The 56,144-nt window shown below is 72.3% G+C and carries 56 protein-coding genes and 2 pseudogenes (1 of these 58 running past the window's edge); 24 read left to right on the forward strand and 34 right to left on the reverse strand.

Annotated features, from left to right (window positions below):
- Positions 1-215: 215 nt before the first annotated feature.
- Both ABH931_RS35295 and ABH931_RS35300 read left to right on the forward strand, forming a co-directional pair.
- The gene (locus tag ABH931_RS35295; protein WP_370122904.1) at positions 216-338 is read left to right on the forward strand and encodes a hypothetical protein; all 123 of its coding nucleotides are present in this window, start codon (positions 216-218) and stop codon (positions 336-338) included.
- Positions 339-384: 46 nt separating this feature from the next.
- Positions 385-588, forward strand: a pseudogene (locus tag ABH931_RS35300) (IS630 family transposase); the annotation flags it as partial.
- Positions 589-680: 92 nt separating this feature from the next.
- On the opposite strand, the gene ABH931_RS35305 reads toward ABH931_RS35300, so the two are convergent.
- Positions 681-1,280, reverse strand: a complete 600-nt coding sequence (locus ABH931_RS35305) for a GNAT family N-acetyltransferase (protein ID WP_370122906.1) — start codon at positions 1,278-1,280, stop codon at positions 681-683.
- A gap of 107 nt (positions 1,281-1,387) precedes the next feature.
- Here ABH931_RS35305 and ABH931_RS35310 point away from each other — a divergent pair, with 107 nt between their 5' ends.
- A complete protein-coding gene (locus tag ABH931_RS35310) occupies positions 1,388-3,388 on the forward strand; it encodes a M3 family metallopeptidase (protein WP_370122909.1) in 2,001 nt (666 codons plus the stop codon).
- A gap of 243 nt (positions 3,389-3,631) precedes the next feature.
- On the opposite strand, the gene ABH931_RS35315 is transcribed toward ABH931_RS35310, so the two are convergent.
- Positions 3,632-4,075 (reverse strand): VOC family protein, encoded by a 444-nt coding sequence (locus ABH931_RS35315; protein WP_370122911.1) that lies wholly within the window; start codon positions 4,073-4,075, stop codon positions 3,632-3,634.
- A gap of 142 nt (positions 4,076-4,217) precedes the next feature.
- Between ABH931_RS35315 and ABH931_RS35320 the strand changes: the two genes are divergently transcribed.
- The gene (locus ABH931_RS35320; protein WP_370122913.1) at positions 4,218-4,802 is read left to right on the forward strand and encodes a dihydrofolate reductase family protein; all 585 of its coding nucleotides are present in this window, start codon (positions 4,218-4,220) and stop codon (positions 4,800-4,802) included.
- An 11-nt stretch (positions 4,803-4,813) separates the two neighbouring features.
- Here ABH931_RS35320 and ABH931_RS35325 read toward each other — a convergent pair whose 3' ends face one another.
- Together ABH931_RS35325 and ABH931_RS35330 are read right to left on the reverse strand one after the other, a co-directional pair.
- Positions 4,814-5,272, reverse strand: a complete 459-nt coding sequence (locus ABH931_RS35325; RefSeq protein WP_370122915.1) for a hypothetical protein — start codon at positions 5,270-5,272, stop codon at positions 4,814-4,816.
- Between the two features lie 93 nt (positions 5,273-5,365).
- Positions 5,366-6,028 carry a 2OG-Fe(II) oxygenase gene (locus tag ABH931_RS35330; protein ID WP_370123049.1) on the reverse strand — a complete coding sequence of 221 codons (663 nt, stop codon included), beginning with the start codon at positions 6,026-6,028 and terminating at the stop codon, positions 5,366-5,368.
- 437 nt (positions 6,029-6,465) lie between these two features.
- Between ABH931_RS35330 and ABH931_RS35335 the strand changes: the two genes are divergently transcribed.
- Positions 6,466-8,073: an MDR family MFS transporter gene (locus ABH931_RS35335; protein ID WP_370122918.1), complete on the forward strand. Its 1,608-nt coding sequence runs from the start codon at positions 6,466-6,468 to the stop codon at positions 8,071-8,073.
- Positions 8,074-8,176: 103 nt separating this feature from the next.
- Here the strand turns inward: ABH931_RS35335 and ABH931_RS35340 are convergent, their stop codons facing one another.
- From ABH931_RS35340 to lysA, 3 genes are all read right to left on the reverse strand, one after another.
- Complete coding sequence (locus tag ABH931_RS35340) at positions 8,177-8,701, reverse strand: recombinase family protein (RefSeq protein ID WP_370122920.1); 525 nt, start codon at positions 8,699-8,701, stop codon at positions 8,177-8,179.
- A 208-nt stretch (positions 8,702-8,909) separates the two neighbouring features.
- Complete coding sequence (locus ABH931_RS35345; protein WP_370122922.1) at positions 8,910-11,081, reverse strand: SpoIIE family protein phosphatase; 2,172 nt, start codon at positions 11,079-11,081, stop codon at positions 8,910-8,912.
- A 131-nt stretch (positions 11,082-11,212) separates the two neighbouring features.
- Positions 11,213-12,508 (reverse strand): diaminopimelate decarboxylase, encoded by a 1,296-nt coding sequence (gene lysA, locus ABH931_RS35350; protein WP_370122925.1) that lies wholly within the window; start codon positions 12,506-12,508, stop codon positions 11,213-11,215.
- A 137-nt stretch (positions 12,509-12,645) separates the two neighbouring features.
- On the opposite strand from lysA, the gene ABH931_RS35355 reads away from it, so the two are divergent.
- On the forward strand, positions 12,646-14,250 hold the full coding sequence (locus ABH931_RS35355; RefSeq protein ID WP_370122928.1) for a helix-turn-helix domain-containing protein: 1,605 nt from the start codon (positions 12,646-12,648) through the stop codon (positions 14,248-14,250).
- 10 nt (positions 14,251-14,260) lie between these two features.
- Here the strand turns inward: ABH931_RS35355 and ABH931_RS35360 are convergent, their stop codons facing one another.
- Both ABH931_RS35360 and ABH931_RS35365 read right to left on the reverse strand, forming a co-directional pair.
- Entirely contained in the window at positions 14,261-15,871 is a 1,611-nt protein-coding gene (locus ABH931_RS35360) for a serine hydrolase domain-containing protein (protein WP_370122931.1), read from the reverse strand.
- Entirely contained in the window at positions 15,871-17,364 is a 1,494-nt protein-coding gene (locus ABH931_RS35365) for an APC family permease (protein ID WP_370122933.1), read from the reverse strand. The genes ABH931_RS35360 and ABH931_RS35365 overlap by 1 nt, the downstream gene beginning before the upstream one ends.
- A 156-nt stretch (positions 17,365-17,520) precedes the next feature.
- Here ABH931_RS35365 and ABH931_RS35370 point away from each other — a divergent pair, with 156 nt between their 5' ends.
- Positions 17,521-18,372, forward strand: a complete 852-nt coding sequence (locus ABH931_RS35370) for a LysR family transcriptional regulator (RefSeq protein ID WP_370122936.1) — start codon at positions 17,521-17,523, stop codon at positions 18,370-18,372.
- 52 nt (positions 18,373-18,424) lie between these two features.
- Here ABH931_RS35370 and ABH931_RS35375 read toward each other — a convergent pair whose 3' ends face one another.
- Both ABH931_RS35375 and ABH931_RS35380 read right to left on the reverse strand, forming a co-directional pair.
- Positions 18,425-19,264, reverse strand: coding sequence for an MBL fold metallo-hydrolase (locus tag ABH931_RS35375; RefSeq protein ID WP_370122937.1), 840 nt, complete (start codon positions 19,262-19,264; stop codon positions 18,425-18,427).
- Positions 19,265-19,350: 86 nt separating this feature from the next.
- Positions 19,351-19,815 carry a peroxiredoxin gene (locus ABH931_RS35380; protein WP_370122939.1) on the reverse strand — a complete coding sequence of 155 codons (465 nt, stop codon included), beginning with the start codon at positions 19,813-19,815 and terminating at the stop codon, positions 19,351-19,353.
- Between the two features lie 191 nt (positions 19,816-20,006).
- On the opposite strand from ABH931_RS35380, the gene ABH931_RS35385 reads away from it, so the two are divergent.
- Positions 20,007-21,665, forward strand: a complete 1,659-nt coding sequence (locus tag ABH931_RS35385; protein ID WP_370122941.1) for an NAD-dependent malic enzyme — start codon at positions 20,007-20,009, stop codon at positions 21,663-21,665.
- Between the two features lie 108 nt (positions 21,666-21,773).
- Here ABH931_RS35385 and ABH931_RS35390 read toward each other — a convergent pair whose 3' ends face one another.
- Entirely contained in the window at positions 21,774-22,025 is a 252-nt protein-coding gene (locus ABH931_RS35390) for a hypothetical protein (RefSeq protein WP_370122944.1), read from the reverse strand.
- A gap of 164 nt (positions 22,026-22,189) precedes the next feature.
- On the opposite strand from ABH931_RS35390, the gene ABH931_RS35395 reads away from it, so the two are divergent.
- From ABH931_RS35395 to ABH931_RS35405, 3 genes are all read left to right on the forward strand, one after another.
- Complete coding sequence (locus ABH931_RS35395; protein WP_370122946.1) at positions 22,190-24,034, forward strand: glycoside hydrolase family 15 protein; 1,845 nt, start codon at positions 22,190-22,192, stop codon at positions 24,032-24,034.
- Positions 24,035-24,110: 76 nt separating this feature from the next.
- Positions 24,111-24,824 (forward strand): nitroreductase, encoded by a 714-nt coding sequence (locus tag ABH931_RS35400; RefSeq protein WP_370122949.1) that lies wholly within the window; start codon positions 24,111-24,113, stop codon positions 24,822-24,824.
- Positions 24,825-25,157: 333 nt separating this feature from the next.
- A complete protein-coding gene (locus ABH931_RS35405) occupies positions 25,158-26,033 on the forward strand; it encodes a polysaccharide deacetylase family protein (protein ID WP_370122951.1) in 876 nt (291 codons plus the stop codon).
- Between the two features lie 30 nt (positions 26,034-26,063).
- Here ABH931_RS35405 and ABH931_RS35410 read toward each other — a convergent pair whose 3' ends face one another.
- The 3 genes from ABH931_RS35410 to ABH931_RS35420 all read right to left on the reverse strand — a co-directional run bounded on the left by ABH931_RS35410 (position 26,064) and on the right by ABH931_RS35420 (position 28,096).
- Positions 26,064-26,588, reverse strand: a complete 525-nt coding sequence (locus ABH931_RS35410) for a pyridoxamine 5'-phosphate oxidase family protein (RefSeq protein WP_370122954.1) — start codon at positions 26,586-26,588, stop codon at positions 26,064-26,066.
- A gap of 82 nt (positions 26,589-26,670) precedes the next feature.
- Positions 26,671-26,928: a hypothetical protein gene (locus ABH931_RS35415; RefSeq protein ID WP_370122957.1), complete on the reverse strand. Its 258-nt coding sequence runs from the start codon at positions 26,926-26,928 to the stop codon at positions 26,671-26,673.
- A gap of 136 nt (positions 26,929-27,064) precedes the next feature.
- Positions 27,065-28,096 (reverse strand): medium chain dehydrogenase/reductase family protein, encoded by a 1,032-nt coding sequence (locus ABH931_RS35420; protein WP_370122960.1) that lies wholly within the window; start codon positions 28,094-28,096, stop codon positions 27,065-27,067.
- A 110-nt stretch (positions 28,097-28,206) separates the two neighbouring features.
- On the opposite strand from ABH931_RS35420, the gene ABH931_RS35425 reads away from it, so the two are divergent.
- Positions 28,207-28,881, forward strand: coding sequence for a TetR/AcrR family transcriptional regulator (locus tag ABH931_RS35425; protein ID WP_370122962.1), 675 nt, complete (start codon positions 28,207-28,209; stop codon positions 28,879-28,881).
- A gap of 49 nt (positions 28,882-28,930) precedes the next feature.
- On the opposite strand, the gene ABH931_RS35430 is transcribed toward ABH931_RS35425, so the two are convergent.
- The 3 genes from ABH931_RS35430 to ABH931_RS35440 all read right to left on the reverse strand — a co-directional run bounded on the left by ABH931_RS35430 (position 28,931) and on the right by ABH931_RS35440 (position 31,957).
- Positions 28,931-29,599, reverse strand: a complete 669-nt coding sequence (locus ABH931_RS35430; RefSeq protein ID WP_370122964.1) for a class I SAM-dependent methyltransferase — start codon at positions 29,597-29,599, stop codon at positions 28,931-28,933.
- A gap of 105 nt (positions 29,600-29,704) precedes the next feature.
- Positions 29,705-31,279: an HD domain-containing phosphohydrolase gene (locus tag ABH931_RS35435; RefSeq protein WP_370122966.1), complete on the reverse strand. Its 1,575-nt coding sequence runs from the start codon at positions 31,277-31,279 to the stop codon at positions 29,705-29,707.
- A gap of 267 nt (positions 31,280-31,546) precedes the next feature.
- On the reverse strand, positions 31,547-31,957 hold the full coding sequence (locus ABH931_RS35440; RefSeq protein ID WP_370122969.1) for a hypothetical protein: 411 nt from the start codon (positions 31,955-31,957) through the stop codon (positions 31,547-31,549).
- Between the two features lie 169 nt (positions 31,958-32,126).
- On the opposite strand from ABH931_RS35440, the gene ABH931_RS35445 reads away from it, so the two are divergent.
- Entirely contained in the window at positions 32,127-32,408 is a 282-nt protein-coding gene (locus ABH931_RS35445; protein ID WP_370122971.1) for a hypothetical protein, read from the forward strand.
- Here the strand turns inward: ABH931_RS35445 and ABH931_RS35450 are convergent.
- From ABH931_RS35450 to ABH931_RS35500, 11 genes are all read right to left on the reverse strand, one after another.
- Positions 32,401-33,216, reverse strand: coding sequence for an ABC transporter ATP-binding protein (locus ABH931_RS35450; RefSeq protein ID WP_370122974.1), 816 nt, complete (start codon positions 33,214-33,216; stop codon positions 32,401-32,403). The genes ABH931_RS35445 and ABH931_RS35450 overlap by 8 nt on opposite strands.
- Positions 33,217-33,353: 137 nt before the next feature.
- Positions 33,354-33,605 carry a hypothetical protein gene (locus ABH931_RS35455; protein WP_370122975.1) on the reverse strand — a complete coding sequence of 84 codons (252 nt, stop codon included), beginning with the start codon at positions 33,603-33,605 and terminating at the stop codon, positions 33,354-33,356.
- 106 nt (positions 33,606-33,711) lie between these two features.
- A complete protein-coding gene (locus ABH931_RS35460) occupies positions 33,712-35,064 on the reverse strand; it encodes an ammonium transporter (protein ID WP_370122977.1) in 1,353 nt (450 codons plus the stop codon).
- On the reverse strand, positions 35,064-36,452 hold the full coding sequence (locus ABH931_RS35465; RefSeq protein ID WP_370122979.1) for an ammonium transporter: 1,389 nt from the start codon (positions 36,450-36,452) through the stop codon (positions 35,064-35,066). The genes ABH931_RS35460 and ABH931_RS35465 overlap by 1 nt, the downstream gene beginning before the upstream one ends.
- Positions 36,453-36,475: 23 nt before the next feature.
- On the reverse strand, positions 36,476-37,459 hold the full coding sequence (locus ABH931_RS35470; protein ID WP_370122982.1) for an urease accessory protein UreD: 984 nt from the start codon (positions 37,457-37,459) through the stop codon (positions 36,476-36,478).
- The gene (gene ureG / locus ABH931_RS35475) at positions 37,456-38,076 is read right to left on the reverse strand and encodes an urease accessory protein UreG (protein WP_370122983.1); all 621 of its coding nucleotides are present in this window, start codon (positions 38,074-38,076) and stop codon (positions 37,456-37,458) included. The genes ABH931_RS35470 and ureG overlap by 4 nt, the downstream gene beginning before the upstream one ends.
- A gap of 40 nt (positions 38,077-38,116) precedes the next feature.
- On the reverse strand, positions 38,117-38,821 hold the full coding sequence (locus ABH931_RS35480) for an urease accessory protein UreF (RefSeq protein WP_370122984.1): 705 nt from the start codon (positions 38,819-38,821) through the stop codon (positions 38,117-38,119).
- The gene (ureC, locus tag ABH931_RS35485) at positions 38,818-40,542 is read right to left on the reverse strand and encodes an urease subunit alpha (RefSeq protein ID WP_370122986.1); all 1,725 of its coding nucleotides are present in this window, start codon (positions 40,540-40,542) and stop codon (positions 38,818-38,820) included. Before ureC ends, ABH931_RS35480 begins: the two co-directional genes overlap by 4 nt.
- Positions 40,542-40,892 (reverse strand): urease subunit beta, encoded by a 351-nt coding sequence (ureB, locus tag ABH931_RS35490; protein WP_370122987.1) that lies wholly within the window; start codon positions 40,890-40,892, stop codon positions 40,542-40,544. The genes ureC and ureB overlap by 1 nt, the downstream gene beginning before the upstream one ends.
- Positions 40,889-41,830 (reverse strand): cobalamin biosynthesis protein CbiX, encoded by a 942-nt coding sequence (locus tag ABH931_RS35495; protein ID WP_370122988.1) that lies wholly within the window; start codon positions 41,828-41,830, stop codon positions 40,889-40,891. The genes ureB and ABH931_RS35495 overlap by 4 nt, the downstream gene beginning before the upstream one ends.
- A gap of 38 nt (positions 41,831-41,868) precedes the next feature.
- Positions 41,869-42,174: an urease subunit gamma gene (locus ABH931_RS35500; protein WP_370122990.1), complete on the reverse strand. Its 306-nt coding sequence runs from the start codon at positions 42,172-42,174 to the stop codon at positions 41,869-41,871.
- 212 nt (positions 42,175-42,386) lie between these two features.
- Here ABH931_RS35500 and ABH931_RS35505 point away from each other — a divergent pair, with 212 nt between their 5' ends.
- Positions 42,387-44,465, forward strand: a complete 2,079-nt coding sequence (locus tag ABH931_RS35505; RefSeq protein ID WP_370122993.1) for a SpoIIE family protein phosphatase — start codon at positions 42,387-42,389, stop codon at positions 44,463-44,465.
- Between the two features lie 55 nt (positions 44,466-44,520).
- Here the strand turns inward: ABH931_RS35505 and ABH931_RS35510 are convergent, their stop codons facing one another.
- Positions 44,521-45,162, reverse strand: coding sequence for an L-threonylcarbamoyladenylate synthase (locus ABH931_RS35510; RefSeq protein WP_370122995.1), 642 nt, complete (start codon positions 45,160-45,162; stop codon positions 44,521-44,523).
- Between the two features lie 114 nt (positions 45,163-45,276).
- Between ABH931_RS35510 and ABH931_RS35515 the strand changes: the two genes are divergently transcribed.
- The 7 genes from ABH931_RS35515 to ABH931_RS35545 all read left to right on the forward strand — a co-directional run bounded on the left by ABH931_RS35515 (position 45,277) and on the right by ABH931_RS35545 (position 51,507).
- Positions 45,277-45,711 (forward strand): SRPBCC family protein, encoded by a 435-nt coding sequence (locus ABH931_RS35515; RefSeq protein ID WP_370122998.1) that lies wholly within the window; start codon positions 45,277-45,279, stop codon positions 45,709-45,711.
- 49 nt (positions 45,712-45,760) lie between these two features.
- Positions 45,761-46,531: a polysaccharide deacetylase family protein gene (locus ABH931_RS35520; RefSeq protein WP_370123001.1), complete on the forward strand. Its 771-nt coding sequence runs from the start codon at positions 45,761-45,763 to the stop codon at positions 46,529-46,531.
- A gap of 83 nt (positions 46,532-46,614) precedes the next feature.
- Positions 46,615-47,565: an ABC transporter ATP-binding protein gene (locus tag ABH931_RS35525; RefSeq protein WP_370123003.1), complete on the forward strand. Its 951-nt coding sequence runs from the start codon at positions 46,615-46,617 to the stop codon at positions 47,563-47,565.
- A gap of 59 nt (positions 47,566-47,624) precedes the next feature.
- On the forward strand, positions 47,625-48,434 hold the full coding sequence (locus tag ABH931_RS35530; protein ID WP_370123006.1) for an ABC transporter permease: 810 nt from the start codon (positions 47,625-47,627) through the stop codon (positions 48,432-48,434).
- Between the two features lie 49 nt (positions 48,435-48,483).
- A complete protein-coding gene (locus tag ABH931_RS35535; protein WP_370123008.1) occupies positions 48,484-49,299 on the forward strand; it encodes an ABC transporter permease in 816 nt (271 codons plus the stop codon).
- Positions 49,300-49,353: 54 nt separating this feature from the next.
- Positions 49,354-49,890: a hypothetical protein gene (locus tag ABH931_RS35540; RefSeq protein ID WP_370123011.1), complete on the forward strand. Its 537-nt coding sequence runs from the start codon at positions 49,354-49,356 to the stop codon at positions 49,888-49,890.
- A 96-nt stretch (positions 49,891-49,986) separates the two neighbouring features.
- Positions 49,987-51,507, forward strand: coding sequence for a DUF6777 domain-containing protein (locus ABH931_RS35545; protein ID WP_370123014.1), 1,521 nt, complete (start codon positions 49,987-49,989; stop codon positions 51,505-51,507).
- A 208-nt stretch (positions 51,508-51,715) separates the two neighbouring features.
- On the opposite strand, the pseudogene ABH931_RS35550 reads toward ABH931_RS35545, so the two are convergent.
- Positions 51,716-52,309 (reverse strand): annotated as a pseudogene (locus tag ABH931_RS35550) (flotillin family protein); the annotation flags it as partial.
- Positions 52,310-52,525: 216 nt separating this feature from the next.
- Between ABH931_RS35550 and ABH931_RS35555 the strand changes: the two are divergent.
- A complete protein-coding gene (locus ABH931_RS35555; protein WP_370123017.1) occupies positions 52,526-52,714 on the forward strand; it encodes a hypothetical protein in 189 nt (62 codons plus the stop codon).
- A 491-nt stretch (positions 52,715-53,205) separates the two neighbouring features.
- A complete protein-coding gene (locus ABH931_RS35560) occupies positions 53,206-53,394 on the forward strand; it encodes a hypothetical protein (RefSeq protein WP_370123020.1) in 189 nt (62 codons plus the stop codon).
- A 38-nt stretch (positions 53,395-53,432) separates the two neighbouring features.
- Here ABH931_RS35560 and ABH931_RS35565 read toward each other — a convergent pair whose 3' ends face one another.
- From ABH931_RS35565 to ABH931_RS35575, 3 genes are all read right to left on the reverse strand, one after another.
- Positions 53,433-53,861, reverse strand: a complete 429-nt coding sequence (locus ABH931_RS35565) for a CBS domain-containing protein (protein ID WP_370123023.1) — start codon at positions 53,859-53,861, stop codon at positions 53,433-53,435.
- Between the two features lie 254 nt (positions 53,862-54,115).
- Entirely contained in the window at positions 54,116-55,324 is a 1,209-nt protein-coding gene (locus tag ABH931_RS35570) for a DEAD/DEAH box helicase (protein WP_370123025.1), read from the reverse strand.
- A gap of 263 nt (positions 55,325-55,587) precedes the next feature.
- Positions 55,588-55,791: a cold-shock protein gene (locus ABH931_RS35575; protein ID WP_370123028.1), complete on the reverse strand. Its 204-nt coding sequence runs from the start codon at positions 55,789-55,791 to the stop codon at positions 55,588-55,590.
- A gap of 248 nt (positions 55,792-56,039) precedes the next feature.
- Between ABH931_RS35575 and ABH931_RS35580 the strand changes: the two genes are divergently transcribed.
- Positions 56,040-56,144, forward strand: the 5' portion of a protein-coding gene (locus ABH931_RS35580; protein ID WP_370123031.1) for a hypothetical protein. The gene runs 270 nt beyond the window's last position; only the first 105 of its 375 coding nucleotides appear in the window; it begins with the start codon at positions 56,040-56,042; its stop codon lies off the right edge, out of view.

A 56,144-nucleotide genomic window follows, 5' to 3' on the forward strand; every position in this document is an offset into this window, starting at 1 on the left:
ACGCGGACGACCAGCGCATCCAAAACCGTTCGGAATGCGCCAGTGAACCAGGATCGGGCCCAAAGCTCACTCCTGCACACTGAATAGGAACGGTTGACCCGCTGTCCACCGCGGGCAGTTGCTACCTCCAGGTCCGGGACGCGGACGCGCTGCATCAGGCCTGGGCCCGGACCGGCGTCCCCACCGAGCCGGCCACCGGCAGCCGACTGATGCCGGTGGCCGACACGGCCTACCGCATGCGGGAGTTCGCCCTGGTCGACCGCAGCGGCAACCTGCTGCGGATCGGCAGCCCCCACCCTTCCTCGTGCTCCGACCGGGAAGGTTCGCCGGGTTGGTGATTCCAGCGGTTGGATGTCCGGTGACGTCCGTTCGTCCGATCGTTGGGGAGGCCGTCCCCGCCTTCTCAGTCCTGACGACGAGGAGTTCGTCGTTACGGCGGCCACCACCCGCCCGGCCAAGCTCGGCCAGCCCCTCACCCGCTGGTCCATCCGCAAACTCGCCGCCTACCTGCGCAAAGTGCACGGCCGCGTGATCCGGATCGGCCGCAAGGCGTTACGGTCCCTGCTCGCCCGCCGCGGCATCACCTTCCACGCGTCCTGGGCCGACCCGATCGAGGCCCACTTCGGGCCGCTGGGGCGGGAGGCCGGCGAGAGTCGCGTGACCAGTCTGGAGTCTGGTCCCTACCCTCTCGCCAAGCGGTCGGTCAGGTTGACCTTCGCCGCTGTCCACTCGTCTCGGAGCATGACGTAGACGAGAAGATCACGGTGGGTTCCGTCCGGCTTGAGCAGGGCCCCCACCGTGCGCTCTTGCAGCCGGGCCCCGATCCGCGTGATGGCTTCCTGTGAGCGGATGTTGTCCACATCGACGCGCCAGACGACGCGTTCGAAACCGAGGGCCTCGAACGCGTAGGTCATCGTCAGAAGCTTGGTCTCCGAGTTCGCTGCCGTGCGCCACCAACTCCTGCCGAACCAGGTTCCTCCGATCTCCACGTGACCGTCCCGCTGGTGCCAGCTGTGCAGATTCGTCGTGCCGATGGCCGTGCCCTGGACTCGACCAACCACCGCAAACGCGACGCGCTTCCCAGCGTCGACCTCCTCGAGACGCTTGGAGACGATCCCCCGCAGTTCCTCTTCGCTGGCAGGGGTCGGCGCACTCAACCAGCGCCAGACAGCCTCGTCACGGCCGCCGACCTGGAACAGGTCGGGAACGTGCCGCAGAGCCAGCGGTTCCAGCCGCACATGGCGGCCTTCAAGAACGGTCGGCAGAGGCGCTGATGGCATGACCCCGAGGCTACTCAGTCCGAAGGCACGAGCGAACCCGGCGAACCTTCCCGGTCAGAACAACCAGCACCGTGTCATGCTCCAGGCACGCCGTAGGGTTGGCGGTCATGACCCTTCAAATGCCGGACTACGCGGCGGTGACAGCGGCGGACGTGGAACGGGCGTGCCGCACGGCGATACAGGGTTGTGACGCCTGGACGACGGCGGCGTTCGACGTACCGGACGGGGAGCGGACCTTCGCCAACACGGTGGTCGCGCTGGAGGAGGCGCGGCTGGCCCTGGAGGAGGCCCGGAACGCGTGGGGGATTCTCGGGCAGGTCGCCCCGGACGGGGCGGTCCTGCGCGCCGCGCGGGAGTTGCGGGACCGGCTGCGCAAGCGGCTCAACGAACTCGACCTCGACGAGCGCGCCCAGGCGGCCGTGCGCGCGTACGCGAAGACAGCCGAGGCTGCCGCGCTCACCGGCGAGGACGCCCGGCTGCTGCGCCACCTGCTGGACCAGCAGCGCCGCCAGGGTGCTCAGCTCTCCCCGGAACAGCGGGCCCACATGCGGGAGTTGCTCGACGAGTTGAGCGAACTCGGCACGGCCTTCCAGGGCACCCTCGCGGAGTGGTCGGACGGGATCGTGGTCACCGGCAGCGAACTCGACGGGCTGCCCGAGGCGTTCGTCTCGTCGCTGGAACGGGTCGGCGACGGCTACCGCGTGTCGCTCGACTACCCGGAGCTGCGGCCCTTCCTCGCGCACGCGCGATCGCGCGAGCGGCGCCGCGAGCTGCTGGAGAAGGACCAGCGCAAGGGCGGCCGGGAGAACCTGGCCCGGCTGGAACGGGGGATCGCGATCCGCGCGGAGATCGCCGCCCTGCTCGGCTATCCGTCGTGGGCCGCCTACCGCACCGAGGACCGGATGGCGGGGTCCCCGGAGACGGTCGCCGCGTTCCTGGAGGACCTGCGCGAGCGCGTGGCAGTCAAAATGGCCGCCGACCAGGCAGAGTTGGCCGAGGCGTGGGCGACGTCGGGTGGCACGGGCGAGGTGCGGGCGTGGGACGAGGCGTTCGCGACAGCGCGACTGAAGGAGACGCGGTACGCCGTGGACGAGCTGGCGCTCGCGGAGTACTTCCCGCTGGACGCCTGCCTGGAGGGGCTCTTCGCGGTGATGGGCGACATCGTGGGGGTGCGTTTCGCGGCGGTGGCCGACGCGCCCATGTGGCATCCGGACATGCTGGTCTTCGACGTCTTCGACGTCTTCGACGCTGCCGGCGGGAACGGCGGCGACGGCGAGGACGGCGGTGCGGCGTGCGCGCGAATCGCGATGGACCTCTTTCCGCGGCCCGGAAAGTACAAGCACGCCATGGCGCACCCGCTGCGGCAGGGGCGGCGGCTGCCGGACGGCTCGTGGCAGCAGCCGGTCGCCGTGCTCGTCACCAACCTGACCAAGCCGTCCGGCGACCGGCCTTCGCTGCTGCGGCACCGCGAACTCATCACGCTCTTCCACGAGTTCGGCCACGCGCTGCACTCGGCGCTGAGCCGGGCGCGGCACGGGCGGTACTCGGCCGAAACGGAGATGGACTTCCTCGAGGCGCCCTCCCAGATGCTGGAGCACTGGGCGTGGGACCCGGACGTCCTGCGGCGGATGTCCCGCCACCACCTGACCGGCGAACCGTTGCCCAAGGAGCTGCTGTCCGCGCTGCTCGCTACGCGGACCGCTGCCTCCGGCGTACAGACCATGCGTCTGATCGCCTACGCCGCGCTCGATCTCGCCTTCCACACGCCCGGGTTCGACGGCGACGTACCCGCCGCGGTGCGCGAGGTGTTCGCCAAGCACGGCATGGACTACGTAGAGGGCACGCACTTCCCCTCCGGCTGGGGGCACCAGTTCGCCGACTACGACGCCGGCTACTACGTCTATCCCTGGGCACGCGTCCTCGCCGACGACCTGTTCACCCGCTTCGAGCGCTCCGGGGCGATGGACGCGCCCACCGGCGCCGCCTACCGCCGCACGATCCTGGAGCCGGGCGGCGGCATGCCCGCCGCGGAGATGGTCCGCGCGTTCCTGGGCCGCGATCCGGACAATGCGGCGTTCCTGCGGCGGATCGGGGTGCTCAGCCGTTGAGCCAGTCCGCGTAGCGGGTCGGCGCCAGGCGGGCACCGGGGCCCGGGGTCAGGACGTCCCCGTGGACGGCGGCGAACAGGCCCGCCTGCCTCCGTCACGATCGCCGACCTCGCCGCATCGGTCGAGGGCGACAGCGGTCCCGAGGCCCTGCCGAAGATCGGCGCCTGGCTGAACACGGACCAGGACGACCGGCCGCACTGATCGTGCCCCCGTCCGCACCGCCTCCGCGGCCTGAGGTCCCCGTCAGCCGATCTGCTCGGCAAGGGCGACGATGATGCCCGCGGGGCCGCGGAGGTAGCAGAGCCGGAAGGCGTTCTCGTACTGGGCCACCTCACCGAGGAGTTCGGCGCCGTGGGCGCGGCGCAGTCGGGCGACGGTGTCGTCGATGTCGTCGACGGCGAACATGACGCGATGCAGTCCCAGCGTGTTGGGCGCAGGGTTCCGGGGCTCGGCCTCGGACACCGCGGGGGCGTGGTACTTGGTCAGCTCCGGCTTGCTGTGGCCGTCGGGGGTCCGCATCATCGCGATGTCGCTCCGGACACCGTCGAGTCCGACGGTGCGGTCCGCACAGAGTCCTTCGATCTGCGCCTCGCCTTCCAGCTCCATTCCGAGCTCGGCGAAGAAGGCGACAGCCGCGTCGAGATCGTCGACGACGATGCCGACGTTGTCCATCCGCTGGATAGCCATACCTGCGAGCCTAAGGGCCCGATACGCCGGAGCGCCGGTGATGCCGGCGTATCCGCACTGGTGTCGATTCGGTCGCCGGCCGTTCGTGTAGAGGGTGGAACGGGCCGCAGACGAGCGGCCCCCGAGACGGCGGGAGACCTCCATGCGCCAGATCAACGCCACCGTGTCCATCACGCTCGACGGAGTCGTCCAGGGCCCGGGCCGTGCGGACGAGGACACCCGCGGCGGCTTCACGCATGGGGGCTGGGGCGGGAGGTACAACGACGAGGTCATGGGCCGCGAGATGGGCAAGGACATGGCCACGCCCACGGACATGCTGTTCGGTCACCGTACCTGGACGGACTTCACCACCGTCTGGGGCAGCCGCACCGACGACAACCCGTTCACCGCGCACATGAACGCGGCCACCAAGTACGTCGTCTCCCGCACGCTGGAGAACGCCGACGCGTGGCAGAACTCGATCCTGCTGTCCGGCGACGCCACCGGCACGGTGGCCGAGCTCAGGGCCGGGGAGGGCAACGACCTGACGATCATCGGCAGCGCCTCGCTCGTCCGGAGCCTCCACGCCGCAGGCCTGGTCGACACCTACACGCTGCTGATCCACCCGCTCACCCTGGGCACCGGCGCCCGGCTGTTCGAGGGCCCTGCCCCGCTGACCGGGCTCGAGCTCACCGACAGCGTCACCACCACCAAGGGCGTGATCATCGCCCGCTACACCCGTTCGTAGGAGCCGGACCGTCACGCGCTGGTGGTCCAGCCGCGTTCGATGCGCCAGACGCCGCCGTCCGCGCCCGCGCCCCGCACGCCGTCCAGGACGCCGGGCCCGGCGAGCGCCGCGGCGACAGGCTCGGCGAGGGACGCGAAGCCGAAGGTGCGGTCCGGGCGCCACAAGGTGCTGTGGCGCAGGCGCCGGGCGAGCTGCACCCACCCGAGCGGGGCGGCGGCGACCACCAGCGCGTCGGGTTCCCCGGCGGTGAGGCGTCGAGCGGGTCGCAGCCAGGACGCGGCCTGTTCGGGCCAGTCGACGACCGCGAGGACGGTGTTGCCCCGAGCGCGCCAGGCGTCGGCGAACGCGACGGCGGCGGCGCGCGAGGCGTCGTCGCGGCTGTGGCCGATCGCGACGCCGCACAGGCGTGGTCGGCGGTGGTCGGCGAGCAGGTGCAGCAGGGTGGCGAGTTCGGGGGCCGTGTGGGGCACGGGGACGGGAAGCTCGCCGTAGAGAGTGGTCGCGGATGTGGGCAGGCAGGGGGAACTGCCTGGTACGGGGCGGGCGTTCATGGTATCCGGGCCTCAGGCGTCGTGGAAGACGAGCCCGAGGGCGTGACGGCGGCCGCTGCGCACGGTGCTGACACCGTGGCGGACCGGGCCGGCACGGTGTCCCCGGGCGGAGGGAACGGGGCGGTCGCGCGTGGTGAAGACGAGCCCGTGGCCTTGCGGGAGGGCGACGGCGCTGCCGCGGGACTGGGCGCGCGCACGCTGTTCCACCAGGAGGAACTCACCGCCGGTGTAGTCGGCGCCGTGGACGTCGAGGCCGATGACGACCTGGAGGGGGAAGACGAGGTCGCCGAAGACGTCGCGGTGCAGGGCGTTCCAGTCGCCTGGGCCGTAGCGCAGCAGGATCTGGGAGCTCTTGTCCTGTCCGGCGGCGTGGCACATGTCGGTCCACTCGGCGAGGGTGTCGGGCCAGGGGGCGGGCCGGTGGAGCTTGCCCGCCCAGGCCAGGGCGATGGGGAGCAGGCGCGGGTAGAGGATCTCGCGCAGGACGGCGACGGGTTCGGGCAGGTCGTGGGTGAAGTAGCGGTACTGGCCGGAGCCGAAGCGGTGGCGGCCCATGTCGACGGTGGTGCGGAACAGCTCGGGCCGGTCGTAGAGGGCGGCGATCTGTCGGCACTGGTCGGGGTCGAGCAGCCGAGGGGTGGGGGCGCAGCCGTGGACGTCGAGTTCGGCGGTCAGGGTGGTCCAGTCGGCGGTGTCGAGCGCGCGGACGGCTGCGGCCCGGACGGTGCCGGGGCCAAGGGTGGTGTTCACGACGGGTGTCCTCGGGGTGCGTTGTTGCGTTCTCTCGCTCCCCCATCGTGTCCGCCCCGCCCGGCCGGTGCTGGCGGGATTCGGACGGCGCGGCCGGGCCGTGCACCAGCGCCGTGCGGCCGGCGTCCGGGCGCTCCTCGTCCCCGCTCGAAAGCTCCCACGACGGTGCCCGCGCCGAAAGCCTCGGTCGCGGGCTTGCTTCCTGCTGCTGCGCCACCGCCACGGCAGCAGCGGCGGCAGCAGCGGCAGCAGCGGCCCGAACGGGCGACCGGCCTTTCGAGAGGCGCAGCGGGGCTGCGGTGATCCGGGCGAGTCACTAGCCTGGAGGAGCGGTGACGGCGCCGGGGAGCAGGAGGCGCGACATGCGCAGGAACTCAGCCGCAGCGGCCGGGAGTGCGGGAGCCCTGAGTGCGGGGGCACCGCCCGATCCCCGGGCCGAGCACCGGCGGATCCTGGTCATCCTGTCCGCCCTGATGATGGGCATGTTCCTGGCCGCGCTGGACCAGACGATCGTGGCGACGGCCCTGCCCACGATCGCCGGTGACCTGCACGGCCTCAACCATCTGTCCTGGGTGGTGACCGCCTACCTGCTCACCTCGACGATCTCCACCCCGCTGTGGGGCAAGCTCGGCGACCTCTTCGGCCGCAAGGAGCTCTTCCAGGCCGCGATCGTCATCTTCCTGGTCGGGTCGGCGCTTTCCGGGCTCTCGCGGAACATGCTCGAACTGATCGCCTTCCGCGCGATCCAGGGCGCGGGCGCCGGCGGCCTCATCGTGGGGGCGCAGGCCATCATCGGCGAGGTCGTCAGCCCACGCGAACGTGGACGCTACATGGGCTACTTCGGCGCGGTGTTCGGAGCCTCCTCGGTCATCGGCCCGCTGGCCGGGGGGTTCTTCACCGAGCACCTGAGCTGGCGGTGGGTCTTCTACGTCAACCTGCCCGTCGGCATGGTCGCCGTCTTCGTGATCGCCGCCGTCCTGCACCTGCCGCGCACGCGCACCCACCACTCCGTCGACTACGCCGGAGCGGCGCTGCTCGGCGGCGCCGCCACGGCGGTCATCCTGCTGACGACCTGGGGCGGGACGACGTACCGCTGGACGTCCCCGCAGATCATCGCCCTGGCCGTCGGCGCGGTGGTCCTCGTCGCGCTGTTCGTCCTCGCCGAACGACGGGCGGCGGAGCCGGTCCTGCCCCTCGGGCTGTTCCGGACCCCGGTGTTCCCGGTGGCGAACGCCATGGGCTTCCTCATCGGGGCGACCATGTTCGGCGTCATCATCTACATCCCGCTCTACCTCCAGACCGTGCACGCGGCCAGTCCCACCAGCTCCGGCCTGCAACTGCTGCCGCTGATCGTCGGCATGCTGATCACCTTCATCACCAGCGGCCGGATGGTCTCCGCGCGCGGCCGGTACAAGATCTTCCCGATCATCGGCACGGCCGTGATGACGCTCGGCGTGTGGCTGCTCTCGCTGCTCACGCCGACCACCGGTCTGGCGGTCTCCTCCGCCTACATGTTCGTGGTCGGCTTCGGCATCGGGCTGGTCATGCAGGTGCTGGTCGTGGCGGTGCAGAACGCCGTGCCGCGTGAGCAACTGGGCGCGGCGACCTCCTCGACCACGTTCTTCCGCACCATCGGCGGCTCGTTCGGTGTCTCCGCGCTGGGCGCCGTGTTCAACCGGCAGCTGACCGCCAACCTCCCGAAACACCTGCCCCCGCAGGCGGTCCAGCAGATCCACGGCAGCACGGTGACCGCGAGCCCGGCCCAGCTGAACGCGCTGCCCGCACCGATCAAGGAAGGCTTCATCCAGGCCTTCGACAGCTCGCTGCACACGGTCTTCCTGGCCGGGGTGCCGATCGGGCTCGCGGCCTTCGTCCTGTCCTGGTTCCTCAAGGAGCTTCCGCTGCGCGACACGGCCTACGTCTCGGCCACGCAGACCCAGAACACGGCCGAGTCCGGGACCGGCGACTGACTGCCGCTCGCCGCCGAAACCGCGCTCGACGACGAAGCCGCGCTCGCGGATCCCACCCCGGACGCCGCCGGGACCGAGAACCGGCCCATCGGCCACGGGCTTCTCAGAGGAGCCGGGGCGGGAGTGCGCCGACGCGGAGGGCGGTAGCCGTGCGGGGCGCGGCGGCCGGTGGTTCCTGGCGGTCGCGCACCGGCCGGTGGGCGGGCTTGGCGGCTCTGGCGGCCGCCGCCTGCTCCGGCCGGTAGATCCGTTCCAGTTCGGCCAGCCGCTCCAGGAGTGCCAGGGCCGTGTCCGTGCCGGGGCCCGCGACGCTGGTGTCCAGGGCCAGGCCCGGATCGAGCGTGCGCAGGTAGACGCCGCGCTCCGTGAGGTCGCGGGCCAGGCCCAGCGTCTCGCGCAGGCTGCACCCGAGCCGGTCCAGTGTCGCCACGGTGACCCGGTCCCCCGGGCGCGCGGCACGCAGCAGCGCGTTGAGGCCCGTGCGCTGACCGCCGGTGACGGCCTTGGCGTCTACGTAGATCTGCTCCTCGCAGACGGCGGCGGCCCGCACCGCGTCCAGTTGCCGCGCGAGATCGTCCGTTCCCGTTCCCGCCCGGCAGTACCCCAGGTCAAGGCCGTCTTTGCGCACCCGCTGCTCCCATGCGACGCTCCGCCCTCAGCCGGCGTGCTCCTCACGCCGGCAGGCCTTGATACAACTCGGCACGAAGCAGAACGTCAATGGCGTTGGCGTAAGGGTGGCTCAGGCCGGTTCGCCGACCCGTCCCATGGCCTGGATCTGCTCGATCGCCGCCCCGGCCCGGAAAGCCGTAGGTTCCTCCAGCCACCGCAGGAGAGGGTCAACCCGGGCTCGCGGCAGTGTCCTCGCACAGCTCGAACCAGATGCACTTCCCCTCGCCGCGGGGCAGGATCCCCCAGCGGTCCGCGAGGATGTCCATGAGCATCAGACCGCGGCCGGAGGAGGAGAGTTCGCCCGGGGAGCGCCGGTGCGGCAGGTCGTCGCTCCGGTCGACCACCTCGACCCGGAGACGTCGACCGGGCCGGGTGCCCCACAACTCGATCATGAGCGCGGCGTCCATGTCGGTGTGGACGAGGACGTTGGCCAGCAGTTCGGAGACCAGCAGGGTGCTGGCGTCCACCTGCTCCGGCTGCGCCCAGTCGTGCAGGACGCCCCGGACCTCCTGCCGCGCGTCGGCGATCCGCTCGGGCTGGTCCTGGCCGATCGTCAGGACCACGCGCCGGTCGGGCCCGCCCGGCGCCGCGCCCGGCTGTCCGGGCAGCGCGTCACGGCGCAGCAGGAGCAGGGCGATGTCGTCCTCGCGACGGTCGGCGAGGTGTCCGGGCCGTTCGTGGGAGGCGGGTCCGTGGACGGCGGCGATGAGGGCGTCCGCCATCCCCTCGAGGTCGTCCGCCGGTGCGGGGCTCATCGCGTCGCGGACGCGCAGCCAGCCGGTGTACCAGTCATGGCCCCCGGTCTCGACGAGGCCGTCGGTGCAGAGCATCAGGATCTCGTCGGTCTGCAGCCGCATCTCGGTGACCGGGTAGTCCTCGCCCTCCGGCATCAGCCCGAGCGGGAGGCCGCCGTCGACGTGCCGCAACAGGCAGGTGCCGTCGGGCAGGCGGATCACGGGGTGCGGGTGCCCGGCGCGGGCGATGGCGAGGTTGCCGGTCCGGGGGTCGGCCTCGATGTAGAGGCAGGTCGCGAACCGGTCCTCGTCCAGGCTCGCCAGGAAGTGGGAGGTGCGGGCCAGCACGGCGTCCGGGTGGTGCCCCTCGACGGCGTAGGCGTGGACCGCGGTGCGCAGCTGGGCCATGAGCGCCGCCGCGTGGACGTCGTGTCCCTGCACGTCTCCGATGACGACGCCGAGGCGCCCGCCGGGCAGCGTGATCACGTCGTACCAGTCCCCGCCGACCTGAAGGCCGCCGCCGGTGGGGATGTAGCGGGTGGCGACGCTGAGTCCGGGCATCGCGCCGTCCGCCCGCATGCTGCGGGCGAGGCCCCTGGACAGGGCGCGCTCCGCCTCGTTGGTCCTGGCCCGCTCCAGGGCGTGGGTGAGCATCCGGGCGACGGTTCCAAGGACCGCGCGCTCGTCGGAGGTGAAGGCGACCGGCTCGCGGAACGCCGACAGCCAGGCGCCGGTGGTCCGCCCCGCGCTGGTGAGCGGCAGGAACGCCCACGAATGCCGACCGTAACCGGCCACCAGGGGCCAGGCGGCCGGGTAGCGCGTGCGGTACTCCTCCGGCGAGGAGACGTAGACCGGACGGCCCGTCCGGACGGCCTCCGCCGCAGGGTGGCTGCTCTCCAGCGGCATCTGGAACGGCGGCTGGAAACGGGAGGGCTGCCCGTGGTGTCCGATCACGGTGAGGTAGTCGCCCGTGACGCTGAAGACAGCCAGCGCGTCGGGGCTGAAGCCGGGCATGGCCAGGGACGCGGCCACGCGCAGCACGTCGCCGGTCGTGGTCGCCTCGGCCAGCGCACGGCCGGCGTCGAGCAGGAACGCCTCGCGGGAGCGTCTCAGCTGCGCCTGGGCCTGCTCCGGCGTCGGGGCCTGGGCCCCGGGTGCCCGGCCGGCCGCCACGGAGCTGCTCCGGGCGCGGTTGAGCGCGTCGATCTGCACGCGCTCGGCGACCGGCTCCGACTCCTCGACGAGGGTGCCCCGGAACGCCTCGGTCGCGCCCGGCGGGCCGGGTGCGAGCCGCGCCCACAGGGTCCGCGCCGGCGCCCCCGGACGGGTGAGCACGTGCAACGGCACATCCATCGGCCGGCCCTCGGCCAGGATCAGCAGCGCGCTGGACCGCAGCAGCACCATGTCCTCGGGCCGGACCCGGGCGCGGATCTGCGCCTCGGAAAGCGTGGCCCGTTCGGGCGGCAGGCCGAGGAACCGGGCCGACAGCGCGTCGACGGTCAGCAGGCGGGCGCGGGGATCCCACGCCCAGGTGCCGACCCGCCCTGCGGCCAGCACCTCGGCCTGGGTCGGCAGAACGCCGTCGTCCGCCTGCTCGGTGCCCATACGCTCGACCTTCACCTGACCGGATCGGCGCGCCGGGCGCCCGTGGATCAAGGCTACGACCGGTGCGCGGACCACGCCCGGGCGGTCACCCTCGACCCCGCCGCCGTACGGGACGGGATCGGCCGAGAGGGTTACGGCAGGTCGCGGCGCATCAGGTCGGCGTAGGTCTCGCGGCGGACGACGGCGCGGTGCTCGCCGTCGCGGACGAACACGACCGGAGGGCGGCGGGCGCCGTTGTAGTTGTTGCTGAGCGCGTAGGTGTAGGCGCCGGTGACGGGCACGGCGATCAGGTCGCCGACGCGCGGGTCGTCCAGCCGGACGCCGGCGCTGAGGGTGTCGCCGGACTCGCAGTGACGGCCGACCAGGCGGCACACCTCGCCCGCACCGGTCGGGCGGGTGGCGACGGCGGCCTCGAAGCGCTGTTGGTAGAGGGAGACCTCCAGGTTGTCGCCCATGCCACCGTCGACGGCGACGAAGGTGTGGCCCCCGCCGCGCTTGACCGAGACGACGCGGTAGAGCGAGACGCCGGACTCGGCGACCATCGAGCGGCCCGGCTCGATCAGGATCCGGGCACCGGCCGGCAGCAGCCGCTTCGCCACGTCGGTCATCGCGTCGAGGTAGGCCCCCACCGTGGGCGGACGGTCGGTGTAGGTGTACCGGGAGCCGAGGCCGCCGCCCAGGTCGTAGACGGCGAACTCGCCCAGCTCCGCGACGGCCTCCACAGCCCGCGCGAAGGGCGCGAGGTCCAGGATCTGCGAGCCGACGTGGACGTGGACACCGTCCAGCCGCAGCCGGTCGCTGCCCCGCAGGCGGGCGATCGCCTCGCGGGCCTGCGGCAGCAGCAGGCCGAACTTGGAACCGTTCTGGCCGGTGGAGACCGCCTCGTGGGTGTCGGGGCGGATGTCGGGGGTGACCCGGACCAGCACGCCCTGCTCACCACCGGTGGCGGCGAGGACGGCTTCGAGCTTGTCGATGTCGTCGAAGTTGTCGACGACGACCGTCCCGGCACCGGCCTCCACCGCCAGCCGCAGCTCCTCCTCGGTCTTGGCGTTGCCGTGCACGACCAGCCCCGCCGGGTCGGCGCCCGCGGCCAGCGCCAGGGTCAGTTCGCCGCCGCCGGCGACGTCGATGCCGAGGCCCTCCTCGGCCAGCAGCCGGTAGACCGCGGTGCACGGGAACGCCTTGGAGGCGAAGGTGACGCGGGAGTCGGGCCAGCGGGCGGCCAGGCCGTCGGCGTACTGCCGGGCACGGGCCCGGATCGAGGCCTCGTCGACGATCAGGGCGGGAGTGCCGTAGGTCTCGGCGAGCTCGGCCACCGGGACACCGCCGAGCACCAACGCACCCGCCGCGTCCTGCCCGGTCCCGGCCGGGAACAACCCCACAAGCTCTCCCGCCGCCTGCGTCCGCCGCGTCCGCACTGCTGTCATCCGCACTCCTCGTGCCACTGGTCCGTCCCGCTCGCCTGCCATGTTCCCGCTGCCGTCACTCCGGATCATCGTTGACATCGTCAATATGGGTCTCCCAGACTTGACGCACACAACAAACGATCGAGTCAGGGGGCACCATGCGGGAGTCCGGCGCCCGGGGGCCGCAGCCCGTCCGCCAGCTGGTGGACAACATCGGTCCGGCGCTGCTGCGCCTGGTCCAGGAGGGGACCGGCAGCGGCGGGCCGCTCACCGACATCGCCATCCACGCCCCTGGTGCGCCGGCGCAGCTCGGACCCGGGTGCGTGGTGCTGGGGGTCGGCGTGACCACGGAGGCCGAGCTGCGTGAGCTGACCGCGGCCATGTGGCAGGCCGGCGCGCAGGTGCTGGCGGTCAAGGCCCCGGTGCCGCCCTCGGCCGACGACGGGCCGACGATCATCGAGGTCAACCGGGACGCGTCCTGGATGCACGTGGCGACGACCGTCCGCGAGCAGCTGCTCGAGTTCGCGAGGACACAGGTGCGCTCGGCCGGCAGCGGCGCGGAGCTGTTCGCCCTGGCGAACGCGGTCTACCAGGCCGTCGGCGCCCCGGTCACCATCGAGGACCGCTTCTCCGCGCTGGTCGCCTGGTCGGAGGGGCAGGACCGGACCGACTCCGAGCGGATCGAGACCATCCTGGGGCGCGCCGTGCACCAGCGGACGCTCGCCGAACAGCGCGAGCGCCAGGAGTTCGAGCGGCTCCACGCCAGCACCGAACCGGTGTACATGGAGCCGACCGGGGCGGACCAGCTGGCACGGTTGGCGATCGCGGTCCGGGCCGGTTCCGACGTCGTCGGCTACATCTGGGCCGCCGTCACCGCGCCGCTCGACGAGGCGGCCACGGCCCGGCTGCGCGAGTTCGCGCCCGTGGTCGCGCTGGAGCTGGTCGGCCTGCGCACGGAGACCAGCTACGCCCGCCGCCAGCGCGCCGAGCTGGCGGCGGCGGTCCTCGGCGGGGCGGCCGACCCGGTGGAGGCCAGTCGGCTGCACCTGGGTGCCGGCCCGGTCTGCGTCCTGGCCGCGGCCCCGCGGCCGACCGTGGGCACGCGCTCGGACGCGTCGGACGCCGCCGGGCTGCGCCGGTTCGCGGACACGCTGGAGTACTTCCTGGCCGCCGTGCACCCGCGTTCGGCCGTGGTGACGGGTACCGGAGCGGTGTACGTCCTGGCCGCCTGGCCGCCGGACCACGCCACGGCCCTGGAGTCGGCCGTCGCCCTGACCCGGGACTTCCTCTCCCGGACCCCCCTGGCCGGTGACTGGGTGGTCGCCGTCGGCGGCCCGGCCGAGTCGACGGGCCGGATCGCCGAGGTGCGGGCCCAGGCGGACGCCGCGCTGCGGGCGCTGCGGCACCCGGCCGTCCGCGGGCCGGCCGTGCGCACCGTGGAGGACCTGGCGCTGGCCGTGCTGCTGCTGCACCTTGCCGACGCGACCGAGGCACTCGGCCTGCCGGACACCGGCGGCGCGCTGCGGCGGCTGCGCCAGGAGGAGGGCCCGGACGGTCCGCTGGCGGCGACCCTGGCCGCCTATCTCGCCGCCGCGGGAGCCACCGACACCGCCGCGCAGGCCCTGCACATCCACCCCAACACCATGCGCTACCGGCTGCGCCGTATCCGCGAGGTCTGCGGGCTGGACTTCGCCGACGCCGACGCCATGCTGCTCGCGCACCTCCAGCTGCGGATGCGCGAGCTGCGGCAGGGCGCTTCCTAGCGCTCCGGTTTCAGTGCTCCTGGCCGTCCCGGAACGAGCGCGTGTAGCGGCACCCGTCCAGGTCGACCCAGAGCACCGCACCGTCCAGGGCGGGACCGGGCGTCAGGCGCTCGGGCAGCCGGGGGTCCGCTCCGACGCGGTACGTCCCGTCGTCGAGCGGGACCAGCTCCGGTTCGTCGCAGGGCGCTTCCACGCCGGTCGCGGCGATTAGACGCAGGCGCCCCGCCCGCTGCACGATGCTGAAGCAGGGAAACCAGGGGGTGTAGCTGCGGTAGTGGCCTTCGAGTTCGTGCGCGGGAGCGGTCGGCGCGCCGGGGCCAGAGCCCAGCGACTCGGGTCCGTAGAGCCAGCGCCCTCCGTCCAGGGAGTGGTGGTAGGCGGACCATTCCGGGTGATCGGACACCAGCCGCCCGTCGCCCGCGTCGTAGAGCCTGCCGGTCACCTCGTCCGAGGTGAGCGAGAGACGGCCGTCCCCGGTGGCCTGGACCCGGATCCGGCGCGGCGTCGCCCCGTGGATCCCGACGTAGCGCCGGGCGCCGGGGATCCGCTCCGGGTCGAACAGCTCCGGATCCGCCGGGGCTCCCAGGACGACGGCGAGCACGTGGCGGGCGAAGCGGTCGATGATCTGGCACTCGCCGGGCGCGTTGGTCAGCACGGCGACACCGTGACCACCGTCGGTGTCGACGGCGAGGTACGAGCGGTATCCGACCATCCCGCCGGCGTGCGTGAGCCAGGTGTGGCCGTCGACCACCTCCACGTCCACGCCGAGCGCGTAGCTCGAGCCCGGCTGCTCGGCAGGAACCGTGACGATCTCCCGGAAACGCTCCGGCTCGATGATCCTGGTGCCGTCCACGGTGCCCCGCCCCAGCAGCATGCGGGCGAACAAGCCCAGGTCGGAGGCGGTGGCCAGCACGTTCCCGTCGGCCGACGAGTACTCGAAGAAGCCGGCCGGCGCGAGCGGGGCCGACGGCAGCGGCGGGCGGTCCTCGCGCAGGAACCGGTACCCGGTGGCACGTCGGCCGGTGTCCCCGTCGGCGATCTCCTCGTGGGTGATCCGCGCCGCCGACTCGCGCATGCCCAGCGGCCCCAGCAGCCGTCCAGTCATCGCGTCCGCCAGCAACTCCCCCGTCACCTGCTCGACGATCAGCCCCAGCAGGTTGTAGCCCTCGTTCGAGTAGTGGAACAGCTCACCCGGTTCGGCCCAGGTCCTCGCGTCGCGCAGCGCGTAGCCGCGTGCGGCGGCGTCGGGCAGCGCGTCAGCGCCGGCCACCAGGCCGGAGGTGTGCTGCAGGAGGCGCCGGACGGTGATCGCACGGGAGCCGCCGTTCGGGGCGAACCAGGGCAGGTGGTCGGCGACCGCCGCGTCGAGGTCGACCCTCCCCTCGTCCGCGAGAATGCCGAGCAGGCAGGCGGTGAAGGTCTTGCTGATGGAACCGATCTCGAACCGCGTGCGACGGGAGACCGGCGCCCCGGACTCCGCGTTCGCGAATCCCGCGCCGACGAAGGCGGACTCGCCGCTCCCGTCAACGACGCTGATCGCGACTCCCGGCACCGGCCACCCGGTCCGCAACCGCTCCGCGAGCCCGGAGAGCACCGCCTGCAGATCGATCTGCCCCTCCATCAGACGCCCGCCTTCCGCGAACCGAATCCCGTGAACCGGTCCGGACCCAGCTGGACCTGGGACGAGTCGATCTCCGCGTCCGGCCGGTCGCCTTTGACGAAGCGTCGGCACAGCGGGTAGAGCAGCACGGCCAGCAGCGCCACCGCGAGACTCGTGGCGAAGGTCGCCACCTCGTCGACGGCGGTGCTCCACGCCAGGTACACGATCATCGCCGTGGGCAGCAGGACGACCAGGACCGCGCCGAGCCGGCCACCGGGGACCCGGAACGGCCGGAGCATCTGCGGATATCTCCAGCGCAACACCAGGAAGGCCACGAACTCGAGCAGGATCGAGGCCAGCGTGAGCAGCACCGTGGCCCGCAGGATCGAGCTGAAGTCGACGGCCGAGAGCACGACGACGACGGTGGTGCTCGCCAGCAGCGCACCCACCGGCGTGTTGAACCGTCTGCTGTCCCGGGCCATCCAGCGCGGCAGGTACGCGTCCGCTGCGAGCGCCCGCGGGACCCGGGTGCTCGTGAGCAGGATGGCCATGAACAGCCCCACCAGGGAGAGGGCCGATCCCAGGGAGATCAGCACCTTCAGCCAGATCCCGCCCAGGATGCCGCCGACCACGATGAAGTCGCCCTGGGCCCAGTCGGCGGGCGAGCCCCGGTGCAGTCCGCTGCCGATGGCGGCCATGGTGGGCAGCAGGTAGGCGGCGATGATCAACGGGACCGAGACGACCAGGGCCCGGGTGTAGGTCCGGTGCGCGTCGGCGACCTCGCCCAGCACGGTGCTCGGGCCGTCGAAGCCGAGGTACAGCCACACGATCACGCTGAGCGCGCCCGCCACCGACGAGTGGACGCTCTGCCCCGGTACCGTGAAGGGCGAGAGCACGTTGATCCCGTGGCCGACCGCATGCCAGATGCCGAGGACCGCCAGCACCGCGAACGGCGCGAGGATCAGCACCATCATCCCGATCGAGTACTCGCTCACCGCCTTGGAACCTCGGTAGTTCAGGTACGCCATCGGGACGATGAGGGCGACGGTGACGAGCCAGTGCAGGTCCACGACGAATCCGCCGTGGAACAGGTCCACCAGCACCAGCCCCTTCCCGCGGGCGATGTCCGGGACCCAGGTGGCCAGGTAGTCGACCAGCAGAATGGGGTAGAGCGCGAGGTTCAGCACCGACCCGACCGAGTTCCAGGCCCCGAACACGAAGGCCGCGCCTCTGCCGAGTGCGATCTTGGTCCAGTAGTAGTAGCCGCCGTCGACCGGTATCGCGGCACTCAACTCCGCTGCCACCAGTGCGTTCGGCACGCCGAAGACGACCGGCACCAGGACGATCATCAGCAGGGTCAGGCCCGGACCGGCGCTGGAGAGTGAGGCCTCGAGCCCGAACGGGCCTCCGGACACCGTGAAGAAGAAGATGCCGACCAGGGGCAGCACGCCGAGCGTGCGTCTGCCCGCCCCGGGCGGCGACTGCGTGACGTCCGACGGGATCAGTTCGGTCATCCTTGGCTCCACTCTCCGTAAGCGCTGGTCGGCACAACGTACGGGGCGCCACCGGGGCAGTCCTCGTCGCGCGCACCAAAGCCACGGCCCGTCAGTTGTCGCCGCCACCAACGCCGGGCCGCCCTCCCTCATACCTGCCGGGTATCGTTGCTGACCATGGAGCTACGCACGCTGCGGTACTTCGTGGCTGTCGCCGAGGAACTCCACTTCGGCAGGGCCGCCACCCGACTCCACATCAGCCAGCCGCCCCTGAGCCGGGCGATCAAGGCGCTGGAGGCCGATCTCGGCGCGACGCTGTTCCTTCGTTCCACCGCCGGGGTGGCGCTCACGCCGGCCGGAACCGTGCTGCTCGAGGAGGCACGTGCCGTGCTCGACCGGATCGAGCGGGCCCGCCTGCGCGTGGCCGCGGCGGCCGGAACCGCCACCTTGACGCTCGGCATGCTGACCGACAGCGCCGACCCCGGCGCGACGCGCCTGGCCACCGCGTACCGCAGGCGGTTTCCGGGCGTCGGGATCCGCATCCGGGAGACCGACCTGACGGATCCGACCTGCGGACTGCGCGCCGGCCTGGTCGACGTCGCCCTGACCCGGGGCCCCTTCGACGACACCGGCCTGACGCTGCGCGAGCTGCGCAGCGACCCGGTCGGCGCGGTGCTGCGCCTCGACGACCCGCTGGCCGACCGGGACGCTCTGACGCTGGCCGACCTGGCCGGACGGCGATGGTTCCAGTTCCCCGCCGACACCGATCCGCTGTGGCAGTCGTACTGGAACGGCGGAGAGCCCCGCGAGGGTCCCGTCGTCCGCGCCGTGCAGGAGTGCCTTCAGGCGGTGCTGTGGAACGGGACCGTCGGCCTCGCCCCGCTCGGGCATCTGCCCGCCACCGAGCTCACGATCGTGCCGCTCGCCGACATGGCCCCCAGCCGCGTGGTCGTGGCCTGGCGGCACGGCGACAGGAACCCGCTGATCCGGTCCTTCGTCGAGATCGCGACGGCCGCCTACGGCGCCTGACCGACCTCCGGCGGCGCCGTGGGCGGGGCTGCCGTGGGCGGGGCTGCCGTGATCAGTCGGTGAGCAGCGGGATTCCGTCGTACGCCGTCACGTCGTGGGCGGGGACGATGTGCATGACGTCCGCCAGCGCCACCACGCGCAGCAGGTCCGCGCGCACCCTCGCGGGATCGACGTCGGCCAGCATCCGCATCATCAGCGGCCGCTCCGCACGCCGGCGGATGCCGTCGAGCTGCCAGGTGAGGTCGCCGACGAACGCATAGCGCGCACCGGTCGGCAGTGCGACGAAGACGACCACGGAGCCGGTGGTGTGGCCCGGGGCGGGAACGACGACCACCGACCCGTCTCCGTACACGTCGAAGCTCGCGGGAAAGCCGAGATACGGCGGCCCGTCGAACCGGTACTCAGTGATCTTGTGCTCGCCGGCGACGTCACGGAAGACGCGGCCGCCGCGATGCCCGCCGGCGTACTCCAGCTCACCCGCGTTGATCAGGACCGGCACCCGGAGGTCGTCGAGGCCGCTGACGTGGTCCCAGTGAGCGTGGGTCACCAGCACACCACGCAGGTCGGCGCGGTCGTATCCGCCGGCGTCCAGCTGTGTGCGCGCGCTGTCGGCCGGCTCGTACGGGGACCGTTCGTAGGACGGGAGGCTCCTGATGTGCTGCTCCACCCGCGAGCCGAAACCGGCGTCGATCAACAGGTCGCCGCCCGGATGCCGCACCAGGACGGCCGTCGCGGCGAACCTGCGTCGGTCACCGAACGAGCCGCCCTTGAACGCGAAGGCTGCCCTTGTCTCGTACGTGCCGGTCGGCAACCGGTAGAGGGCCATGTCGCCGGGCGGTGCGGCCTCGGGCAGAGGCCCCGTCCAGGCCGGCGGAAGGGGAAGAGGTGCCATGACAGCCATGCTGAACCGGCACCGATCGCACCGTCCAATACCCGCTGCGCAGGCCCGATGCCGGGAAGGTATCGGGCCTGCCGAGCCTACTGGGCGTTCCGGTCGCGGTCGCGCAGCGTCTGGAGGGCCTTGTCGGCGTGCGTGTTCATGCTGAACTCGCTCTTGATCGCCTCGATCAGCGTGAAGTCGGTGCCGATGACGAAGGTCATGCGCTTGGTGGAGAGCGGCCCCCAGCCCCGACGCGCGCCGAAGATCGCGGCAACCGTGCCGTCGGTGTCGGAGAGCAGCGGGTAGTCGAACGAGTGCCGGTCGGCGAACGTCTGCTGCTTGTCGGCGGCGTCGGGGCTGATGCCCAGGCGCTGCGCACCGACCGCCTTGAACTCCGCGGCGAGGTCGCGGAAGTGACAGGCCTCCTTGGTGCAGCCCGGGCTCAGGGCCGCCGGGTAGAAGAACAGCACCACGGGCCCCTCGGCGAGGAACTCACCCAGGGAGCGGGAGGTACCGGTCTGGTCGGGCAGGGTGAAGTCGGGGACGAGGTCGCCGGGGTTCATGATGGACGCTCCCTGTGGTGGTGTGCCGTCGACGGCCGGGCGTCCGGCCTCCGGGAAGCCGAGGGTATCCCCGTGCCTGAGCCCGCGGAGAACCGCCCGCTCGCCTCGCACGTCACCCTCGGCACAGGAGTTGTGAAATCGTGTGGCCCCGCGCCCACACCGCCGTGCGGCGGACAGGAAGGAACGACGCCATGAACCCTCGCGACACGGCCCGCTTGCACCTGCTGGAGGACGCGGTCCTCAACCACTCCACCGCCTTTGACGAGGAGGAACGCTCGCGGCTGGGTCTGCGGGGTCTGCTGCCCTTCGCCGTGGAGACCCTGGACCAGCAGGTGCGGCGCGCCCACGCCGCGTACGGGGACCAGCCCACCGACCTGGCTCGGCACATCAACCTGCGGGCGCTTCAGGACAACAACGAGACGCTCTTCTACCGGTTGCTGCGCGACCACGTCGAGGAGATGCTCCCGATCGTCTACACCCCCACCGTCGCCGAGGCCTGTCGGCACTTCAGCCAGATCTACCGGCGGCCGCGCGGCCTGTTCGTCGCCTACCCCGACCGCGAGCACCTCACCAAGATCCTGCGCAACCGCCCGCACCGCGACGTGGACGTGATCGTGGTGACCGACGGGCAGCGCATCCTCGGCATCGGCGACCAGGGCATCGGCGGGATGGGCATCCCGATCGGCAAGCTCTCCCTCTACACGGCCCTGGGCGGCATCGACCCCGCCAGGACCCTGCCGATCGTGCTGGACGTCGGCACCGACAACGAGGACCTGCTGGCCGACCCGATGTACCTCGGCTGGCGCCACCCGCGTATCGACGACGCGGACTACCACGCGTTCGTCGAGCAGTTCGTCACGGCCGTCGAGGCCGAACTGCCCACCACGCTCCTGCAGTGGGAGGACTTCGCCACCCCGCACGCGCTACCGATCCTCGAGCGCTACCGGGACCGGCTGCTGACCTTCAACGACGACATCCAGGGCACCGCCGCCGTGGCGATGGCCGCGCTCACCGCCGGCTGCCGTGTCAGCGGCACGAAGCTGACCGAGCAGCGCGTGGTCATGCTGGGCGCCGGCTCCGCGGGCATCGGGGTGTGCGAGCAGATCGTGCGTGCCATGACCGCGGCGGGCCTGACCGAGCAGGCGGCCCGCGAGCGCATCCACGTGGTCGACATCCACGGCCTGCTGACCGAGGACCGCACCGACCTCGACCCCGCCCAGCGGCGCCTGGCCCAGCGGGCGGACGCCGTCGCCTCCCCCACGGGCGGCCCCGTCGGCCTGGCCGACGTCGTCGCCGCCGTGCGACCGACCGCCCTGGTCGGCCTGTCCACCGCGACCGGAGCGTTCACCGAGGAGATCGTGCGCTCCATGCACGAGCACTGCGACCGGCCCGTCATCATGCCGCTGTCCAACCCGACCAGCCGCAGCGAGGCCGCCCCGCAGGACCTGCTGGACTGGACCGACGGCCGCGCGCTGATCGCCACCGGCTCGCCGTTCCCCCAGGCGCGTCACGGCGGGCGGGATGTGCCGGTCGCCCAGTGCAACAACGTCTACATCTTCCCCGGCATCGGGCTGGCCGTGACCGCCGTCCGCGCCACGCGGGTGACGGACACGATGATGACTGCCGCCGCCGAGGCCGTCGCGGAAAGCGTCGACACCCACGCGGCGGTCCCCTCTCTGCTCCCCGAGCGGACGCGCCTGGCCGAGACCGCGACCGCCGTCGCGCGCGCCGTCGCCAGGGCCGCGGTCGCCGACGGCGTCGCCCCGCACCTGAGCGACGAGCAGATCGACGACGCGGTCGAGGCCACCCGCTGGCAGGCCGCCTACCGTCACCACGACGCCCAGGCCTGAGCCGGGCATGCCGCGCGGGGCGGAACGGAAAAGGCTCCGGCCCGGGCTGCCCACCGCCCCGCACCGGCGCCGCGGCGCGGCGCGCCGAGCCCCTCGCGGGCCTGCCGGTCACCCGACCGGCAGGCCCGCGAGGGCGGCGACCAAACCGACTCCGCCGGCAGCGAGCAGCGCGCTGACGACGCCGCGTCGCAGGGCGAGCAGCCAGAGCCCTGCTGCGGCGAGGACGGCGTACTGCCAGACGTGGCCGAGGACGAGCGCGAGAGGGACGGCCGAGCCCGCGACGGCGCCGGTGACGGCGGGGCCGGCAGCGGGGCCCGGCTCGTACCGCGCGTGCGCCTGGTGCTCTGCTCCGCCGGTCACGCAGCTACCCCGCCTCGCCCTCGACTCCCGACCGGCACCACCCCAAGGCCCGCCAGTCTGGCGGCTCGCCGGCCGCGAGCAGCGCGACGCCGGGGCCGTGCCTAGCATGAAGACAAGGCTTCGTCTCCGGGCCCGCGCCGAGCCCCAGCGGCAGGGAGGTCGGTATGGCGTTCGACCCGGCTGGTCCCGATCAGGTGCACGACTCCCGCTATCCGCCGATCTCCGAGCACGGCCTGATCGGCGATCTGCGGACGGCCGCACTGGTCGGCACGGACGGCACCATCGACTGGTACTGCTGCCCGCGCTTCGACGCGCCCAGCGTGTTCGGGTCGATCCTCGACACCGACAAGGGCGGGTCGTTCGAGTTGGCCGCCGAGGTGCCGACGCGGACCCGGCAGTTCTACTTCCCCGACACGAACGTGCTGATCACACGGTTCTTCGCCACCGACGGGGTCGCCGAGATCCAGGACTTCATGCCGGTGTCCGACGCACTTGGCGAGCCGGACGAGGCGGCCAGGCACCGGCTGATCCGGCGGGTGCTCTGCGTCCGCGGGACCCTCCCGTTCCGGGCGCGTATCGCCCCGCGCTTCGGTTACGGCGCCGAAGCGCACACCGTACGCCTCGAGGGCCGCACGGCCGTGTTCCGGGCACCCTCGCTGACGCTCGCGCTGAGCGCCACCGCACCCCTGGAGAGCGACGGCCGGGACGTGTGGTCGCGGTTCAAGCTGCATGAGGGCGAGTCCCACGTGTTCGCGCTCGACCACATCGGCGACGGCGTCCCGGCCCGGTCGTGCCCGCGCGCCGAGGCGCAGGAGCAGGCCGAGGCGACCGTCCGGTTCTGGCGCCACTGGCTGGCCGGTTCGCGCTACCACGGGCGCTGGCGGGAGATGGTGAACCGCTCCGCACTCGTGCTGAAGCTGCTCACCTACGCGCCGACCGGTGCGATCGTCGCCGCGCCGACCACCAGCCTGCCCGAGCAGATCGGTGGCGCGCGCAACTGGGACTACCGGTACGTCTGGATCCGCGACGCCGCCTTCTGCGTCTACGCCATGCTGCGCCTCGGCTTCACCTCGGAGGCCGAGGCGTTCATGGGTTTCCTCTCCGAGCACGGCATCATGGGCGAGGCCGGTGCGACCGGCCCGCTGCAGATCATGTACGGCATCGACGGGCGCCGCGACCTGCCCGAGTACGAGCTGCCGCACCTGGAGGGCTACCTCGGCTCCGGTCCGGTCCGGGTCGGCAACGCCGCCACCGGCCAGCTCCAGCTGGACATCTACGGAGCGCTGATCGACTCCGTCTACCTCTACGACAAGTGGGGGCAGCCGATCAGCAGCGCCCACTGGGACGAGGTCAGCACGATGGCGGACTGGCTCTGCGAGCACTGGGACCAGCCAGACGAGGGGATCTGGGAGACCCGCTCGGGCCGGCGGAACTTCGTGTACTCGCGGCTGATGTGCTGGGTGGGGCTGGAGCGGGCGATCCGCACGGCGAACCGCCGCGGCCTGCCGGCCGACCTGCCCCGCTGGCGGCAGTCCCGCGACGCGATCTACCGGCAGATCATGCGACGCGGCTGGTCGGCCGAGCGGGGCGCGTTCGTCCAGTCCCTGGACGACGGGGAGCTGGACGCCTCGCTGCTGATGATGCCGATGGCCAAGTTCATCTCGCCCACCGACCCCAAGTGGCTGTCCACGCTGGACGCGCTGACCGCGGGCCTGGTCTCCGACTCGCTGGTCTACCGCTACGACCCGGTGGCCAGCCCCGACGGGCTGCACGGCCCCGAGGGGACCTTCTCGATCTGCTCCTTCTGGTACGTCGAGGCGCTGGCCCGCGCGGGGCGGCTGGAGGAGGCCAGGCTCGCCTTCGAGAAGATGCTCACCTACGCCAACCACCTGGGCCTGTACGCCGAGGAGATCGGTCCGACCGGCGAGCAGCTCGGCAATTTCCCGCAGGCCTTCACCCACCTCTCGCTGATCAGCGCCGCCTGGAACCTCGACCGCGCTCTCGGCTGACCGACGTGGCGGCAGGACGGGCGCCCGATAGCATGCGGCCTCGGAAAGAGACCAAAGGTGCCCCTGGAGGCCGTCCTTGAGCCCGACCAGTACCCAGCCCGAGACCGGTACCGACCTGCACGAGGCGCTCGGCCGGATCCTCACGGACCGTTACACCTGCCGCCAGTTCCGGCCCGATCCGGTCCCCCGCGACACCATCGAGCGGCTGCTGGAACTGGCCCAGCGCACACCCTCCTGGTGCAACACCCAGCCCTGGCACGTGCACCTCACCGAAGGCGCGGCGACCGAGGAGCTGCGCACGCGGCTGACGGCCCACGTCCAGAGCCACCCGGCCGCGCCCGACTTCCCGTTCCCCACCCAGTACACCGGCGTCCACCGGCAGCGTCGCCGCGAGTGCGGCGTCCAGCTGTACAGCAGCCTCGGTATCGCCAAGGGCGACCAGGAGCGGACGGTCCGGCAGATGATGCGGAACTTCGAGCTGTTCGACGCGCCGCACGTCGCGATCATCACCACCGAGGCCGACCTCGGCGTCTACGGCGCCGTCGACTGCGGCCTCTACATCAACACGTTCCTGCTCGCCGCCCACAGCCTCGGGCTGGCCGCCGCGCCCCAGGCCGCCCTCGCCTCCTACTCCGACTTCCTGCGCGACCACCTCGGCATCCCAGACAACCGGCGCGTCGTGGCCGGCGTCTCCTTCGGGTATCCCGACGCCGAGCACCCCGTCAACTCGTTCCGCACCGCCCGCGAACAGCCCGGCAACGCCGTCACCTGGCACACGAGCGGCGCCTGAAACGGGGGCGTGGGGGCGTCACTTCCCGGTGGCCTGGTGCAGCGCCTGCTCGATGCCCTGGAGCTCGGCGACCTGCCACTGCTCGAACGTGTCGCTCGCGGGGGCGAGGGTCTCGGTGACGGTGGCGACGGGGATGCCCTCGGACCGGGCCGACGACCTTCACGCTAGATAGAAATGGTTTTCATCTCTAGATTCACCCAGCCCGAGATGAAAACCATTGCCAAATCTTGGCCTTCGGCACCGCCCGACGGGCCACCGACGTGGCGCCTGTGACAGAGGTCGGCCACAGGGAAATTTGGGGATGCCCACAGCGGCCTGACATGCTCTGGCCTTGTGACGGACACTCCTGACTTCTCGTGGTCGCGTCGGCGCTTCCTGGGCGGCGCGGCCGGCATCGCCGCCCTGGGCTCGCTCGCGACCGCGTGCGGATCCGGGAGCCGGCCTCCCTCCAGCGACGGAGCCGGGGCGTCGCCCCTCACCTCCGCGAGCCCGTCGGGCGCGAGCACCGGCGGGGTGGACGCGGAGCTGATCGCGCGGCGCTACCCGGGCCTCAAGCCCTTCGCCCCGCCGCCGGCACCGCCCGCGGTCAAGCCGATCACGGTGAGCGCCGTGCACCCGCCGGTGTTCTCGCGGGTTCCGATCACGGAGAAGGTCGTCTTCGTGACCATCGACGACGGCGTGGAGAAGGACCCGGCGTTCGTGCAGATGGTCAAGGACTTCCAGGTCCCGCTCACGCTCAGCCTCGCGGACACCTTGATCAAGGACGACTACCGGTACTTCGCGCAGCTGCACGAGACCGGGTTCGTGTCGATCCAGAACCACACGCTGACGCACCCGCTCGACATGCCGCGGCTGTCGCCCGCACGGCAGCTGGAGGAGATCGCGGGTCAGCAGGAGAAGCTGCGCCGCGAGTACGGCACGACTCCCTACCTGTTCCGCCCGCCGGGCGGCAACTACGACTCAGCCACGGTCACCGCCGCCAGGGAGGCGGGGCTCAAGGGCATGATGCTGTGGAAGGAGTCGATGGAGATCCACGACATGCAGTACCAGACCGCCTCGCACCGGCTCCGCCCCGGTGACATCATCCTGTGTCACTTCCGCGGCCCCGCCCAGCTCAAGGGCGAGACCATGGTCCAGATGATGGCCAACCTCTACCGGCACATCCAGGCCCAGGGCTTCACCGTCGCGAACATCACCGACTACGTCTGACGCGCGCCCGCGCGCCGCACGAGGCGGGGTTCAGGCCTCGAACCGCCAGCGGGTGGCGCCGTACGGCTCGACCCCGGCGACACCGAAGACGGTGCGGATCCGGATCCGGTACAGGTGCCACGGCGGCGGGCCGGCGCTCGGGGCGCTGAAGGGTGCGGTGAAGCCGGCGCCGTCCACCTCTGCGGGCCAGCCGGCCCGGCGGTAGACGGCTGCCAGGTCCGCCAGGGTCTCCTCGTCGGTCACTCGCTCCGCCTCGCCCTCGGCCACCAGGTCGATGCCCTCGAGCCGCGTGGAGAGCGTGCACGCCGGGTTCCGCGCGAGGTTGCGAGCCTTGCGCGCACCCGGACCGCTGGTGAAGTAGAGCCTCCCGTCCCGCCAGACCGCGCCGACCCCGGCCGCGGAGGGACGGCCGTCCGGGCCCACCGTCCCGAGGAACGACGTGACGGCCGGACTCGGCATGGACGACGTCAGAGCCCGCTCGGCCCTGCTCCACTCCAGTGCCGGATTGCCGTAGCGGTCGAGGTTGGTCACCTCGACGGGTTCCCTTCCGGCCATCGCCGATCACCCTTCTCCGGGAGTCGCCTCGGCGGCCTGCCCGGCCGGGCAGCCTCGCCCTCCACCCTCTCATCGATGCACGCTAGGCGCCGCCGGTGGGCGGGACGGAGTCGAGGAGCGCGGTCAGCTTCTCCACCGTCTCCTGGTTGGCGCGGCCGAGGAAGATCAGCGGGTTGTTGCCGACCGGATGGTCCGCGACAAGGGAGGGCAGGACGATGCCGTGGCGGCCGAGCGCGGACTTGAGCCGGCATACGAGCGAGTCGCCGAGGCGGTGAACGTCGACGGTCTCCGGGGCGGGGGTGGCGGGAGTCGGGGCGGCCTCGTGCATGGGTGCAGACATGGGCGTGGAACCCTTTGAGCGAGCGGCGGCGGGAGTGGTGTGGAGTCTCCAGCATGGAGCGGCCCCACGCTATTGACACCGGGTCCAGTGAACTTGGCATGTGCCATTCGAGGCCCTGGCGACCACCCCACGTGGTTCACGCCGTCAGGACGATCTTGCCGGTCACGGTGCCGGACTCCGCCAGGCGCAGTGCGTCCGCGGCGTGGACGAGCGGGAGGCGGGCCGCGACGGGTGCGGTGATGTCACCGCGGCCCAACGCGGCGAAGACGTCGGTGAGGTCGCTACGCAGCCGGGCACGAAAGCCGGCCTGCTGGAACCTGCGCCCCGCCCAGATGTTGTAGAAGAAGGCCCGGCGGCCGTTGGGCAGGGCGTTCCACAGCGCGGTGCGGGCCAGGATCTTCAGCACGGGCCACTGCTTGGAGCCGGTGTCGTCGCGGGTGGAGGCGCTGCCGTAGGCGACGAGGGTGCCCCCCGGGGCGAGCAGCTGCCAGGAGTCGACGACGCTGCGTCCGCCGACGTGGTCGAACACGGCGTCGACCCCGCCCGGAGCCAGCGCCCGCACGCGGGCCGGCACCTCGCCCGTGCGGTAGTCGACCGGCACGACGCCCAGCTCGCGCAGTGCCTCGTGGTGCCGCGGGGAGGCGGTGCCGATCACCGCGGCGCCTGACGCGAGGGCGAGCTGCGTCAGGACCGAGCCGACTCCCCCGCCGGCGCCGTGCACCAGCACGGTCTGCCCGGCCCGCACGCGGGCCCGCCGGTGCAGCATCTGCCAGGCGGTGACTCCGTTGACCACGACGGTCTCGGCCTGCTCGGCGGTCAGGCCGTCCGGGACGTCGACCGCGTCCGCGGCGTCGACGAGGACGTGGCTGGCCCAGCCGCCGACCTTGGTCAGCGCGGCGACCCTGCGGCCGACCAGAGCCGCGTCGACGCCCGCTCCGGTCGTGTGCACGCGGCCGACCAGGTCGTAGCCGGGGACGAACGGGAACGGGGGCTGGTCGTAGTACCGCCCGCGGCGCATCTGCTGCTCGGCGAAGGAGACGCCGGTCGCCTCCATGGCGATCACCAGCTGCCCCGGACCGGGCTCGGGCACGGACGCGTACCGGACCTGCAGGTCCTCCGGCTCCACGATGCCCGGCAGGACCACCTGGACGAGGGCGTTGTCGTTCATGGCCTTCTCCTCTTCTAGAGCCACTTGCGATAGTTAGAGGCTATAACGCTCGTCACGTGAAGGTCAATCGCTTGAGTGATACCTTCTAACGCAGAGCGCGAAGGAGGACCGTGAAAGAGTCGGAGACGGCGACACCGAGGCAGCGGTACCGGGCCCAGGTGCGCGAGGAGATCAAGCAGCACGCCTGGGAGCAGGTGGCCACGGCGGGCGCGTCCGCGCTCTCCCTCAACGCCATCGCCAAACAGATGGGGATGACCGGACCGGCGCTCTACCGGTACTTCGCCAACCGGGACGAGCTGATCACCGAGCTGATCAGGGACGCCTACCGGAGCCTCGCCGACACCTTCCGCGCCCGCGTGGAGGCAGGCGGTAGCCTGCCGGACCTGGCAGCCGCCCTGCGCGCCTGGGCCCTCGCCGACCCGCAGCGCTACCTGCTGATCTACGGCACGCCGGTGCCCGGCTATCAGGCCCCGGAGGAGACCACCCGGATCGCCGGGGAGGTCATGGCGGCCGTTCTCGACGCCTGCGCCGCCGGGCAGCTCCCCGAGCCGCCGCCGTCACCATCACCGCCGTCACCATCACCGTCGGCGTCAGCGCTGGAGGCTCACCTCGCCGACCACCGTGCCTGGGCCGGTCCCCACCCCGCGCCCGCGCCGGCCCTGCGTCGGGCCCTGGCCTTCTGGAGCCGCCTGCACGGCCTGCTCTCCCTCGAACTGGCCGGGCACTTCACCGGCATGGGCTTCGACCCGGCGCTGCTGTACGCCGCCGAGACCGAAGCCCTCTGAGGGCGCCCGGCTCCTGACCGTCCCGGCGGCTCCACCTGGCGCGACGCGGTCACGACCCGGCGGCCGTGCGCAGGTCCGGGGTTCCGGCGCCGGCCGCCCGGGGCCGGCGGGCCGTGCCGTGGATCAGCGGGCGGACGAAGGGCGGTGCCTTGGGCAGCGTGCCGTGCTCGACGGAACCGACCTCGAAGCCGGCCGACCTGATCGAATCGAGGGTCGGGCGGTTGCACTCGCAGCAGACCACCAGGCGGTTGAGCCAGTTGCAGCGGTCCTGGAGGCGGGCGACCTTCGGGTCCGTGGAACGCACGTGCTCCAGGAAGAGCAGGCGTCCGCCGGGCCGCAGCACCCGGCCGATCTCGCGCAGTGCGCGCGGCTGGTCACCGACGCCGCACAGGACCAGCGTCGAGACCACCACGTCGAAGCTGTCGTCCTCGAACGGCAGGTCCTCGGCGGGAGCGCGGAGCACGGTGGCGCGCGGCGCGCGCTCCCGGACGTGCCGGTCGAGCCGGCGCACCATCGCCGGTTCCGGTTCGGTGACGGTCAGGGAGACCACGCCCGGACCGTAGAGGTCGAGGTTGGCCCCGGTCCCGGCACCGATCTCGAGCACCTCGCCCGAGGCGTCCGCCAGCAGGTGCCGACGCAGGTCCCGCAACCCCGCCTCCTCGGCCCTGGCCATCTGACCGTCGTAGACCAGTGCGAAGAACGCCTTCCTGATGCTCATGGCTGCCTCGATTCCTCGCCCCGGGCCGCTGTCCCGGGTGCCGGGAACGACGCTACGGCGCTGCCGGCCGTCCGCGCATGGGGCGATTGCCTCATCTGCCTCCGCTCAGGCCGCGGCGTCCTCCGCCTGCGGCAGCAGGCCGTTCTGCACGGCGAACAGGCAGGCGGCGGCCCGGTTGGACGTCCCGATCTTGGCGTAGATGTGCTCGATGTGGTTGCGGGCGGTCTTCGGGGAGATCACCAGCCGCCCCGCGATCTCCCGGCTGGAGCAGCCCCGGGCCAGCAGCCGCAGCACGTCGATCTCGCGGCTGGTCAGACCGGCGGGACCGGCCGTCCGCCGGGCGACACGGTGACCGGCCGCGGCGAGCACCGCGGCGACGGCCTCGGCGTCGAGCCGGCCGGCCCTCACCTCGGCGCGCAGCTCGGCGGCCGCCTGGGGCGCCGTCAGGGCCTCGCGGTGCGGCCGGGGTTCGATCATCGACTGGTAGGCGTCGGCCGCGCCCAGCAGCCGGGCCCTGCGCGAGATCGCCGGAGCGGTGAGCCCGTGCGGGTATCCGGAGCCGTCGAGGCGTTCTCGGTGCTGCACGGCGACCGCCCCGAGCGGGGCCAGGGTCGCCGACTGGCAGAGCATCCGTTCCGTCAGGTAGGGCTGGAGACGGACCCGTTCCCGCTCCCCGGCGCCGAGCGGTCCCGGCTTGTCCCAGATCGCGTTCGAGACGCCGAGCCGTCCGAGCCCGTGCACGAGTGCGGCCCGGCGCAGCAGCCGCCGCTCGTCCACGCCGAAGCCCAGCCCGGCGCCGGCCGCGTCGACCAGCCCCGCCACGCTGCGGGCATGCCCCAGCGTGTACGGCGACTTCAGGTCGACGAAGTCCGCCACCGCCAGCAGTGCCTCGTCGAACTGCTGCTCCCCCAGCGTCACGCCGAGCGCCGGCTCCGCCGCGATCACCGCCTCCCAGGTACGCGCCGTGTCCAGGCCGCCGAACACCGCCTCCGCCTCACGGCACAGGACGCTCACCAGACCGGGATCGAACTGTCCGCCGGCACGTCGGCGGGCCAGTTCCAGGGCGGCGTCGACACCTCCCAGCCGGTGCGCGACCTCGGTGAACTCCGCCAGCTGGGCCAGGCGCGCGGCCATCGGAACGGCCTGCTCCTTCAGCTCCCCCGGCCATCCGCGCCCGTCCCACTGCTCGTAGGAGGCGGCCACCGCGCGACGCACCGGGTCCGGCAGGCCGAGCCGACGCGCCAGTGCGGCCGCCAGGGCGGCGTGGCCGCTGATCATCCGGTCCACCTCGCGGAACCCGCCCAGGGTGAACTCCAGGCCCACCCGGAAACGGTGCAGTGGCGGGTTGCCGGAGCCGATCAACCGCAGCGCGGCGGTCGCGGCAGCGACACTGCGCTGCTCGAACCGGTACTTGCCGGCCTTCAGGGCGATGTCGTCACCGAACCACTTCGCCTGCTCATGGGCGTCCGAGTGGCAGCCGACGTTCACCAGCAGCGCGGTGTAGTACACGGCCAGGCGATCCTCGTCACCCAGATCGATCCGCTCGGCGAGCCGCAGGGCGATCAGGCACTGGCGCAGCACATGCTCCATCGGCTGCCCGAAACCGAGGTCGACGCCCAGCGACAGCGCGGCGACGAGTTCGGCCAGCCGGATCCGCGGCCCGGCACCGCTCCCGCTCACGCCTCGACCCTACGCCCGCCGCCACCCCCTCGCCGGGCGGCCGAATCTGCGGCGCGCCTCACCGAGTTCTCAGCGTTCTCCCATGAGGCGGGCGGACAGTGGGGACCATGAGACGTCGGAATCACCGCCCAGGGACTGGGAAGAAGCCCGCCAGTACCCCGGGGCTGCTCTTCCTCGCGCTGTGCGCCGTGATCGGCAACGCCCGGTCCGATCGGACCGGGCCCTGGCCGCTCACGGTCGAACGGGGCGAGCCCGGCGTCGGCGAGCTCACCAGCCCTGCTTGACCTCGACGCCGGTGTAGTGCCTGACGGGCGCGGGGTGGCGTGGCTCCGGCTCGGTGGGTGGCTGCGGCGGCGCGGGGGCGCCGGCGACGACCCGGTAGACCGTGGTGCCCCCAGCAGGAAGCCCGCGCCGGGGATCATGCGCGGCCACCGGCCGGCGGCGCGGCGCGTACGCGCCGAGGGCGAGACTGCCGACGGCGAGTGCCGCACCACCGGCGACCGAGGAGACCGGGAACGACCGCGTGGCGCCGTCACCGGTCTTGGCCCCACCGATCGCGGAGGTCACGACGGTGACCGACCCGGTGGCCTGCCGGCTCGGGTCGTTCACGTCGCAGACGACCGTGACGGCGTAGGTGGCGGCCTTGGCAACGGCGAAGACCAGGGCTGAGCCGGCCACCTCGCCCGCCTCCCACTACTCCGAACGAGCGGTCGCCACGGCACCGTCAACGAACGTTGAGACCCGGCCTGCCGCAGGACAGGACCTTCGTGGCGTCCGCCGTTCCCGGCACCGGTGTTGACTGGACTGTGGTCGGCGCCGGCGAACGACAGGAAGGCAGGGAGCAGTCATGCACACGACCCGGACCCACCAGGCAAGGCGTGGTCACTTCAGCACCGGATTCGGCGAGTTCCATCTCCTCGCCCCCGGCCCGTGGCTGGTCGGCATGGCTCTGGTGGTCGCCGTGCTGGCGTCCCGCTGGGAGGTCGCCGTCGGCCTGGCGATCACGCTCGGCGTGTACGCCGTGGTCTTCCGCATCCGGCCGCCCGAGAGCGCGGGGCGCAGGTCAGGCGCGGACGGTGACGGTCGGGCCGGGTCCGCCCCTCGGGATCCGGATGCTGGTCCTAGGTGACGAGTCCCTCCGGGTTCGCCAGGGCCGGCGGCGGCCCGTCCACCGGGGCCTGGCGGATGTCGGAGGTGATGCGCCCGTCGACGAGCCGGACCACCCGCTTCGCGTGCCGGGCGACCTCGTCCTCATGGGTGATCAGCACCACGGTGCGCCGCGCGACGTTCAACCGGTCGATGATCGCCAGTAGTTGCTCGGTGCTGTGGCTGTCGAGGTTGCCGGTGGGCTCGTCCGCCAGCAGCATCGAGGGGGCCATCACCAGGGCCCGGGCCACCGCGACACGCTGCTGCTGGCCGCCCGACAGCTCGTTGGGCCGATGCTCCACCCGGTCCGTCATGCCCACCAGGCTGATCGCCGCCAGCGCGCGCAGGCGGCGCTGCTGCGGCCTCACCCCGGCGTAGGCCAGGGGCAGTTCGACCTGGTCGAGCACCGTCATCCGGGGCACCAGGTTGAAGGACTGGAAGACGAATCCGATCTTGCGGTTGCGCACCAGCGAGAGCTGGTGCTCGTCCATGTTGCCGACGTCGACGCCGTCCAGCAGGTAGCGGCCCGAGGTCGGGGCGTCCAGACAGCCCACGATGTTCATCAACGTCGACTTGCCCGAGCCGGAGCTGCCCATGACCGCGACGAAGTCCCCGGCCGCGACGGTGAGATCCAGGCCGAGCGCTCGGCCCTCCGCGTCCAGGGGGCCGGTCAGCGCGTGGACCGCGGCGTCCCCGGTGCCGTAGGTCTTCACCACCCGGCGCAACCGGACGACCGGGACGGGGGTTGCGGGCGGCGCGGCGCCGGGGTCAACTGTCGTGGTCGTCGTCACCTGGACCTCGCCTCCGTCGGTGGGACCGCGCAGGAGCGGCGCCCCGCCGTCACCGGCGAGGCCCGATACCGCGCATTGTCCACCCCTCCCGCCGGAAGCGGAACGGTCGCGTCGGAGATACCGGGCCCGGCCCTACCTCAGCCGCGGCGCGCCCCCGCCCTGCGGCTGCGACGCGCCGCCCTCCTTGCGGTTCGGCGCGCGTGCGCGTGCGGATTCGACGCGAGCCACAGGTTGTAGCCGACCGATCCGCAGACGAGGGCCGCCGCCAGAGCGAGCCAGTCCGTCCAGGGCCAGCCGGCCAGCAGTCCGAGGGCGAGGGCGACGGCGGCGCTGCACGCGGCATCCTGACGGGACGCCAGCAGCACGTTCTTGATCTTCTTCTTGGGCACGGGCGCAGCGTAGCCGCTGCCGGGCGGCATGATCACATCCTGAGCCACGGCTCCCGTCCGCGGTGGCCCCCACGGAGCGGGGGCCACCGCGGGCGGAACGCGAAGGTCACTCGCGCAGCTGCTCAGGGTCGGCCTCGAGAATCCGGCGGACCTGCTCCAGCAGGGCACTCGGGTCGGCCTGCTTGCCGCCCTCGTCGATACCGCTGCCGCGCAGGGCGTCGGCGATCTCCTTGAACTGCACGTCCCAGTCGTTCTGGTAGACCTGCTCGTGCTCCTCCTCGACCGCGTGCGGCGACTGGCGCAGGCCGACGGTCAGGTCGACCACCTTGCCGATCAGCGCGGTCATCGCGAACGCGAACAGGCCGATCACCAGCACCGCGACCAGCTGCTTGCCCAGCAGGTCCCAGCCGCCGCCGTAGAGCAGGCCCTTCTTGCCCGTCATCACGCCGGTGGCCGCCAGGCCCGCCATCACCATGCCGAACAGGCCGCCCCAGCCGTGGATGCCGACGACGTCGAGGGTGTCGTCGACGCCGAAGCGGTACTTCCAGCTGATGGCGAAGGCGCAGGTCAGACCGGCCAGGAAGCCGATCACCGAGGCCCACATCGGGGTGAGGTCCCCGGCCGCCGGGGTCATCGCGACCATGCCGGTGACCGCGCCCATGCTGATGTCGAGCAGGCCGACCTGGCGGGTGCGCCACCAGCTCGTCACCGCCCAGCCCGCCATGGCCGCACCGGCGGCGAACTGGGTGTTGACGAACGCCATCGGCGCCGCGCCCGGCACGCCCAGGGACGACCCGGTGTTGAAGCCGAACCAGCCGAACCAGAGCAGCGCCAAGCCGATCACGACCAGCGGCAGGTTGTGCGGACGGATCGGCTTGCGCTCGAAGTCCGCGCGCCGGCCGGCGACCGCCGCCAGCGCCAGACCGGCGGCGCCGGAAGCGAGTTCGACGACCGTACCGCCGGAGAAGTCGACCGCGCCCAGCTGCTTGGCCACCCAGCCGTCGGGCGAGAAGACCCAGTGCGCCATCGGCACGTAGACCAGCAGCGTCCAGGCCGAGGCGAAGACCAGCCAGCCCCGCATCTTCGCGCGCCCCGCCACGGACCCGCTGATCAGCGCGACTGTGACGATGGCGAACGACATGTGGAAGACGGAGAAGGTCACCGTCGGGATGGAGCCGGTGCGGCTGTCCAGGCCGACGCCCGTCATGAAGACGTGGTCGAAGGAGCCGATCACGCCGAGGCCGCCCGCGTCCTTGCCGAACGCCAGGGAGTAGCCGACCGCGAACCACAGGATGCTGACCAGCACCACGCAGCCGAAGCACATCTTGAGCATGGCGATGACCTGACCGGTCTTCACCATGCCGCCGTAGAAGAAGGCGAGCCCCGGTGCCATCAGCAGCACCATGGCCGCGGCCATGATCAGCCAGGCGGAGTTGCCCGAGTCGAAGAGCTGCGGCATCACTTCTCCTGCTCCCGGCGCTCCAGCAGGCGCCGGAGCTCCTCCAGCAGCTCCGCGTCGACGCCGCCCTTGGCGCCGGGCGTGGCCACACCCTCGCCCGCCGCGCCGACCACGACCGGGACGGCCACGCGGGCCTGGAGCAGGCGCTCGCGGATCTCCGCGATCGTCTCGTCGTCGTAGGCCTGCTCCTCCTCGGCGCCCGGGACGTGCTCGTACTCCTCGGCGGCGCGGAAGCCGACGGTCTTCTCGATCGCCTTGGCGATCAGCCAGGTCACGCCGAAGGAGAACGCCGCGCAGACGACCACGCCGACGGCCTGACGCCACAGCAGGTCGACGCCGCCGCCGTAGAACAGGCCCTTCTTGCCGCTCATCTGGAACGTGGCGAAGAGACCGATGCCAAGGACGCCGACGACGCCGCCCCAGCCGTGCACGCCGACCACGTCGAGGGTGTCGTCGTAGCGCAGCTTGAACTTGAGGTTGATCGCGAAGGCGCAGACCACGCCCGCGACGAAGCCGATCACCAGCGCGCCGATCGGCGAGACCTCGCCGCAGGCGGGGGTGATCGCGACCATGCCGGCCACGGCCGCCGAGGCGACGCCGAGCATCTCGACGTGGCCGAGCCGCCACTTCTCGATCAGGGGCCAGCCGACCATCGCGCCGCAGGCGGCGAGCTGGGTGTTGAGGAAGGCCATCGGCGCGGTGCCGCCGGTCTCCAGCGCGGAGCCCGCGTTGAAGCCGAACCAGCCGAACCAGAGCAGCGCCAGACCGATCACGACCAGCGGCAGGTTGTGCGGACGGATGGTCTCGCGCTCGAAGTCCTTGCGCTTGCGGACCACGATCGCGACCGCGAGCCCGGCCGCGCCGGAGTTGATCTCCACCGGCATACCACCGGCGAAGTCGCGCGCGCCCAGGTGCGCGACGATCCAGCCGTCGGGCGCGAAGACCCAGTGGGCCATCGGCACGTAGACGAAGAGCGTCCACGCGACGACGAACCAGAGCCAGCCGCGCATGGTGGCGCGGCCCGCGATCGAGCCGCTGATCAGGGCGACGGTGATGATCGCGAACGCCATCTGGAAGGCGGAGAATATGACGGTCGGGATGTTGCCGGTCAGGCTGGTCATGCCGACGTCGTGCATCATCCAGTGGGCCGGCGTGCCGATCAGGCCCCAGCCGTTCACGTCCTTGCCGAAGGCCAGGCTGTAGCCGATGGCCAGCCACAGCACGGTGACCAGCGCCAGACAGACGAAGCTCATCTTGAGCATGACCAGCACGTGCTTGGTCTTGACCATGCCGCCGTAGAAGAAGGCGAGACCGGGGGTCATCAGCAGCACCATGGCAGTACTCGCCATGAGCCACGCGGTGTTACCCGTGTCGAGGTGGGAGGGCATCCGATTCTCTCCGATGAGGGGGATCAGGACTTGCGCAGGACCGGCGCGGGCGCGCCGATCAGCAGTCGGCGGACGGCGTCCCAGGCGTGCCTGAGCGCCGCGCCGACGGTGGGTGGGTCGTCGCCGAGGACCCGGAGCCAGGCTCCGCAGTCCTCGGGCAGCACGCTCACCCCGAACAGCAGCCCGCCGCCGTCGCCGTCGAAGGCGCTGAGCGCGTGGTGCAGCGCGTCGGCGACCTCGGCGGCGGGAGCGAGCGGGGTGACGGCGTAGAAGGTGGACACCAGGTCGTGTCCGGCCAGCACCGCCGGCCCGGTCACGCCCCCGCCGCTCCGGCCGGGCGTCAGCCGGACGGTGTCCAGGGCGAGCAGGCGGCCGTCGGGGCGGCGGAACTCCAGGTCGGAGGCGAAGACCCGGTAGGCGTTGCGCTCGCCGTGGGCGAGCCGTCCGGCCATCACGGTCTCCCCGGCGAGCACGGTGGCCGAGGGCGCGACGGTGACGACCGTGCGCTGGTAGAAGCGCGAGTCGCGGTAAGGGATGGTGGGGTCCGGCAGGTACTCGACGTAGGCGTCCTCACCGGCGTGGAGGAGGACCTGCGCGGTGGCGTAGTCGGCGTCCATCCGGTGGACCTTGGTAGCCGCCTGGGTGGTCAGGTGGACGGCCGTGCCCGCGCCGCAGTGCACGTCCGTCCGCAGCCGGTCGGCCTGGACGATGCCGCCACCGGTGGACATCAACAGGGTGACCGCGAGGTCCGGGCGGGCCGGGTCGTAGTAGAGCGGCCGCATGATCTGAAGCGGCGACTTCTGGTAGTGGGTGACCAGTTCGGTGCGCACACCGATCCGTTCGAAGCCCAGCTCCAGCAGCCCGATCTTGCCCGGCTTGCCCACGCCCAGCGCCCGCGGCCGTCCCGCGTACCGCCGCACCTCGGCGGGGACACGGGACGGCTCGTAGTGGGCGGGCGTCAGCCGCTCGGAGCGCTCGGCCGCGAAGGGGCGGGCGGTGGTGGTCACGCGGGCACCCGGCGGTAGGACTCCAGCAGGTCCGCGACCTGGGTAAGGCCCTGGCCGGTCAGGCTGTTGGTGAGCACCACCGGCCGGCCCTCGCGCACGCGGTGGGCGTCGGACGTCATCACGTCCAGGTCGGTGCGGACGTACTGCGCGATGTCGATCTTGTTGATGACCAGCACGTCCGAGTCGGTGATGCCCGGACCGCGCTTGCGCGGCATCTTCTCGCCCTCGGCGGTGTCCAGCACGAAGAAGAACATGTCGACCAGCACCGGGCTGAACGTCAGTGTCAGGTTGTCGCCGCCCGACTCGTAGATGAGGGTGTCGACGTCCGGGAAGCGCTCCAGGAGCTCGGCCCCGGCGGCCAGGTTCATCGTCGGGTCGTCGCGGACGGCGGTGTGCGGGCAGGCGCCCGTCTCCACGCCGACCACACGCTCCGGGTCGAGGACCCCGGCCAGGTTGCGGCGGACGTGGTGGGCGTCCTCCTGGGTGTAGATGTCGTTGGTGATCACCGCGGGCCGTCGGCCGCGGGCGATCAGCACCGGGACCAGCGCCTCGATCAGCGCGGTCTTTCCCGAGCCGACCGGCCCGCCGATGCCCACGCGCAGCACCTCGTCCGTCATCTTGGGCCCTCCTTCTTGCTGTTGGTGCTTGTTGTGCTGCTCACGAGACGAACATCCGCGCCTCGGCGCGCTCGTGGCGGCCGGACATCGCGTCCGCGACCGGGACGCAGCCGCCCAGGTCCGCGAGCTCGCGCTCCAGCGCCGCCGCCGTGGTCTCCGCGATGACGGGCGCGAGAGAGCGCAGCGTGATCTGGGCCCGCCGGTGGTCCGTCAGCCGCAACCGCAGGGCGGCGCTGACGAAGCTGACGCAGAAGGCGAACAGGTCGCTCGCCACGGCCTGTTCGACCGGCACGCCGCTCGCCGCGTAGGCGACCCCGGCGGCCACCGCCTGGCAGCCGGGCGACCGCTTGGCCACGACCAGTGCGGTGTAGCGGTCCAGCTCCGCACCGCCGAGCGCGAGCCGGACGGTCTCGAGCATCTGCCGCCCCGTCCTGGTCGAGGCGAGGCGCAGCTCGCGGTTGAGCTTGCTCGCGAAGAGCCGCTGGTCGATCTCGACCAGCTCGTCCCACTCCCCCGCCGTCGCCGCGCGGTGCGCCAGCGCGAGCGCGGTGGCGTCGGCCGGTCCGACCGAGTGCCGCAGCAGGTCCTCCAGCAGCTCCGGCATCGTCGCGGCGTCCACCCGCCGGGCCTGGAGGTAGCCCTCCAGGCCGTGCGAGAGCGTGTAGAGGCCGCTCGGGAACGCCGAGTCGGTGAGCTGGAGGCTGACCAGCAGGTGGTCGAGGGCCGGACCCACACCCGTGCTCATGCGAGGTAGAAGAGGTGGTTGAGCGGAAGGGTCCGGGCCGGCTCGATGGTGGCGGGCTCGCCGTCCAGGGTGACCTGGTAGGTCTCCGGGTCCACCTGGATCTTCGGCAGGGCGTCGTTGCGGACCATGTGCTGCTTGCCGACGGTGCGGCAGTCGCGGACCGGCAGCACCCGGCTGTCCAGGCCGAGTTCGCCCGGCACGCCGCGGTCGATCGCCACCTGCGACATGAAGGAGACCCGGGTGGCCTGGCGGGCCTTGCCCGTCGCCCCGAACATCGGCCGGTAGTAGATGGGCTGCGTGGTCGGCAGGGAGGCGTTCGGGTCGCCCATCAGCGCCCAGTTGACCATCCCGCCCTTGATCACCAGCTTGGGCTTGGCACCGAAGGAGTGGATCGGCCAGAGCACGATGTCGGCGAGCTTGCCGGGCTCCAGCGAGCCGATCCAGTCGGCGGTTCCGGTGGCGATGGCCGGGTTGATGGTGAGCTTGGCCAGGTAGCGCAGCACCCGCTGGTTGTCGTTGCGCTCGCTGTCCCCGTCGAGCTTGCCGCGCTGGTCCTTGCAGTGGTGCGCGGTCTGGAAGGCGCGGGCGAAGGACTCGCCGACCCGGCCCATGGCCTGGGAGTCAGAGGAGAAGATGGAGATGACACCCTCGTCGTGCAGCACCGTCTCGGCCGCGACGGTCTCCGCGCGCACCCGGGAGTCGGCGAAGGAGACGTCCTCCGGGATGTCGTGGCTCAGGTGGTGACAGACCATCACCATGTCGAGCAGCTCGTCGATCGAGTTGACGGTGTAGGGCAGCGTCGGATTCGTCGACGAGGGAAGGACGTTCGGCTCCCCCGCGATCCGCATGATGTCCGGTGCGTGGCCGCCGCCCGCGCCCTCGGTGTGGAAGGTGTGGATGGTGCGGCCGTCGATCGCGGAGAGGGTGTCCTCGTAGAAGCCGGACTCGTTGAGGGTGTCCGTGTGGATGGCCACCTGGACGTCGTACTCGTCCGCCACGCGCAGCGCGGTGTCGATGGTGGCCGGGGTGGCGCCCCAGTCCTCGTGCACCTTGAGCCCGCAGACACCCGCCTCGACCTGCTCGCGCAGCGCCTCCGGCAGCGAGCCGTTGCCCTTGCCCAGCAGGCCGGTGTTGACCGGCATCTCCTCGACGGCCTGGTACATCCGGCCGATGTTCCACGGGCCCGGCGTGCAGGTGGTCCCGTTGGTGCCGTCGGTCGGACCCGTGCCGCCGCCGATGAAGGTGGTGATGCCGTTGGTCAGGCCCTCCTGGGCCTGCTGCGGGGCGATGAAGTGGATGTGCGTGTCCACGCCGCCGGCGGTGGCGATCAGGTGCTCACCGGAGACGACCTCCGTGCCCGGACCGATCACCAGCTTGGGGTGCACGCCGCTCTGCAACCGCGGGTTGCCCGCCTTGCCGACGGCGACGATGAAACCGTCCTTGACGCCGATGTCGCCCTTGACCACGCCGAGCACCGGGTCCAGCACCACCACGTTGGTGACCACCAGATCCAGCGCGCCCTGGAGGTTGGTCGCCGCCGGGTCCTGGGCCATGCCGTCGCGGATGCCCTTGCCGCCGCCGTAGACGGCCTCGTCGCCGTAGTGGCCCTCGTTGAAGTCCTTCTCGACCTCGACCACGAGGTTGGTGTCGGCCAGGTGGAACCGGTCACCGACCGTGGGGCCGAACAGGTCGGTGTACTGGCTGCGCGGGATGAACGCCATCAGAGGTCGCCGCCCTTCTCCTCGTCCCGGACCGTGAGGTCCTCTCCGCTCTCGGCGCGGGCGCCGAGGAAGCCACGCTCGGCAGCGCGGCGCAGCGCCTTGGCGCGGGTGTCGGCCGCGTTGAGGCCGCCGTCGACGAGGCCGCTGAATCCGACGAGCCGCCGGTGACCGGCGAAGTCGACCAGGTCCACCTCGCGGGTGTCGCCCGGCTCGAAGCGGACGGCGGTCCCGGCGGGGAGGTCCAGGTGCCGCCCGTAGGCCTGGGCCCGGTCGAAGTCCAGGGCTCGGTTGGCCTCGAAGAAGTGGTAGTGCGAGCCGACCTGCACGGCCCGGTCACCGGTGTTGCTCACCCGCACGCGTGCCGTGGCCCGGCCGGCGTTGATCTCGACCGGAGCGTCTCCGTAGAGGTAGACAGGTCTGCCTGCTGACATGGCGTCTCTCTTTCGGCGTGGTGCGGGTGGACGTGCGGGTCCGGGTCCGGGTGCGCGCGGGAGTGCGGGTCCGGGTGGGAGTGCGGGTGCCCGTGGGAGTGCTGCTCGGTGACCGCGTGCGCGTGGGCGTAGCCGTGGCCGTGGTCCGCGGCGAGCCAGGCGGCGATGCCGTCCTCGCCGTGCCGCAGCCTCCGCAGGGCCTCCGCGGCGCGGGCGGCGAGGATGCCGCCGACCGCGTGCGGGGAGAGCAGCGGACCGCCGTCCTGCGCCCCGGCGACCGGCGACGGTGCGGCCGGGGCGAACCCGGCCGGCACCAGCAGGACCCGGGCCGCGCCCAGCAGGCGGCAGCGCTCCACCCCCTCCGCGAGGCCGGGGTCGCCTCCGTCGAAGGCCGGCTCGACCCAGCGGTGGGCGCCGTACTGGCGGACCAGCCGGGCGATCCGGAACAGCTCCGCGTCGTCGAAGGGCCCGGCCGCGGGCGCCGTGAGCAGCACGGCTGTGGCGGCGGCTGCGGGGACGCTGTCGGCGGCGGCACGACCGACAGCGGCACGACCGACAGCGGCGCGCAGCCACCCGATCAGGTGGCCCACGCTCCCGAACGGCTCGGTCAGGGCCAGCCGGCCGCCGGCGCCCGTGTCGGCCGCCAGCCAGCGCAAGGCCCGTGCGGTGTCGGCGACCAGCCGCGGGTCACGGCCCAGGGACATCGGCACCACACAGACCGGCTGCCCCGGCCGGGCGGCGAGCGCGTCCGCGACCGCGCGGGTCAGCTCCCGTCCGACGCCGACCGCACGGAAGGCGACGCCCTGTTCCACCAGCGGACCCAGTGCCTGCCCGCCACGGCTCTCGTGCCCGCCCACCAGGATCAGGGGGGCGGGCCTGGCTGCGGACCGCACGGCTAGGCGCCGATGGGGTCGTGGCAGGAGACCAGCTTGGTGCCGTCCACGAAGGCGGCCTCGATCTGGAGCAGCGGGAGCATCTCGCGCACGCCCGGCATCACCTCACCGGCCGCGACGACGCTCCTGCCGAGCTCCATGCACTCCGCGACGGTGCGTCCGTCGCGGGCGCCCTCCAGGATGCCCTCGCTGATCAGAGCGACGGCCTCGCTGTAGTTGAGCTTGACCCCGCGGTCGCGGCGTCGGCGGGCCAGATCGGCCACCACGTAGACGTAGAGCTTGTCGATCTCTCGGGGCGCGAGGTTCATCGGGCGCTCCTTCTTCAGAATGATTCCATGATGCGGAATGTGAATTCCGCACGAAGGAAAGGTAGGGGCGACCCCGACCGGCGTCAACACGTTGTTGAAGTGCTTGCTGATTTCCTTAACCAGTTCTTTCTCAAGCTGGCGAAAGCTACAGCGGACGACGAGGATGAAGAGATCAGTGCGCTCCTGGGTCAGGCGACGAAGGGCGGATCCGGATGAACGCCTCGGACGCCGACGGGACAGCAGCTGGACCGTCCCGGTCGACCTCGTCCCTGCCGGGCGGCCTGCTGAACCTGCTGGGTGTGGCGGCCGTCCTGCTCGACGGTGACGGCCGGGTCGCCCTGTGGAGCCCGCAGGCGCGCGCGCTGTTCGGGTGGAGCGACGAGGAGGCCCTCGGGCAGTACGCGGCCTCGCTGCTCGTCGACGAGCAGCACACCGCCCTGGTCCTGGACCTGTTCACGACCGTCATGGGCAGCGGCCGGAGCTGGGACGGGGTCTTCCCCGTCCGCCACAAGGACGGCTCCACCCGCCAGGTGGAGTTCCTCAACGTGCGGCTGCGGGACAAGGAGGGAGCCCCCTACGCGCTCGGGCTTGCCGCGGACGAGTCGCTCGTGCGCGCGCTGGAGCGCGACCTGGCGCTGTGCGCGCGGCTGGTCGCCCAGTCCCCCATCGGCCTGGCCGTCCTGGACACCGACCTGCGCTACGTCCTGGTCAACCCGGCCCTCGAACGCATCAACGGCATCCCGGCGGAACGGCACGTCGGCCGCACCATCCCCGAGATGCTGCCCTTCATCGACACCGACGCGGCGGACCAGGCGATGCACCAGGTGCTGGCCACCGGCACGCCGATGCTCGACCAGCTCCGCACCGGCCGCACTCCCGCCGACCCGGAGGTGGACCACGCGTGGCTGACCTCCTGCTACCGGCTGGAGGACCCGGGCGGGCGGGTGCTGGGGGTCGCCCTGTCGGTCGTGGACATCACCGAGCAGCACCGCGCCGACCGTCAGGCCGCACAGGCCCGGCGCCGACTCGCGCTGATCGCCCACGCCACGGCCCGGATCGGCACCACCCTCGACCTGGAGCAGACCGCCCGCGAGCTGGCCGACATCGTGGTCCCCGGCCTGGCGGACATCGCCGCCGTCGACGTCCTGGACGCGGTCCTCGCGTCGCGTACCGCCCACCTGACCCACACCGGCCCGGCGCTCTTCCGCGCGCTGGCGGTCAAGTCCGCCTATCCCACCGAGGCCGCCGAAGCCGCCGACCCCGTCGGCGAGATCACACGCTACGAGGCGAACCGGCTGGTCACCCAGTGCGCGGCCACCGGACGGGCGATCCTCGTCCCGTACGTGCGCTCCGACCACCTGGCCCGCATCGCACGCGACGAGGAGGCGGCGGCGGTCCTGGCCCGGGCGGGCGTCCACTCCTACCTCGCCGTCCCGCTCAGCGCGCGGGGCGAGGTCCTGGGCGCCCTCGACCTCAAACGCGCCCGCAATCCGCTCCCGTTCGACGCGGACGACCTGCTGCTCGCCGAGGAGCTGGCCTCCCGCGCGGCGGTGTGCATCGACAACGCCCGCTCGTACATGGCCCAGGAACTGGCCGCGACCACGCTCCAGCGCCACCTGCTGCCGAAGCCCCCGCCCGAGGTCCCCGGCCTGCAGGTCGCCTGCCGCTACGAGCCCGCGGCGGCCGCCGGTCACGCCGGGGGCGACTGGTTCGACGTCATCCCGCTGCGCGACGGCGCAACCGCGCTGGTCGTCGGCGACGTGATGGGGCACGGGATCAACGCCGCCGCGACGATGGGCCAACTACGCACCGCTGCACGGGCCCTGGCCCGCCTCGGCCTGAACCCCGCAGACATCCTGCGCCAACTCGACGAACTGACCGGCGAACTGGACGACACCATCGCGACCTGCGCGATAGCCAAGTGCACGCCGGCCGCCGGCCTCTGCCAGATCGCCCTGGCCGGCCACCTGCCGCCCGTGACCCAACCCCCGGACGGTCCACCGCTCCTGCTCGACCTGCCCCCGGGCGCGCCGTTGGGCGCCGCCGCGACGGTGGAGCTCGCCACCAGCGAGGTGCCGCTGCTGCCCGGGGCACGGCTGGTCCTGTACACCGACGGCCTCATCGAGCGACGGGACCAGGCCCTCGGCGACCGCCTCGACGCCCTCCTCGCCGAGCTCGCCGGACTCCGGCACCTACCCCTGGAGACGGCGGCGGACCACCTCCTGGCCGCCCTCACGCCCCCGGTCGCCGGCGACGACGTCACCGTCGTCATCGCCGAGGCACGGCCCTGACCCGGTGGCGAACGATCAGAACCGGCGTGTGGGCCCGGGCCGCCGGTCGCCCCGGTCAGCGCTCGCGCAGCGTGGGCACGATCCTGCGCAGCTCCTCCAGGGTGATCGCGCCGGCACGCAGCAGCACGGGCTCGGCACAGGTCAGGTCGACGATCGAGGAGGGGACGGCGGCCGCCGTCGCACCGCCGTCGAGGTAGACGGCGACGCTGTCGCCCAGCATCCCTTGTGCCGCGTCGCAGTCCTGCGGGGAGGGACGGCCGGTCAGGTTCGCACTGGAGACCGCCATCGGGCCGGTCCTGCGCAGCAGGTCGAGGGCGACGGGGTGGTCCGGCATCCGGATGCCCACCGTGCCGCCGGTGTCGCCGACGTCCAGGGTGATCGACGGCCGGTGGCGCACGATCAGGGTCAGCCCGCCGGGCCAGAACAGGGACATGAGCTCCCGGGCCTGCGCGGGAAGCTCCTCGGCCAGGTCGTCCACCTGCTCCGGGCCGCCGACCAGCACGGGCGAGGGCATGTTCCGGCCGCGGCCCTTGGCCGCGAGGACCCGGTTCACGGCCGCCGGGTCGAAGGCGTCGCCGCCCACGCCGTAGACGGTGTCCGTGGGCAGCACCACGAGCCGACCGTCCTTGACCGCGGCCGCCGCCTCACGCAGCCCCGCCTCGCGCTGCTCCTCGTTCGAACAGTCGAACCGCCGCACCGAACTCTCCTCCGCCTCCGCGCCGCTGCCGCGACGGCAGCCGACTCGCGCGGTCGGCCCCAGCCTACGGGCGGTCCCGGCGGCGGCGTCGGCGGAACCGTATGCTGAGCGGCGATGGCCGTCTTCCTGGTGACCCGCACCACCACCCTCACGCCCGCCGCCTGCTGGGCGCGGCTGACCGACTGGCCGCGCCACGGCGAGGGCGTGCCGTTCACCCTGGTCGGTGCCGTCCGCGGTGCGGGGCGTGCCGTCGGGGACGTGGTCCTGGCCCGGACGGCGATCGGGCCACTCGCTTTCGACGATCCCATGGAGATCGTCGCGTTCCGTGCGCCGGAACCGGGGCGCGGGGCGCTGTGCCGTCTGGAGAAGCGCGGCCGGATCGTCCGCGGTTGGGCGGAGTTGCGCGTCGACACCGGCGAGGACGGTTCGACCCGCGCGGTCTGGGTCGAGGAGATCCGCGTCAAGGGCGTCCCGGCGGCTCTCGATCCGCTGACGGCCCGCGTCGCCCGTGCCGTCTTCGGCCGCGCCCTGGACCACCTGCTGAGCTGAGGACTTTGGTCCCCCGTTCCGGGGCGGGGCCGACCGTACGATTCCTGGAATGAAGTTCGTAAGGAGACGTCCGCGCCTGTTCGTGCTGCTGGGGCTGGCCGTGGTGGTCGTCGCCTCGGTCGTCACGACGGTGGTCGTCCGCGGTTCCGCGATGGCGACGGTCACCCCGCAGCAGGCACGGGAGCAGGCGAACGGGAGCGCTGCGGCGGGGCAGGTGGACTGCTCCCGGCAGAAGTGCCTCGCGCTCACCTTCGACGGCAATCCCGGGGAACCCACCGCCCGCCTGATGGATCTGCTGAAGCAGTACCACGCGCCGGCGACCTTCTTCCTCGAGGGCCGGGGCATCCACAGCCACCCGGACGTGGTGCGGCGCATGGCGCAGGAGGGTCACCAGATCGGGGACCACACCTGGAACCACCCCCGGCTGACCGAAAGCTCCGACGCCGTGGTCAGGGACGAGCTCGACCGGACGGCCAAGGCCGTCGAGGACCTGACCGGTCGCCGGCCCACCCTGATGCGTCCGCCGGAGGGCCGGACCGACGACCGCGTCTCGGCGATCTCCCGCGAGCTGGGCATGGCCCAGGTGCTGTGGACGGTGACGGCCAAGGACTACCAGACGGACGACTCGGCGCTGATCACCGAGCGGGTCCTGGACGGCGCCGCGCGCGACGGGATCATCCTGCTGCATCCCCTGCACAAGGGGACCGTGCCCGCGATGCCCGCCATCCTCAAGTCGCTCAGCGACCAGGGCTACACCTTCGTCACCGTGTCCCAGCTCCTCGCCCCGGGCACGCCCCGGCCCGGGACCGTCTACCGCTGAGGAGTGCAAGAGTCAGACTGGAGCCAGCAAATCCAAGATATTCCCTTGCAATCTCCGGATGGGCGTCGCTAGCGTGCTCGACCGTGCCCACCGCGTCGCAGTCCCTCATCACCGCACGCCAGTTGCGCAAGGTCTACGGAAAGCCCGGGGGCCAGGCGTTCACCGCCGTCGACGGAATCGACTTCCAGGTCCACCGGGGCGAGGCGTTCGGGCTGCTCGGCGCGAACGGCGCCGGCAAGTCCTCGACGATGCGCATGATCGCCTGTGTCTCCCCCGCGAGCGGCGGCGAACTGTCCGTCCTGGGCCACGACGCCGCCACCGAGGGTCCCGCGATCCGGGCCCGGCTCGGGGTGGTCCCCCAGGACGACACCGTGGACACCGAACTGACGGTGCGGGAGAACCTGATCGTCTACGGTCGCTACTTCGGCCTGCCCAAGGCCGAGGTGCGACGTCGCGCCGACGAGCTGCTGGAGTTCGCGCGGCTGACGGAGAAGGCCGACGAATCGGTCGCCGCACTCTCCGGCGGCATGCGGCGCCGCCTGACGATCGCCCGCGCGCTGGTCAACAACCCCGACATCGTGCTGCTGGACGAGCCCACCACGGGGCTGGACCCGCAGGCGCGGCACCTGCTGTGGGAGCGGCTGTTCCAGCTCAAGCGCGAGGGCGTCACGCTCCTGCTGACCACCCACTACATGGACGAGGCCGAGCAGCTGTGCGACCGCATCGTGGTCATGGACGCCGGGAGGATCGTCGCCGAGGGCTCGCCCACCGAGCTGATCACCCGTCACACCACGCGTGAGGTGGTCGAGCTGCGGCTGACCGACGCGGACCGCGCGGCCTTCGGGGACAAGCTCCGCTCCCTGGTCCCCCGCCACGAGGACCTGGCGGACCGCCTGATGCTCTACACCGACGACGGCGAGGCCGTCCTCGGCCGGGTCCACACCACCGGTACCCGCCCGATCACGGCCCTGGTCCGCCGATCCACCCTCGAGGACGTCTTCCTCACCCTCACCGGCCGCTCCCTCGTCTACTGACACCCCCAGCACACCGGACACGACACACCCCTACCCGCCTCCGAGGGACCGAGGGACCGATGCCCCGCACGACCACCGCCGAGCGCCGTCCCCTGCCGCAGTCCCCCGCCCTCCGCGAGCTGGGCTACTGGCTGCACCGCTACCGCCGGGTCTGGCGCGGGACGGTGGTGATCAGCGTGGCCAATCCGCTGCTCTTCCTGACCGCGCTGGGCGCCGGACTGGGCAAGCTGATCAACGCGCACGCCGCCACGGCCCTGCACGGCGTCCCGTATCTGCACTTCATCCTGCCGGGCCTGCTGGCGGCAGCCGCCATGCAGACCACCTACGTGGAGTCGGCCGGGCCGGTGATGCAGTCGATGCGCACCCGCGGCAACTACCGCGCGGCGTCGGCGACACCACTGGATCCGAGCGACATCCTGCACGGGCACCTGATGTTCGTCGTGCTCAGGGTCGCCATGTCCGGGGTGATGTTCGCGCTGGTCGGAGCGGCCTTCGGCGCCGTCGGCGCGGTGCGCGCGCTGCTGCTGGTCCCCTGCGCGGTGCTGATCGGCCTGGCCTTCGCCACACCCGTGATGGCCTGGGCGGTCACCGTCACCCGGCCCGTCGCGCTCAACCAGATGATGCGGTTCGGCATCCTGCCGCTCTACATGTTCTCCGGGACCTTCTTCCCCACCACCCAGTTGCCGCGCTGGTTGCAGGCGGCAGCCGAGGTCACGCCGCTGTGGCACGGCGTGGAACTGTGCCGCACGCTCGCGCTCGGCACCGCGACGGCCCTGGCCACCCTGGTCCACGTCGGCTACCTCGCCGCCATGGCGGCGGTCGGCCTCTGGGCGGCGCGGCGCAGCTACCGGCGGCACCTGCACACCTGACCGGCCGCTCCCGACAGGCTCCCCGGACCTCCCGAAAGGCAGCACGCCCATGACGGCCGCCGTCGACCTCTCCGCCCCGCCGCTCACGAGCCGGCCCGCCCGATCCGGCGGCGCGCACGCCATGGTCCTGCGCAACCTGATGATCTACCGCCACACCTGGCTGGTGCTGGTCGCCGAGGTCTTCGAGCCGGTGCTCTACCTGGTCAGCTTCGGGATCGGGATCGGCGCCCTGGTCGGCCACGTGCCCGGTCTGAGCGACACCACCGTGCGCTACCCGCAGTTCGTCGCGCCCGCGCTGCTGGCGACGGCCGCCATGAACGGGGCCATGAACGAGACCACCTTCAACATGTTCGGCAAGCTGCGCACCGACCGGACCTACGAGTCGATCCTCACCACGCCCATGACGGTCTGGAACGTGGCGCTCGGCGAGACCTGCTGGGCGCTGCTGCGCGGCGCGCTGGTGACCGTCGGCTTCCTCGTCGTGGTCTCCCTGCTGGGGCTGGTGAGCAGCGCCTGGGCGCTGCTGGTCGTGCCGAGCGCGCTGCTGATCGGCTTCGCCTTCGCCTCCCTGGGCCTGCTGGTCGTCACCCTGCTGCGCAGCTGGCAGGACTTCCAGCTGATCCAGCTGGTGATGCTGCCGATGTTCCTGTTCGCGACGACCTTCTACCCGCTCGGGGTGTATCCGCGCCCGGTGCAGCTGCTGGTGGAGTGCCTGCCGCTCTACCAGAGCATCGAGCTGGTCCGGCAGCCGTTCCTGGGGCACGCCGGACCGGCGCTGCTGGTGCCGGCCGGCTACCTCGCCCTGCTCGGGGCCGGGTGCCTCGCCCTCGCCCTGCGCCGCCTGGAGACCACCCTGCGCGGCTGATGCCGCGCGGCCCCCCGAGTGGCGGGGCAGGGCCCGTGCGGATAGGACGTTGCCATGGACCCGCTGGAGTTCCGGCCGACCCACGTCGCGCCGCCGGACGGCCTCGCCACCTGGACCAGGCCGGACTTCTCCGAGCCGAGCGTCCGGCTGGACGCCCTGCTGCCCGTGCGGGTCGAGGACGTGCGCGGGGACTGGGCCCGGGTGGTCTGCTCCAACGGCTGGACCGCCTGGGTCGACGGCCGCCTGCTGGTCTCCCTCCCGCACAGCCCGCCCGGGACCGCACAGCCACTCACCCGTACGGCCGATCCGCGTCCGCTGCTGCGGCAGCTGGAGCACGCCCTGGCGCAGTACCGGGAGGGGGTCGAGGACCTCGCCGACGGGACCGTCGACCTGGAGACCTTCCGGCACCTCACCCACGGGCTGCGCCTCGGCGTCGTGCTGGACGGCGACGCCGCGTGGCTGCTCGACCTGGACCAGGAACGCTGGTTCTACTGCGACGGCCAGCGCATCCACACCCTGGCGGCCGTCGAGCCGCCGGACGCCGGGCCGAGCCCGGCGCCGGGCTCCGGGCCCGGTGGTGACGGCCCGTGACCGCGCCGGGCGCCGCCGTGTGCGAGGCCGAGCGGGTCGGTCGAGAATGGCGGTGACCGGGGGGCCGACGACCCGCACGCCTGGGAGGCAAGGCCCGTGAGTGCCCAAACGCCCGCACAGCCGCCCAACGATCCGCCCACGGAGCCGCACCGGCAGTTCCCCGGCGGCGGGCCCGGCGGTCCGCCGTCCGAGCAGGCCGCGGGCACACCGTCCGGACCGCCCTCCGGGCCGCTGTCGGCTCCCTCGGCCACCCCGCCCTCACGGCCCTCGGACCACCCCGCCACCGCCGCGTCCACCGCGCCGGAGACACAGGCGGCCGGCCGGCCCGGACCGCCCGCACAGCCGCCCCAGGGGCCGCCCTCGGGCGGCGAGGGCGGCGGCGCGTCCGCGGCGGGCGGGCCACCGCACCGGAGCTGGTGGCGACGGCCGGGCGCCTGGGCGGTGATCGGCGCGGGCGTGGCGGCAGCCGTGGTGCTGCCACTCGTGCTGACGGGCCCCGGCACCTCACAGGCCGTCGCCCTCCAGCCGGCGAACTCGACGGGACCCTATCCGTTCACGCCCACCGCCCAGGGCACGGCGACGACCAGCGCCTCGGCAACGCCCTCGCACCCCCGCTCCGCCACGGCCTCGCCGGCCCAGCCGGTCGCGACGCAGGCGGCCGGCACCTCGGCCCGACAGGTTCCCGGCTCGGCCGTCGGCCTCTACGGCGGCACCGAGTCCCTCTCCAGCTGCGATGTCGCGCAGCTGGCCGCGTACCTGACCACGCACCAGGACAAGGGCCGCGCCTGGGCCTCCGTCGAGGGCATCGCGCCCGACCAGATCCCCGCCTACCTGAGGTCGCTGACGCCCGTCGTGCTGCGGGCCGACACCCGGGTGACCAACCACGGCTTCCAGAACGGGCAGGCGACGGCGTTCCAGTCGGTGCTCCAGTCCGGCACCGCCGTGCTGATCGACGCCCGCGGCCTGCCGCGGGCCCGCTGTGCCTGCGGCAATCCGCTGCTCGCGCCCACCGTCACCAGCGGCCAGGAGACGTTCACGGGCACATCCTGGCCGACGTTCCGCACGGACGAGATCGTCATCATCGAGTCCACGGTGACCGAGCAGACCACGATCATCCTCTACGACCAGCAGCACAACCAGTGGTTCAGCCGTCCGGTCGGCGGCGACGGCCACGGCGACCACCGGGTCCCCCCGCCGCCCCTCCCCAGCCCGTCGGCGAGCGGTTCCGGCAGCGGTTCGGGCTCACCGAGCGCGTCCGGCAGCTCTTCGGCGTCCGGCTCGCCCTCGGGATCGGAATCACCGTCCGGTTCGGGCTCCCCCTCGGGATCGGGATCGCCCTCCGGTTCGGGCTCGCCCTCCACGTCGGGCTCCCCGTCCGGTTCCGGCTCGCCCTCCGGTTCGGGATCACCGTCCGGATCCGGCTCCCCCTCCGGTTCGGAATCACCCTCGCCCTCGGGAGCGCCGTCCGGCAGCGGGTCCCCCTCGGCGTCCGGGTCGCTGTCCGGGGCGGTGTCCGGATCGGCATCCGGCTTCGGACCGCCCTCCCTGTCGGGATCACCGTCCGGCTCCGGCTCCGGCACTGCGCTCGGCCTCGGGCGCGGCATCGCGCGTTGGTAGTCGTCGCCGGGGCGCGATGCGCGCCCCGGGGGCGTCAGTCCACCGGGCCGAGGTGCCTGGTGCGTGCCTTCCCGGCACCGTCACCACCACCGGCGCCAGTGCCGGTGCCGTCCTCGGCCTCGCCGAGCGCGCGCGGGATGCCGCCGAGGTTCTGCCGGACCGAGTCCAGAATGGTCAGGCCCTGGCCGACCAGTCCGGCGGCGATCTCGGCCGCCTGCTCCGCCTCGGCCGCGGCCTGGGTGGCCTGGGCCTGCGCGATCTTCGCCTGCCGCTGGATCGCGGCCTGGTGCGGAGCGGCCATCGCCGCGATGTAGCCGGTCTGTCCGTCGTCGATGGACTGGATCTGCAACGAGTCCACGGTCAGGCCGATCTTGGCCATCTCGGCCTTGGAGGTCTCCAGCACCTCCGTGGCCAGCTTCTGCCGCTCGGTGACGATCTCCTCGACCGTCATCGAACCGATGATCGACCGCAGGTGACCGGCGAAGATCCGGCCGGTCAGGACCGACATCTGGTCCTGGTCGGAGAGGAACCGCTGGCCCGCATTGACGATGCTCTCCGTGTCGTTGCCGACCTTGAAAGCGATCACGGCGCGGACCGTCAGCGCGATGCCCTGGTGCGTGACGCAGTTCTCGTCGACCTCCGCCTCGCACATCGCCAGGGTCAGGAAGCGGGTCTTGCGAAAAACCGGCGACACGAACGCGCCGTGCCCCGTGACCACACGGAACGGCGCCGTCCCCATCCCCCGCCGACCACCTGAGATCAGCATCGCCTGATCCGGAGCGGGAACCCGATAACCGAACATGGTCATCTCCTCGGTCGACGCCGCCCCCGGGGATCAGGGGTGCGCCACCTCCATCGTGCACCCGGGGAAGGCCGAAGCGGCGGAGCCGGTCCCTGCGGGCCGGCGCGGAGTAGGCTGACGACACCGAGGGTATTCCGCACACCGGCTGCCGTGCCCCTGTCGTTCTCGGCGAACGCCGACACCGGGCCTGCGCGGCCCGGAGACCGGAACCCACCTGTGCCCACCCCGGCAGCCGTCGTGACCACCGCGACGAGCGACACGTACCACTCCGGCGAGGACTGCAAGCTCTTCCTGGCGGGCCAGGAGTTCGCGCGCACCATGGATGGCGGCGTACCCGCCGTCCTCCTGGTTCCGCTCGGCGAGGCGCTGGCCCACCGGCATCCCTGCCCGGCGTGCCTGCGCTGACAGCCCTGCGGCCGCGACGGCAGGGAGCCGCCGCGCACAGCAGCCACCGGACCACGGCCCGGTTCCTCGCCCCGACGCGCCCGGCGGAACCTCCCGGGCGGGCGCGATGTCGGGACTGTCAGAGTTTCGTCATAGCGGAGAAGGGCGAGGAGATACGGCGGTGGGCCGAGCCGAAATCGACTATCACCGAAGCCTCGTCCTCCACGGCGACCACACGACCGAGGCCGTGCTTGTCGTGGTTCACCCGGTCCCCGACGGCGAACCGTTCGGGAACAGGCGCGCTGGGGCGCGTGAACGGGCTGGCGGGCAGAATGCGCTTGGGTCCCTCAGATCTTGTCATTACCGCAAGTATGCGGCCCCGGAGCCCATGACATCACCCCCGCTCCGCCGACGACCCGGTGAACCCGCGCCCGCCTGGGCGCGTAGAACCGGGTAAAGGCGGAGAGAAGGTACCGGATACGCCGCAGTCGTCCGAGGCTGGAAGGTGCGCGATGTGGATCCCACGGATCATCGGGGCCGTGCTCGTGGTGCTGGGCGGAGTGTGGATCGCGCAGGGCACCGGGGCGCTGCACGGCTCCATGATGTCCGGCCACCCCGGCTACGCCGCGCTGGGGGCCGTGACCGTGCTGGCCGGGCTGGTGCTCCTCGTCCTGGGGTGGATGCGGCGGCGTGGAGGTTGACCCGAACGGCGCAGGCCCTCGCAGGGCGGCCGTCCCCGTCACGTGGCGGACGCGACACCGCCGGGAAGTCGCGCGCCCAGGGCGCCCAGACTGAGGACGCCCAGGACGTGCCCGTCGTCGTCGACGACGGGCCAGACCCGCAGCTGCTTGGTCCGCATCGTGTCCGCGGCGGGCTCCAGCGCCATTGCCGGCCGGGCGAACGGGCCGCGCTGGTAGACGGTGTCCCTGATGGCGGTGTGCTGCGTGTACCACGAGCGGGCCAGGAAGACGAGCAGCCGTGACCGGGTGACCAGGCCCTCGCAACGCCCGGCCGCGTCGTGGACGAGCAGGTAGGGGATACCGGGATCCTCGAAGAGGTCGTTGGCCTGGTCGATGGTGGAGTCGTCGGCGATCTGGTGCGCGTACGGCTCCATGACGTCGGCCACGGTCAGGCGGGACCCCGCGAAGGAAAGCAGTCGGCTGGCCACGATGGCACCTGAGCCTGTCTCCGAGCAGCCGGTGCGGCCGCACGGCAGTGTGGTGAACCCAGGACGATGCCGGAACGACGACCGGATGCGAAGTGCCCTGGACGCCCCCAGGTTACCCCGCACGGGTGAGCCCGGCTGGCGCGTGGAGGTGACAACACCACGTCTTCACAAGGATCCTGACGCACCGCCGGGGCCAGGCCGCTGCCCGGGGAGTTCCACCGCGGGTCGGTGGTTCCCGGTCGCGGAGGCCGAGGTCATCGCGCTGGTGGGATGGCGCTTCCTCGGTGGCTACCGCCCTGCGTCGCCGTAGCCCGGCGGCCGGTCTGGGCGGTGATGCCGGCCCGCTCCAGCAGCTGCGCGACGACGCGGCTCTGGTGGGGCAGGACCAGGGTGACGACCGTGCCCGAGGCGCCGGCACGGGCCGTGCGTCCGCCACGGTGCAGGTAGTCCTTGTGGTGCCCGGGCGGGTCGACGTTGACGACCAGTGCGAGGTCGTCGATGTGGATGCCGCGGGCCGCGACGTTGGTGGCGACCAGTGCGGTGACCTGCCCTGCCTTGAACTGCTCCAGCGTGCGCGAGCGCTGCGCCTGCGACCTGCCGCCGTGCAGGGCCGCCGCCCGGACGCCGTGGTCCAGCAGGTGCCCGGTGAGCCGGTCGACCGCGTCCCGGGTCTCCAGGAACAGGAGCACCTGCTCGCCACGGGCGGCGATCTCGGTGACCGCGGCCTGCTTGTGCGCGGCGTCGACCTCGACGAGGTGGTGCTCGGTCGCGGCGAGCGCCTCGGCGGAGGCGTGGACCTCGTGCACGGCCGGATCGGTCAGGTAGCGGTCCACCAGCGCGTCGACGTCGCGGTCCAGGGTGGCGGAGAAGAGCAGGTGCTGGGCGCCGGGTGGCACCTGGTCGAGCAGGGCGGTGATCTGGGGCAGGAAGCCCAGGTTGGCCATCTGGTCGGCCTCGTCCAGCACGGTGACGGCCACCCCGTCCAGCCGGCACTCTCCGCGTTCGACGAGGTCCGCAAGCCGTCCCGCGGTGGCGACGACGACCTCCGTCCCCGCGCGCAGCGCGCGGGCCTGCGCACTGATCGACCGGCCGCCCACAACCGTGGCCACCCGCAGACCCAGGGATCGGGCGTAGGGGGCGAGCGCCTGGCTGACCTGCTGGGCGAGTTCCCGCGTCGGGACCAGGATCAGGGCCCGCGGCTGCCGGGGCGTGCCGCGTGGACCGGTGCTCCTGGCGAGCACGGCGAGGCCGAACGCGAGCGTCTTTCCCGACCCGGTGCGCCCACGCGCGAGGATGTCCCGTCCGGCGAGAGCGTCGGGCAGCGTGGCGGACTGGATCTCGAACGGTTCGGCGATCCCCTGGCGGGTCAGCTCACGCAGCAGGGGGGACGGCAGGCCCAGGTCGGCGAACGAGGGTGTGTCCTGCGTGCCCGTCGTGTCGCTCGTGCCAGGTGAAACGTTCATGCGGGAGCCTTCCTCGAGCGGGTGCGTCGAGGAATTCACGGCCGGCCGTGGCGACGTGAATTGCAGAACGAACCGGGACAACGAAAACGACGCCGAAACTGGTCGTTACCGGGCAGGCGCAGGCTGCGCGCGCGGGATACGCCGGGAATTCGGGCCGCTCGACCGGCAGGGCCCGCGAGCGGGCCCCGGAAAGCAAAAAAGCAGACGCGGTCGGGGCCCGCACTCCTGGGAGGCGGGCCCCGACCGCGTCATGCGCGTCAGCGTCAGGCCGGAACGATGTTCTCCGCCTGCGGGCCCTTCGGGCCCTGGGTGACGTCGAAGGTCACCTTCTGGCCCTCGAGGAGCTCACGGAAGCCCTGGGTGGCGATGTTCGAGTAGTGGGCGAAGACGTCGGGACCGCCGCCCTCCTGCTCGATGAAGCCGAAGCCCTTCTCCGAGTTGAACCACTTGACAGTGCCGGAAGCCATTTGAATCTCCTTCAGGGGCAATACCCGGGAACCGCACTTTGCGGCACCCGCGGTCGCCGCGATGATTGCCCCGACCGGCAGAGCCGGAAATACAAAAGTACTCCCGTTCGAGCCGTAACCGGATCGAGCGGGGACTCGAAGTTTTTGGGAACCACAACTGCAACTGATATCGACAGTAGCACGGAAAGGTCCAGATCCGGCGACCGCCGCACCGCACCACGGCGCCGACCGCATGTAGCATCGGCCGCATGTCGACGCCGGATGCGCTTCTCGTGGAGATCGCCACCACCGTGGAAGCCGAGCAGACGAACCAGATGCCCCTCACCGTCCTCGTCCACGGCGCGGTCATCACC

Source organism: Streptacidiphilus sp. MAP12-33 (assembly GCF_041261265.1).
GTDB lineage: Bacteria > Actinomycetota > Actinomycetes > Streptomycetales > Streptomycetaceae > Streptacidiphilus.

Coding starts and splice junctions, on each gene's coding strand:
- ABH931_RS35305 (WP_370122906.1), bottom strand. CDS start 1,280: ATGCCATCAGCGCCTCTGCCGACCGTTCTTGAAGGCCGCCATGTGCGG.
- ABH931_RS35310 (WP_370122909.1), top strand. CDS start 1,388: ATGACCCTTCAAATGCCGGACTACGCGGCGGTGACAGCGGCGGACGTG.
- ABH931_RS35315 (WP_370122911.1), bottom strand. CDS start 4,075: ATGGCTATCCAGCGGATGGACAACGTCGGCATCGTCGTCGACGATCTC.
- ABH931_RS35320 (WP_370122913.1), top strand. CDS start 4,218: ATGCGCCAGATCAACGCCACCGTGTCCATCACGCTCGACGGAGTCGTC.
- ABH931_RS35335 (WP_370122918.1), top strand. CDS start 6,466: ATGCGCAGGAACTCAGCCGCAGCGGCCGGGAGTGCGGGAGCCCTGAGT.
- ABH931_RS35345 (WP_370122922.1), bottom strand. CDS start 11,081: ATGGGCACCGAGCAGGCGGACGACGGCGTTCTGCCGACCCAGGCCGAG.
- lysA (WP_370122925.1), bottom strand. CDS start 12,508: ATGACAGCAGTGCGGACGCGGCGGACGCAGGCGGCGGGAGAGCTTGTG.
- ABH931_RS35355 (WP_370122928.1), top strand. CDS start 12,646: ATGCGGGAGTCCGGCGCCCGGGGGCCGCAGCCCGTCCGCCAGCTGGTG.
- ABH931_RS35360 (WP_370122931.1), bottom strand. CDS start 15,871: ATGGAGGGGCAGATCGATCTGCAGGCGGTGCTCTCCGGGCTCGCGGAG.
- ABH931_RS35365 (WP_370122933.1), bottom strand. CDS start 17,364: ATGACCGAACTGATCCCGTCGGACGTCACGCAGTCGCCGCCCGGGGCG.
- ABH931_RS35370 (WP_370122936.1), top strand. CDS start 17,521: ATGGAGCTACGCACGCTGCGGTACTTCGTGGCTGTCGCCGAGGAACTC.
- ABH931_RS35375 (WP_370122937.1), bottom strand. CDS start 19,264: ATGGCACCTCTTCCCCTTCCGCCGGCCTGGACGGGGCCTCTGCCCGAG.
- ABH931_RS35380 (WP_370122939.1), bottom strand. CDS start 19,815: ATGAACCCCGGCGACCTCGTCCCCGACTTCACCCTGCCCGACCAGACC.
- ABH931_RS35385 (WP_370122941.1), top strand. CDS start 20,007: ATGAACCCTCGCGACACGGCCCGCTTGCACCTGCTGGAGGACGCGGTC.
- ABH931_RS35395 (WP_370122946.1), top strand. CDS start 22,190: ATGGCGTTCGACCCGGCTGGTCCCGATCAGGTGCACGACTCCCGCTAT.
- ABH931_RS35410 (WP_370122954.1), bottom strand. CDS start 26,588: ATGGCCGGAAGGGAACCCGTCGAGGTGACCAACCTCGACCGCTACGGC.
- ABH931_RS35415 (WP_370122957.1), bottom strand. CDS start 26,928: ATGTCTGCACCCATGCACGAGGCCGCCCCGACTCCCGCCACCCCCGCC.
- ABH931_RS35420 (WP_370122960.1), bottom strand. CDS start 28,096: ATGAACGACAACGCCCTCGTCCAGGTGGTCCTGCCGGGCATCGTGGAG.
- ABH931_RS35430 (WP_370122964.1), bottom strand. CDS start 29,599: ATGAGCATCAGGAAGGCGTTCTTCGCACTGGTCTACGACGGTCAGATG.
- ABH931_RS35445 (WP_370122971.1), top strand. CDS start 32,127: ATGCACACGACCCGGACCCACCAGGCAAGGCGTGGTCACTTCAGCACC.
- ABH931_RS35460 (WP_370122977.1), bottom strand. CDS start 35,064: ATGCCGCAGCTCTTCGACTCGGGCAACTCCGCCTGGCTGATCATGGCC.
- ABH931_RS35465 (WP_370122979.1), bottom strand. CDS start 36,452: ATGCCCTCCCACCTCGACACGGGTAACACCGCGTGGCTCATGGCGAGT.
- ureG (WP_370122983.1), bottom strand. CDS start 38,076: ATGACGGACGAGGTGCTGCGCGTGGGCATCGGCGGGCCGGTCGGCTCG.
- ABH931_RS35480 (WP_370122984.1), bottom strand. CDS start 38,821: ATGAGCACGGGTGTGGGTCCGGCCCTCGACCACCTGCTGGTCAGCCTC.
- ureC (WP_370122986.1), bottom strand. CDS start 40,542: ATGGCGTTCATCCCGCGCAGCCAGTACACCGACCTGTTCGGCCCCACG.
- ABH931_RS35500 (WP_370122990.1), bottom strand. CDS start 42,174: ATGAACCTCGCGCCCCGAGAGATCGACAAGCTCTACGTCTACGTGGTG.
- ABH931_RS35505 (WP_370122993.1), top strand. CDS start 42,387: ATGAACGCCTCGGACGCCGACGGGACAGCAGCTGGACCGTCCCGGTCG.
- ABH931_RS35515 (WP_370122998.1), top strand. CDS start 45,277: ATGGCCGTCTTCCTGGTGACCCGCACCACCACCCTCACGCCCGCCGCC.
- ABH931_RS35520 (WP_370123001.1), top strand. CDS start 45,761: ATGAAGTTCGTAAGGAGACGTCCGCGCCTGTTCGTGCTGCTGGGGCTG.
- ABH931_RS35530 (WP_370123006.1), top strand. CDS start 47,625: ATGCCCCGCACGACCACCGCCGAGCGCCGTCCCCTGCCGCAGTCCCCC.
- ABH931_RS35535 (WP_370123008.1), top strand. CDS start 48,484: ATGACGGCCGCCGTCGACCTCTCCGCCCCGCCGCTCACGAGCCGGCCC.
- ABH931_RS35540 (WP_370123011.1), top strand. CDS start 49,354: ATGGACCCGCTGGAGTTCCGGCCGACCCACGTCGCGCCGCCGGACGGC.
- ABH931_RS35560 (WP_370123020.1), top strand. CDS start 53,206: ATGTGGATCCCACGGATCATCGGGGCCGTGCTCGTGGTGCTGGGCGGA.
- ABH931_RS35570 (WP_370123025.1), bottom strand. CDS start 55,324: ATGAACGTTTCACCTGGCACGAGCGACACGACGGGCACGCAGGACACA.
- ABH931_RS35575 (WP_370123028.1), bottom strand. CDS start 55,791: ATGGCTTCCGGCACTGTCAAGTGGTTCAACTCGGAGAAGGGCTTCGGC.